The sequence below is a fragment of the Ensifer sesbaniae genome, assembly GCF_013283665.1.
Classification (GTDB): domain Bacteria; phylum Pseudomonadota; class Alphaproteobacteria; order Rhizobiales; family Rhizobiaceae; genus Ensifer; species Ensifer sesbaniae.
This window is the reverse complement of the sequence record NZ_JABEKU010000001.1, coordinates 2404058-2456139: the sequence shown is the minus strand read 5'-3', so window position 1 is coordinate 2456139 and position 52082 is coordinate 2404058. Positions and strand designations below refer to the sequence as shown.

The window sequence follows — 52082 nt, the reverse complement described above, 5'->3', positions numbered from 1 at the left end:
GCGCTGCTTGCGGCAAGGATCTGCGGCGCCTCGAACGTGCTGACCTACGAGGCCAACGCGACGCTGGAGCCGCTGATCCGCGAGAACTTCCGGCTGAACGGCCTCGAGCCCGCCTTGCGGCTCAAGGCGATGACGGCCGACGGGCGCAAGATCTCCTTCTTCCGCAGCGAGAACATCATTTCCTCCAGCGCCTATGACCGAGAGCTTCCGGGCGCGAAGGTGGAGATCGAAAGCGACGTCTTTTCCGAGGTTCTTGGAACCTATCGTCCAGACGTGCTGATCATGGACGTGGAAGGCAGCGAGGACGAGTTGCTGCGCGTCGCCGATTTCGGCTCGGTCAGGGATATCCTGGTGGAACTGCACCCGCATATCATCGGCGAGGCGAAGGTCGAGGAATTGAAGGCGATTCTCGCGGCCAAGGGCTTCCGGCAGGGCGAGACCGACCGCAAGACCTTCCATTTCCACCGGAATCGCGCTTGAAACCAGCCGATTTCCCATGCCGCCAAGGCGACCGCGCAACTTTTTGGCGGGTCGTTTGTTACTCCTGCATTCATGTTCACTTCGCTAACCTTGGGGTCCACTCAACGGGTAGCGGGTGGAGGAGAAAGATATGACACACACGATAAGCAAGCTTCTGGCCATGGCCGTGATCGCCGTAGGCGCCGTCACTGCGCTGCCTTCGGTATCGCCGGCGCAGTCGCTGGACCTCTATATCGGCCCGCGCGGCGACGACGGCGATTATCGCGACTACCGCCGCTATGATGACGATGACGACTACTACTATAGACCGCGGCGCGGATGCACCCCCCGCCAGGCCATTCGCCGCGCCTATGGCTACGGCATGCGCGATCCCGAGATCGCCGGCATAAGCCGCAACCGGATCGTCGTCGAAGGCATCGGACGGCGTGGTGAATACGCCAGGATCGATCTCGCCAACCGCCGCGGTTGCCCGCGCATCCGCTAAGGCGCTCCCTCGTCGCGACCGCGCATCCGCCGCGGTCGAGGCGCTGTCGAAATTCCCCGCCGCGCAAGCATGCGCGCGATGCCTTCGTTCGTGATGCTACCGCACGTTTCCCTTGATCGTCTGATCAGGCGCGTGGCGCTGTCGGCGGCGGCGTGATGCCCGCGCCCGGGTCGGCGTGATGCGGGACTGCCGATCGGTTCGCCTGATTCGCCTGAACAGGGCCAATGTGCTACAGCGTCCGCCGATGATCACTCCGGCCTCTTCGACATCCACGCCGCTCGGCGAGCGCGCCTGCGGCACCTGCACCCTTTGCTGCCGGCTGCCCGATATCGACGCATTGGCGAAGCCGGCGAACGACTGGTGCCGGCACTGTGTCGACGGTGAGGGGTGCCGGATCTACGCGCAGCGGCCGCAGCTCTGCCGCGATTTCCTCTGCCTCTGGCGCACGGATGAGGCGCTCTGCGACGCCTGGGACCCGGCGCGCTCACGCATGATGATCTATCGGCAGGGGCCGCAGGTCACCGTGCTCGTCGATCCGGATTTTCCCGAGATCTGGAAAGAGGCACCCTATGCCGAGACGCTGCGGCGCTGGGCGCGCGAGGGCGAAGGCGGGCAATATGTCATCGTCTTTGTCGGCGACGCCGTGTTCAAGGTCGACTGAGGTCAAGATCGGTGGAGTTGCCGTTACATACGCTCGAAAAAGAAGGCCCCGCACGAGGGCGGGGCAAGCAGGCACCCAAAATGGCTCGGGGTGCGGGGAAGCGCAGTCCAGAAAGAACGTACTGCGCGGTACGGAAGCTAACGCGCATCCGGCAGCCGGGGGAAGGCCAGATTCGGCGATTCCGGTACGCTTGCCAAAATAAATCCCGAGAAGCAGCGGGGGGCGGGCAATTTCCGTCGTGCTCGTCTTTCGCCGTTTGTTAGATCATTTCACTGTTTCATGGAAACAGTGAAATGATCTAACCTTTTGAAATTACGCAATTCCGGACGGAAAACCGTTTCACACTTTTCCTGGAATTGCTCGAGGGCGGACGGATGCCGTACAGGAAAGGTTCTCCGGTCTTTCCTGTATTGCCCTGGCCCAGTGGTTGCGCGTTCGGCGCTCGGCGCGCTTTATCGCGGCCGCAGTGCGCTCGGCTGGGCAACCGTTTCGCCGCTCGAAAAGATGACGACGGCAAAGAGCAGCACGCCGATGAAGGCGACGATCGAGGCTGCAGCGACGATGGGTTCGATCTCGGGCCTGCCGGTGACCATCAGATAGAGCGATGGAACGAGCACGGCGACGCCTGATGTGTAGACGTAATACTGGATCATCGCCAGCCGGCGCTCGGCCTTGGCCGGGTTGAGCGCATAGTAGACACCGAAGATCGCCATCGTGACCCAGCCGAGCAGGTTCGTATGGGCGTGCGCCGGCGTGGCGGCATGATCGTGGCTGATCGCCATGTGCAGACCGATCATGAGGCCGATGATCAGGAAAATGATTGCGGTCTTGAAATAGAGATGGGCAAGACGCGGCATCGAATCTCTCCTCTTTGTGCTCCCCGCCCGCTCTATTAGCATTTTTGCAAATTAATGATGATTGCCAAATTTGGGTATTTTTGCTCCGTCGCAATTCCCGCGAGCGTGCGCCGTCATGTCTCATGAGACGCGTGGCGCTCCGGAAGGCCGGGCGGTTGCCGCGGCCAGTTCGGCGCGCTTGCGCGTGGCCATGTCGTTGAAAGCGGTGAGGTTCAGGCGCTGCAGATAGGCCGATATCGCGGCTTCGACGCCATGCTCGTTGCCGCCTTCGGCTTCCCAGAAGGCTTCCATGGCGGCGAAGAGGGCGGATTTGTCGAGCGTCGCGGTCATCCGAGATCGCAACCGAACTGCTGGCGGTGGTTGAGCGTGCCGTGCGCGGCCTGGCTGTAGGGTGGCCGCTGCGCCGCGAAATCGGCGCACCATCGGTCCCAGGCGTCGGAGGTGCGGACAAAGGCCGGCAGCTTGTGTTCCTCCTCGGGGGTCTGGTCGTAGCCGTCGAGCCAGGCGTCGGCGACCGTCTCGGTGACGTCCTCGCCGTGGAGCGCGTCGAGGTCGAAGCGGATCAGCCTTGAGACATGCTCGCCATCATGGGTCCGAAGCCAGTCGGCAGCGGTCCTGTAGGTGGTGCCGACGGTGTCGGTTTCTTCGCAAAACCAGCCGGCGCCGAGCGTCATGACGGCGAGAATGATCTCGCGTCCCTGGAGGAACGGCGCGCTGCCCTTCATGGCGTCCGCGATCAGCACGTCAGGCATCCTTCACCTCGGTCCGTTCGAGGTGCGCACGGGCGGCCCTTTCGGGCTGCCGTCGGTCCCTCCGGTTTCGTCTTTGCAGGAATATAGGAAAATTCCTATTTCGTGGTCAATAGGAAAGGCACCGCCGGCAGGAATTTTCTTCGCGGCCGCCGCCCCGAGCTGTCGATAGGCGATTATTTGTTCTTGTTTTGTTCTGATGATTGCGCCACCTTGGGGCCGCCATTCCAGGTGGCGGAAAGGAACATGGGATGATCACCTATTTCGTCGTTCAGAGCTTCACGCTGGGGAGCCGCGGGGCGCTCCTTGCCGACAATCCGGTGCAGGCAACCGGGGCCGAGCATGCGGTGCGGCTGGCCGAAAGGCTGGCGGCAACCAAGGTGGGCGTCGTCGCCTTCAGCCGTTCGGGCGATCTTGCGACCGGGGAGTTCGAGGATGCAAGGGTGCTCTTCATGGCGGGCGACCTGCCGATGGAGATCGAGGAGGGAATGGCGGCGTGAGGTGCCGCGGCGGTGGGCTCCGTGATTACGAAGCGAAGCCGCCGTGGCACGGAGGGCGCTTCTCTAATCGGCCGGCGAGGACGCAGGAGATCGTCGTCCGCAGTTAGTCCATTGCAAACATGCCTTTGTAGCTGCGATAGCAGGCTAACGTGGAAAATGTGAAAGGCACCAATATGAACGACAGAACCATGATCGTTTTGGATAATGGGCCGTCTCGGTTCCAATTCAGGGCGGCGGCGCTTATCTGGGCTGAAGGGCATATTTTGATCCATCGCTCCGTCAGCGATCCATTTTGGGCGCTTCCTGGCGGTAGGGTAGAGTTTCACGAAGCATCAGCCGAAACTCTGTCGCGAGAAGTCGAAGAGGAACTCGGGAGCACCTCAGTTGTGGGCCCTCTGCGGCTATTGATCGAAAACTTTTTTGAGTTGGGCGGCAAGAAAGCCCACGAGTTAGGCTTTTACTACGATGTGCAGTTGCACTCACCGCCTCCTTTTGTTCAGAACGCCATTGTCCACCGCAGCCGTGACGGGAATGCCGACTTGGAATTCCGTTGGGCTTTACCGGAACAGCTACCAAGCTTTGACCTCAAGCCAACAGCATTAATCCCCCTAATCGCGAGGTTACCATCAGCTTTTAGCCACGTCGTTCACCGGGACAAACAATGATTGCATAGCGACAGCATCTTCACGTGCCTGGCAAACACTGATCGACGGGAACAAGCGTTAGGCACCGTATTTCCCGTCCCTGTCGGCGATAGGGGGTGCCAGCCAGGTCCGGTCGCCTGTCGTTTTTCTCCTGTGCGATCATCGAGGTTCGCATCATTTGCTGGTGAACGACATAACGCCTTGAATAGGCGGGAATATTTCCGCCATGGCCTTGCGGTCTACCGGGCGCTGTACTTGCCGACGACCCGGTGGCAGAAGGACCACTCGACCCGGCTCTCGGTGAACTCCAGGAAGGGGTTGTACTGCCGGAGCGTCCATTCGCGGTCGTTGAAGGAGACCAGCCGCTTGATGATCGCTTCGGCATCGTTGGCGGGCGGCACGTGATAGAGCACCACGTCCTTGTCGCGCGCCGGCGGCAGATGCGGGTGGACGAGCGCCATGTCGCCGGGTTCATAGGCCGGGATCATCGAGCTGCCGGTGAGATAGATGCCGTAGGCGCCCCTGACGCCCTCGAGCACCGAGGGGCGCTTGACATATTCGACCGCATCGAAGGTGACGATGACGTGGCCGTCGCCGCCCTGCGCGGCGGCGAAGATCGGCAGGTCACGATGGCCGACGAGCTGTTCGCCGGGCACGATCTGCGGCGCGAAGCCGGGCGCGCGCCTCATGGGCGCTTCGCCGGCGGCCGGTGCGCCCTGGATCAGGTCGACGATCGTGCGGGCGTCGCGCTCGCGCAGTTCCCGCGGCGTCTCGCGCTCGACGAACTGCTGGATATAGGCATGGTTCTTCGCGATCGCGATCGACAGATCCTTGTAGGTCGTCTTCTTCGCTTCGACTGCTTCCCGGATGAGGCGGCGCAATTCGTCCATGGCACTGGCATCCCAGATTCCGTTTCTGACGTCCAATAGGAAATTTCCTCTTGATGAATCTAGGAAATCCTACTACGAATAGGATGTCAACGGAAATGAACGGTGTTCGCCCATCTGCGACGGATACCGGAAGCGGCTCGCCGGCGGCGGCGAGGAAATAGCTGCATTGGCGCGCAGGGAGCGCGATGGAATGGCCGTGCCAGACGGAGCGGCCAAACGCGAACGCATGGGAAGAAGGCATGGTGCAGGACGGTCTCAAAAGGGTTGCAGGGCAGGGCGGAGTTGCCCGGGAAGGCGAGGGCGGTGGTGCCCGGCCGGTTTCGCTGCGGCCCCGTTGCGCCGCCGTTTCGGCACGCGGCGGGGCAGTCGCGGCCGCATGCCGACTGACCCGGCCGAGCGGGGAGTAGCGACCATGCGCATCACCGCGATCGTCGAAGCCCTGGTCCAGTCCGGCGCATCGCCGGAGATGATCCTTGGCGCCGTGCGCGCCGCCGAGGCCGCACAGCAGTCGGAGATCGAGCGGCGCCGGGCAAGCGATCGCGAGCGGCAGCAGCGTCATCGGGCGCGCGTGACGTCACGCGATGTCACGGCGACCGGTGCCGCCCCCCTCTCTGATAAAGAAAGCTCCCCCGCACCCCCTAAAGAAATTAACTCTCCCGACACGACTCCGGAAGGCGGCGGCGATCAGCTCCGCCTTCACCGGCAGGAAGCCGATGCGCTGCGGGCCCCGCAGGGCCAGCGCAGGGCCAGCCGACTGCCCGCGACCTTCGAGCCCGACTGGGACTTCGCCGCCGGGCTGGGGTTCGGATCGGCCGAGGTGGCGATCGAATTCGACAAGTTTCGCGACTACTGGACCGCCAAAGCCGGCCGCAATGCCACCAAGCTCGATTGGGCGGCGACGTGGCGGAACTGGATGCGCAATGCCGGCCGGCCGGCGCTTCCGCCCCGCGCCTCGGGCCCGCCGGGTGCGCGGAACCCGGCCGGGGATACCGGGCCGCCGCGGCGCGGCTCTCGCCAGCAGGCGCCGCCGCACGAGACCGCCTTTGCCCGCCACCAGCGGGAATGCAGGCAAGCCATTGAAAACGAACTCAAAGGAAACCGAGACAATGACGCTTTCGGAGATGATGACCTTGCCGGCGGAGGCCCGGCTTTCGACCTTGAGCCGGGAGATTACCGCGCTCACTGAACGGCTGGCGCCGGCAGGCGAGGCAATGGTGCTGCGCAGCCTCGATGCGATGCAGACGGCCGGCATGACCATGCCGCCGGGGATCGAGCCGAAGAAGATCCTCGCCGTCTACCACTATGCGCTCGCCGGCGTGCCGGGCTGTGGGCTGGCGGCTGCGACGCAGAAGCTGATCCGCGGCGACTACGCCGCCGACGCCAACGTGCTGCTCGGCACGATCCCGAAGCCGCCGGTGCTGGCGGCACTGGCAAGGGCGGAGGCGCTGAGCATGCGGGCGGAGCTTGCCCGCAAGCGCGAGACGATCGCCGCCCTCGACAGCCTGAATGGCGGCCGGTCCGAGGCGAGCCGCGCCCGTGTTCGCGCGCGGCTCGAAGCGTTTCGCGAGACCCATGCAGCAGCCAAGGCCGCCAGCCAGAACGGAAGCACACCTGCAACCAGGGAGATCCACCATGCAGCCTGAGGCAGCGGAATTGGCAACGGGTGAGGTGGCCGCCGGTTGGGCCGCGGGCAATGGTGCGGCGACGGTAAGGGCGGTGCTCGGGGCGGATGGTGTCGCCGGCGGTGCCGCTGCCGCCGGCAGGGCGCGCCGGCGGCGCGGTGGAGAGGAGCCCGGCGCCGGCGCTCTCGGAAGGCGTAGGACGTCGGCGGACGACACGACCGGAGACGGGGCGGCGGGGCCGGGCGACGCGCAGGCCACGGGTTTGACCGGGACGGCCGCGGCCGGCGACGGGGAGGCGGCACCCGTCGCGAGCCTGGAGGATCTCGCCGGCATCGTCGCGGTTCAGGTGCGGGCGCAGGCGCGGCGGATCGCGGAGCTGGAACTGGCGCTTGCCGACGCGGAGGCGCGGCTTCTCTCGCAGGCGCGGGTGATCTGCGGGGCGGCGGATGCGGCGGGCGGCGATCTCTTCGGCCGGCGGCCGGTGCGGGAGATCATCAAGGACGTGCTCGGCGCCTATCCCGGCGTCACCTGGGAGGAGATCATCGGCGTCGGCCGCGAGCGGCGCCTGGTCGAGCCGCGCCATCGCTGCATGGCGGCCGTCTACGAGGAGCGCAAGGACCTGTCGCTGCCGGCGCTCGGGCGCATCTTCCGCCGCGACCATACGTCGGTGCTGCATGCGGTCACCAGGCGCGGCGCCAGTCGCCAGCGGCAACCTTCCAATTCTTAACCGATCCTGCATCCACGCCGGGCCGGGCGATGCCGGCCGGCGGCCATGATGAGCGAATGAAACGAGGAAACGACACGATGACATCCAAGGCAGAACGCATCCGCATCAAGCGCGCCAGCCGGGCGGGCCGGCCACGCAAGGCCGGTGTGGCGCGCTATCCCGGCGGGCAGATCAAGCACGGCGAGACCGAGCGGGAGGCGCGCGCGGTGGCGCTCGACGCGCGCAGGCGCCTGCATTTTTCCGGCAGGCGCGACGTCGACGCGGCAAGCCCCTTTGCCGGCTACACGCTCGGCCGCATGTTCCTCGACGGCAAGCTGACGGCGCATGAGCGCGAGGCCGGCGACGAGTACGCCCGGCAGATGGCGCGCTATTACAGCCTCACCGGCATTCCCTTTCCGAGTGTCAGGGCGCAGTCGCTCTTCAGCGTCAAGGGCTTTGCCGGCGAGACCAGCGCCGAGCGCGCCAGGAGCGCCCGCCAGGCGGCGAACCGGATGATGGAACTGGAAGGTGTGCTGCTGAAACTCAAGGACGGACCGCAGGTGAAGACGACGGTCTTCAACGTCTGCATCATGGATTACGAGATGCTGCGCACCATGCCCGAGCCGCAGCTTGCCTGGCTGAAGCGCGGGCTGACCGAGCTGCACTGGCACCTGGGGCTGTCGCGGGAGAAGGAGGGGGCGTGAGGTACGGATCGGCCCGCAAGCCGGACACGGGGCGGCTGCCGGTACGCCCTCGGCCCTCGATGCAGGGTAGCCCGGCAACGACTGCCTGTCTGTCCTTTGGTCGGAGCCGACGAACGGACAAAACATGCGGCAATTCAAGGGACTACAGCACTTTTGCTCGTCCGGTAAGGTGCGGGGGTTTCCGCGGGGGCTCCCGGCCTTCGCATGGCGAGCGGAAGGGGCGCGTCAGCGCCGCCAGAAAGTCCGATGCGGGCTGAGCAGTTCGTCCTCGATCTCGGGGAAGGGGCCGACGACTTCGATCGGCTTCTGGCCGGAGGCAAGCACCGTGCGCGATGAAAGGTTCATGGTCGGGTTCTCGGGGTGGTCGCCGGTCTCGGCCAGCAGCTTTTCCTCCTCGAAGCCATAGACCAGGCGACCGATATTGGCCCAATAGAGCGTGCCGGTGCACATGGCACAGGGCTCGCCGGTCGAAACCAGCGTGCAGGACCAGAGGAATTTCGCCGGATAGGCGGCCGCGGCGCGTCGGGCGAGCTCGGTCTCGGCGTGATGCACGGTGTCGATATTGCCCTGGCGCATCAGGATGCGGTCGTCGGGGCCGACGAGGACCGCGCCGAAAGGATGATGGCCGTGCTCAGCTGCCGCGCGCGCGACGTCATCGGCGGCGCGCAGGTGGGCAATCATCTGATCGCGGGTCATGGTCGGTCGCTCCTGAAATGTCTTCGACGACAGCACCTCCAGCGCCGCGCGCCCTGTCAGACGCGCAAAGGCCGCTGTAGAGCTTTGATTTTCGGCACGTCCTCAAATCGAGGTCGATTTAGGGGGACATGCAGTAGGTCTGGCTCCATTCGGGCGATGATAACCCGAAAATCGAACGGCCGATATCGGCGTGGCGTGGGCTTTTCCTCGGACCACCGCGATGCTCGTTGTTACCAAAACCAAGGCTTCCTGCCCGCCGGCGAGACCGGCGCATCGCCCGGCCTCCCACCAGAAATTGCCTTCGCCGGCGACGGACCGCGGGGTCAATCCTTGGCCGGAAAGGCGGACAACAGGGTGATGCCGAATTTCGGCGACGCCGTGCGCAGTCGGTCAAGCTCCTCGGATGTCGGCGGTTCGGCCGCTTCGCCTGGCCGGCGTTCGCGGCCGGCCTCTTCCAGAAACCGGTCGAAGATGGCCGGCGTGCCGATCAGAATATAGCGCGCCGGCCGTCGGCTGATATTGATCAGCTGGTGCGGCACCCCGCGCATGAGAAAGATGCTCTGGCCAGCGGTCAGCCGGTGCGGGGTGCCGTCGATCACCGCCGTCATTTCGCCCTCGAGCATGTAGAGGGTTTCATCGTCGCCCTCATGTACGTGGATCGGTGTCCTGGTATCGCCCCCGCTGACATTTTCAAAGAGGCAGAACTGGCCGTTGGTCTGGCTGCCGGCGAGCAGGCGCTTCATGACGACGCCGGCGAGGATGAATTCTTTCGTGTCCATGCTGTTCATCGCAAACATCCTTTCACTGTAGCGGTTGGCTGCAGTTTGAAGAAGGCGCTGCGGCATGGTTCCATGAACAGGGGGCGATAAGAGGACCGGAGAGGCAGGAATTTGCGGCATTAGATGGCAAAGACCACCAAACGCGGCTTACACATCTGAATTAAAAAGAAATTTCCGTTAATAGCATGATCGACCGCCGCCTCAGGAAGCGTTCGCCAGCTTTTCTTCGCGGGCGATGCGGGCGTCGAGGTCTTTCAGGCGATGCTTGACGGCGGGGTTGTCGGGCCGCAGCGACAGTGCGTCCGTCAGCATGGCGCGCGCCGTCATCAGATTGCCGTCGCCGATGTGGCGGTTGGCGCGGTGGTAGAGGAAGTTGACCCGTTCCACCGGGGCGAAGCGATCGCCGAAGCGGGCGTGAAGGGCGTCAGCCCAGGCCGGGTGGCGGGCCATGGCGGCGACGGCGTTCTGGTAGGGGCGCATCGGCGCTTCGATCCGCGCGGAGCGGGCCAGGGAGCGCAGCGCGGCAAGGTCATGGGCACGACAGGCATTGATCAGCGCCAGCGCGCGCTCGGTTCCGGTGAAGGCCCTGACGGTGCCGTGACCGGTCATATGCACCGGGACGAGCTGCGTTTCCGCCTGCAGTTGCGCTATGCGCTCGGCATGCCGGCGATCGATCGCGTGGAACGGATCGTAGAAGAGATAGGCGCGGCCGGCGGCATGATCGGGGGCGATGCCCATGTTGGCGTGCAGGTCGGGCGAGAAATGCCTGAGAAAGCGGTTGTCGTAGGGAACGGCCTTGGGATTGATCGAGACCTGCGGGCAGAAGGCGATGGCCGTGGTGGCATTGAAGCGCCGGCGGTAGCGAAGGGCGGCATAACCGCCCTGGGAATGGCCGTAGAGGATGCGCTCAGGCGCCGCGCGCAGGATCGGTGCCGCGACCTCGACCGCCTTGACCACGCTTGCGGCCGGGAACCAGTTGGGACGGCAGCTGATGAAGCCGAGGGCGGCGATATCCGCCTTCTCGCAAAAGCGCTGGCCCCAGTAGCGGCTGCCGTTTGCCTGGATCTCCATTTCGTTGAAGGTGATCAGAAGGTAAGGCGAGGCGCCCGGGCGATGGATGACCTCGAGGTTTTCGTCCGCGTAGATGAGCACGACTTCTCCGAAGTATTTCAAGATTTGCAGTAGTATAATTCCAAATTCCGAAGCTTGTTCGGTGATGTTATATTAGCGTGAGTTCGCGTGGGATTTCCAGTGCCTGGGACTTTCTGCAGGAGGATTTCAATTTCAATTCGGCTGACGGCGTCAGCGGTGGTTGTTTCGACGGCTTTCGGCCCGAAGCGGCCATAGAGGCCCGGGTTTTTAAGGACGAGTTTGCGCCTTCTTTCCGGTCACGAAGCCCACCCAAGCGGTATCTCGAAAGCGGACAAGGCAAAGGGCTGGGAAGGTGGCATGCTTGCGCCCAACGCGGAACCGGAGACCGCGAAGTTCACGATCCGACCCAAAGCCGCCGCTCGCCGACAACCTCCGGATTGCCGGTGCTGGCCCCAAAGCGGTCCCCGCTGTGTCAAGTGTCCACCTGGGCCGAAAACGGTAGCCACAGGAGAGCGGTCTGCTGACCTTACGGACGCCCTGGCGGCTGCTCCTGCGGAAATTTGCTTTCGTCAACGATTGCGACTGCCTGCTCGAGACTGTCGCTCACCTCAAAATTAATCCAGTGTCCGTCCATCAGGTGCGTTTGCCTTGCACAGGCGAGGAAGTAGTTCCCGACCTGCTTCGCAACGAAGTTGAGTTGTCTCCGCTCATTGAGTTTGATGCCCTGTGGTGGATCGGTGTACGCCCCCCAGATCGCATCCTCAGCCGTCAATTTCACTGGCATCTCCGACTGAGCGTACACCCTGGTCACCATCAGGCTGTGCCGGAATGACGAAGACCCGTTAATGAATTCGATGTGCACCGTCCATGCTGCTGGCACGACGATGGTAAGATTGCCGCCCCAGTACCCGTTGAAGTCAATGATGTCGGTCCGGATATTTCCCCTGCGGAACCGCTCGACCTGGTTCCAATCGGCGATAATTTCAATCGCCACCGTATTGGCTGTAGGATCGTTCTTGATCCAGCTTGGAACGAAAGGTTCCCCAGCCGATACGAATCCCGGCAGGCTGCCCAAGCCGAACGCCAGAAGGGCAAGGCGGGTAAAGCGCACCATCGCCACGCTCCTCCCGAAAAGCAAGCAGGCGACCGCAATCACGGGTCGACCAAACCCTGTAGGGAACAAAAGATACTCTCAAAATAAGATCCAGACCAGCAAGTGCACCATCTGGTATTGTTGGTCAACGCCAGACGAGCTGGTCCATATCCGTTTGGCGCTGAGCCTCGGCCGCGCAGCGTCGGGTGCGCAGCGCGGCTTCCCTGTTTGTCGGCTAGATCTTCACCAGCATCGCGGTCGTGTACATGAAGGCGAGGCCGGCGGTCAGGCCTGACATGACGGGCATCGTCAGCAGTTCCGTCAGGCGTCCTTCATGGCTTCGGGCCATCGCTGCGGCCACCTCGACGATCACCTGCAGGATTGCGCCGGCGCCGATCGCGAGCGCGAGCGCTGACCAATGCGGGGCGTAGGAGAGGCTGCCCAGCCACATGCCGAGGACGGCGGGGCCGCCCGCCAGCAGGGCCAGCGCGCCGAACCGCCAGAGCGGCGGTCGTGTCTTCAGGATCGGCGCGGCGATGGCAATGCCTTCGGTGATGTTGTGCAGCGTGAAGCCCATCACGAGGAAGGTTCCGAGGCCGGCGGCGCCGGCGGCGAAAGCAGCGCCGATGGCGAGGCCTTCGCCAAGATTGTGCAGCCCGATGCCGAGGGCGATGTAGGTGGCGAGCGCAAGACCGCTCGGCCGACCCTCGCGTCGCGAGATGGCCATCAGCAGCAGGAACGCCGCGGCGGCGGCGAGGAAGACCATGGCCGAGCCCTGGAAGATGGCGGCGGACTGCCCGGCAAACTCGAGCGCCTCCTCGATCGTATCGATGAACAGGAAGCCGAGCAGGCCGATCGTCATCGCCAGCAGGAAGCTCATCATGGCCGCTCCGGCCCCGCGCAGCGCCGGATAGAACATCAGGCCGATGACGATCGGGACGATGCCGACAAAGGCACCGAGCAGGGCCTGCGATGTCAGGGTATCGGAGGACGCGACCGGCGTCGGCACGGCGACGGGGACTTCATGCTCGAAGGTTGCCCCGGTATTGGTGACCAGCGTCACCTTATGCGCCTCCCCAAGCACCCAGGGGAACGGGACCGAAACCCAGGCGGAGCTGCCGCGCGCGATCGGTCCGGGCGGGGTCTGGTCGAACTGCCAGTAGGCGGCGTCCACCTGAACCTGCGCAATGGTCATCGCCTCGGAACCGCCGCCGCGGACGAGAAGGCGCAAGCCGTCATAATCGAGGATCGTGCGTTCGACCGTCAGGTTCTCGACCGGCGGTGCGCCGTTGTTGAAGCTGGCGAGCGGGTTGGCGACCGTAAGCCACCAGAAAGCGGCGATCAGGACCGCGAGCGGGGCCAGCAGCCACAAGAGGTTCCGTCGCCTTGGCCCGGTTTCGACGGCCTGATTGCCTTCGATCGTCACACGTTCGTTCATGACAGTGCCTCGACGACATCGAACATGCCCATCCAGCCGAGTTCGGTGAACTCCGACTGGTGTGCATGGAACATGTAGAGACCGGGTTCATGGTTCTGGTCGGCGTAGCTGAATTCGAGAATGCCGCGTTGCGCCTGGCACTGGGTGATGAGATCGACCGTCTTCAGCGTCGGCGTCAGCGACGTTCCGGTATCGAAGTAATTGAAGAAGTTTCCATGCAGGTGGAAGGAGTTGATCGGGTCGAACTCGGTCACGTTCATCAGATAGATGCGGACCGGCCGGTGGCGCACGATCTTGATCGGCTGCTTGGCGAAGCAATGGGCGACGGTGTTGCAGGCGTAGAACTCGTTCTCGCCGTCGAAATTGGTATCGAAGGCGTTCATCACCATCGCCAATTCCTGCCATTCGGCGTTCTCAGGCGTGCCGAGCAGGCGCGAGCGGGCGACGTCGACGAATTCGGGATGACGGTTAGGGTCGGGGTCGACCACGAACATGCCGTACATGCCCTTGTGCATGTGCCTGGCGAGCGGCGTCGCATGACAATGATAGAGATGGCAGCCGAACGGCTTGGCGTCGAATTCGTAGACGAATTCCTCACCCGGCTGGATCACGCCCGCGCCCGGAACACCATCCATGCGCGCCGCATGGATGCCGTGGAAGTGCATCGAATGTGGATGGGAGCCGTAGTTCCTGAAGACGATCCGCAGCCGGTCTCCTTCCGTGGCCCGAAGCGCCGGGCCGGGGACCCGACCGTTGAAGGTCCAGGCGGGAAACATCACGCCCGGCGCGATCTCGATTTCCTTCTCCTCGGCCGTCAGCTCGAAGCTGCGCAGTCGGCGGCCGTCCGGCAGCGTCAACACCGCGCCCGTGTACCAGTCGGTCAGCATCGCGGTCGGATCGAAGCCGTTGCGGGCATTGTCGACGTCACCGACCGTAATCATCGCGCCGTGGGAAACCGCATGATTAGGCGCGGCCCGTGTCGGTGTTCCCGGCCCGGGCGAACCGCCGTGGCCGCCATGACCGGCAGGCATCGGCTGTTGGCCGAGGGTCTCGCGGGCCGTCACGGCCGCCCCCGCCGTGGCGGCAAGGCCAGCACCGAGAAATCCCCGTCGACTGAGAAGGGATGGCAACCAACGAGCCATGATCGCCTCCTTATATAGCAATTTCGATTAATAGAAGCACAATGACAAGAATATAGCAATGGCTATATTGTCGTTTGTCAACCCGCGGCCCGGTGCCTGCTGCATGTCTTCCTCCTTGAATCGACCTCGGTTTAAAAGGCGCGCGGCGCTGTAGCGGCGTGAAGAACTGTAGTCCGTTGCAATATGGTATAGCTAAGGCTAAGATTTTTCCTGTGAAGTGCATCAAGGAAATCGCATGTCCATCAAGCCGACACCAGAGACCTTCCAGGGCGTCCTCGTTGACGCGGATACGCAGATCGAGAGCTTTCGCCAGACGCGCAACAGCCGACGGACGGAACTCGTCGAAGACTATGTGGAGCTGATCGCCGACCTGATCGCCGACGGCGGCGAAGCGCGCCAGGTCGACATCGCCCACAGGCTCGGTGTCGCGCAACCGACCGTCGCCAAGATGCTCAAGCGTCTGGCCGCCGAGGGGTTCATCCAGCAAAAGCCCTATCGCGGGGTTTTCCTGACTGCCCGAGGCAATGAACTCGCCGCGCGCAGCCGTGAACGACACCACATCGTCGAAAGCTTCCTCTGCGCGCTCGGCATCAGCCCGGAGACGGCGCGCATCGACGCGGAGGGCATCGAGCACTATGTGAGCGCCGAAACCCTCGAGGCGTTCAAGTCGCACCTCGCCAAGCTCGGCTAGAGAATGTCGGAACTGTGCCGGGTCGCCGCCGCACTTTTGAAGAGCTGCATTTTCTGGGACCGCCGGTTACGGGATTGGTTCCGTCGCTCAGACCCGGTCGAGGAACGAGAGCACCCGTTGCGTCAGCAGCTTGGTGGCCTCCGCGTCATAGGAGGGCAGCGAGCTGTCGGCGAAGTAATGCTGGTCGCCGGGATAGAGGAACAGCGCGGCGTCCTCGGCCTTTTCGACGAGCTCGCGGGCGGCGTCGATGTCGCCTTCGCCGACGAAGATCGGGTCGTTGTCCATGCCGTGGATCTGGACGGGCACGCGTTGCGGCCAGGGGCCGAAGGACCATTGGCCGCTGATCGGAATGCAGGAATAGAAGAGCAGGGCGCCACGGGCGCCGGGCCGGGTCTGCGCGAGCTTCTGCGCCGGCAGGACGCCGAAGGAGAAGCCGGCATAGACGAGATCCTGGGGAAGCGTCTCGGCGAGGCGCACGCCGCGCTCGCGCATCTCGTCGAAGCCGACCTCACCGACATAGGCGAGGCCTTCCTCGATGCTCTCGAAGATGCGCCCCTCGAAGAGATCGGGCAGGTGCACCTTGTGCCCGGCGGCCCGCAGTTCATCGGCGAAAGCGCGCATGCCCGGGGTCAACCCCTGGGCGTGGTGGAAGATCAGGACCTCGGCCATCGACGGCTTCTCCTATTCAAAATTGATCTGGCGTTCCAAATTCCTGTTGCCGCCCGGAGGTTCAGGCGGCGTTGCGAGGGCTTGAGAAAATTTTCCTGTCGCAGCGATAGCACATTTCCTTGACGTCTTGTTGCCATCTTCGCCCGCTTCCTTGCGAATCCGCATTGGCCACGATTCTGAAGGAAAGATGTCATGACAGGGAAGCTGCGAATTGCCGTGTTGTTTGGCGGCCGCTCGGCGGAGCACGAGGTCTCGCTGATGTCGGCGCGCAACGTCGTCGCCGCGCTCGACCGCAGCCACTACGAGATCGTGCCGATCGGTATTACCAAGGACGGGCGCTGGCTGCTCGTCGAGCTTGAAAACGGCGAGCTGCCGCCGGCCATTCCGGCCGAGGGAACGCAGGTTGCGCTGATCCCGGGCGGCAAGGGGCAGGCGGTGACCATTGCCGCCGACGGAACACAGGGACTGCTGCCGGCCGTCGACCTGATCTTCCCGGTGCTGCACGGGCCGTTCGGCGAGGACGGGACGGTGCAGGGCTATGCCGAGACGGCCGATGTCGCCTATGTCGGCTGCGGCGTTGCGGCCTCGGCAGTGGCGATGGACAAGGCGCTCGCCAAGCGGCTGCTTGCGGCCGAAGGGCTGTCGGTCGCCCGCGCCATCGCCCTTCACCAGGGGGATGGCTATTCCGGCGAAACCATCCTGGAAATGCTGGGATTGCCGGTCTTCGTCAAGCCGGCACGGCAGGGATCATCCGTCGGCGTCAGCCGTGTCGACAGCCTCGAGGGGCTTGCAGCCGCGCTCGACGAGGCGTTTCGCCACGACGACAAGGTGCTGATCGAGGAGTTCGTGCAGGCCCGGGAGATCGAATGCTCGGTGCTGGAAGACGCCAAGGGCGGGATCACCGTGTCGCGGCCGGGCGAGATCATCCCCGCCGAAAGCCACGGCTTCTACAGCTACGACGCCAAATATGTCGATGCGGGCGGCGCGATCGTGAAGGCGCCGGCGGATCTGGCCGAGGAGGTGAGCGCGCAGGCGCAGGAGATGGCGGAGCGGGCCTTCCGGGCGCTTGCCTGCGCCGGCATGGCGCGGGTGGACTTCTTCCTGCGGCCGGACGGAAGCCTCGTCATCAACGAGATCAACACCATTCCCGGCTTCACCAATATCAGCATGTACGCCAAGGCGCTTGCGGCAGACGGCATCTCCTACGGCACGGCGGTGGAGACGCTGATTGCGCATGCGCTGGAGCTTCGCGGGACGCAAGCGCAGCGGCCGTGAGGTGCCACGCAACTGCGCTTGCTGGTTGCGTTTGCATAGTAAAGCACGTCGCGATCTTTCAGATTCGCTCCTTGTGCTTTAAGCCTTTGATATTTCGCATGTCGTTATCGCAATACCGCTGCGCACTTTTGCGCGACATACTTTAGGGTTGCTGCATTCATTGTGGGTTCACGTCATTCCGCGAAACTGCGCCTGTTTCCAAACGGACAGGTGATGAAATGAAGAAGATTGCCATCGTCGTAATGGCGGCGGTTACGGCTCTTTCGGGCATCACGCCGGCGAACGCCGTGCCGGCTGTTGCCATCGAGCGGGTGCAGAAGAGCGATGTCGAACTGGTGCGTAACGGACACGGTAACGGCCACGGCTGGGGCCATGGCCGTTACCGGCCGCGTTGGCATGGTCGCTACGGGGCCTATCGCCCGGGCTACCGGCCGGGATGGCATGGCGGCTACCGCTATGGCTATTACAATGGCTACCGCGGCTATCGCTACGAGCGCTACGGCTATCGACGCCACTATGACGGCTGGTGGTATCCGCTGGCGGCCTTCGGTGCGGGAGTCGTGATCGGCGGCGCCATTGCCGCCCCGCCGCGCCGGTACGAGCCGGGCATGAGCCAGCGTCATGTCGACTGGTGTTATGCGCGCTACCGCTCCTACCGCGCCTATGACAACAGCTATCAGCCCTATGGCGGCCCGCGCCAGCAGTGCTACTCGCCCTATTGATCGAGGCGAAGAATTCGGAAAAGAGGCCCGCCGGTCGCCGTGACCAGCGGGCTTTTTGTTGGGGCTTGCAAGCCGGAGAGATCGCTCCTTGCGCTCTAAGCCTTTGCGCGACAGGCCTTGAAGTCGCGATCTCTCAGATTCGCTCCTTGCTTTAAGCCTTTGATATTTCGCATGTCGTTATCGCAAAACCGCTACGCACTTTTGCGCGACAGGCTTAGCGGCTGCTTTTCGGAAGTTCTTCGTCGAAGCGGGTCTTGTCGCGCGCCGGGTCGTCGTCGATGATCTTCTCCTCGCTGTCTGCGGGCAAGGCGTCATCCGGCTTCACATTGGCCTCGTCGCGGCTCGGTACGGGCGGCACCCGGCCCTGATCGACCGGCGGCAGGTCATCGCCCTCCGGCAGTTGGTCGGCCGGCACGGGCGGAATCTTGCCGAGGGGCGCGCTGCCCGGCCCGGCCGGCCCAGGCCCGTCTTCCGGTGTCTGGCTGAGATCCCGTGATTTCGGGTGCGGCTTGCTCATCCTCGCATCTCCTCGGTTGATCCTTGTTCAATTGATCCTTGTTCAGGAGTAAGGCGAGGGGGCGGGAAAGGTTCCGATTTCAGGGGGAGTGGCAAGCCCTGTTTGCCTGCGGCCATCGAGACAGGCAGCGGCGCCGGAACGCGCGTGCCGCGGCTGCCAGGCGGGGACGGGTCTACAGCACGTCGCGATCTTCCGGATTCGCGCCTTGCCCTTCAGGTTATTGATTTCGCATGTCGCTATCGCAAAGCGGCTGCGGACTTTGCGCGACAGGTCTTAGAATTTCAACCGCGCGTCGTCGTGCTCGGGAGGTCGGTGCGCGTCCTTGCGGCGCATTCCGTAGGCAAGCGCGAGCCCCAGGATGGCGGAACCGACGACGATGGCGGCGAGTGCGAAGAAATTCTCCATGGCATTTTCCTCCCAAGGGGAAGCTTAACACAGAATGCGCGCAAACAAATGGCGCGGCACCGAGATTGCGCGTCATGGTTACTCAACGCGTTTCGGCGCCGGAGGTTCAATCGAGACGCGCCGATGCGAGGCGCGACATGCTTAGTAGCCGGAGCTTCCGCCGCCCTGGCTCATGCCCTGGGCGCCGCCTTGCATGCCTTGGCTTCCCTGGCTTGGGGCAGGGGCGGAGTTGCGACTGGCCTGGTCGGTGGTGCAGCCGGCGAGCGCGAGAAGCGCTGCGAAAATCACAACAAACAGGTCTCGTGGGGTCATGGAACCCTCCCGTCGTCGTGGGAGCGACCCTTGGCCGTCTCGCCATCGAACCGGACACGGCGCGCCTCTCGGCCCCCGGCGGGAGATTGGGAAGACCGCTGGGCACGGGGCGACGTCGTGCGCCGATCGCCACTATATCACCAATCGATGACGCGTGCCGGGAGGCGGATGGGGCGAGCGATGCCGCCGAAACGAAGTCCGCCAAGAAAACGAACATAACGAGAACAAATTTTGTCCGGAGGGCTTGCCAAGCGTCAGGATGCGGGCTAAGGATATTACAGGCTGGCCGTTTCGTCATTGAAGCGGCCTTTTTGATTCCGGGCTTCAGCCGAGCGGCGCTCGCGACAATGGCGCAACGGCGCGGTCATCACCGATCGTTACTTCGCAGGGTTACGTGGAAGACAGGCTGGCGCTCGTCACGCTTCCTGCTTGACGATCTTGCCGGAAACGACGCGGACAGGTTCGGGGCGCGGGCGGCCGATGCTGCGAAGCCAGCGCGAGGCCTCTTTCGGGTCACGCTCGACGCCGAGCCCCCTTTGATAGATGGTGACGAGACGGGCCTGCGCAGCGGGATGACCCTGGCGGGCGGCCTGCCGGTTCCAGTGAAGCGAGGCGGCGTAGTGTTCCTCGCTGCCGTCGTTGAAGTAGATTTCGGCGAGTTTTGCCTGGGCCTCGACGTTGCCGGAGGTCGCCAGTTCAAGCAACCTGGGCGAGATATTCGCTACGGAGGGGCGTGGGGTGATAATGGTCTTCAACTTACTGAACGCGTTGCGGATCATCTGACACCTGTTGCATCCATCGCATGGTTCCCACGGCGGGACTTCCAGACTGACAAACTGTTCAAAAATTTGAACTACTTTGGCTCGTTCCCGGCTGCCGCCTGCGCGGCATCGGCACCCGTCGCGCATTTCCTCCCGCAAGGCCCAAGGCAGGGCGATCCGGCGCGACGTATTGACTATCTAATACAACCTGAAGTCAAGTTTGCAAGCGTGACTTTCGGCGTGACACCAGCAATTTTTTGTGACCTGCCGTCACGCTTGGCGCACGCTTTCGCGGCGGGTGCGGCGCTTGACGATTGCCAAGCGGCCGGCTGCTGCAGGCGCCGAGGCAGGGTCGCTGGCCGGCGGCTGCAATCTCTGCCGACGCCGGGCCGGCAACGGATGCACTGGCCCGAGCGGAGCAAATCCCATGACGAGCAAACCTGCCAAGGACCCGAAGACCGGGCGCTTTCTGCCGCGTGCCGACCGCGCGGGCGCGATCCCCCGGCCGCGCGCCCGCAAGGCGGTACGCACCAGGCTCGGCGAGCTCTTTCTCGAAGACATGCTTTCGGCCTGGGAAGCCCGAGGGGCGGCGGCGATCCATGCGCTGATCGAGAAGAACCCGCATGATTTCCTCAAGGCCGTGGCGGCGCTGATGCCGAAGGACGTGACCATCAATCCAAACCAGATCGGCGAGATGACGGATGAGCAACTTCTCGAGCGGATCCGCAAGCTCGACCAGGCCATCGGGCCTTTCCTTGCTGCTCAGGGAGCGGATGGAACTGGCGATGGAGATCGGGCGGCGGCAGAACACGAATAGGCTGCGCTATTACCGGCCCTATGCGAAGCAGACGGAATTCCACGCGGCCGGCACCCGCTTTCGTGAGCGGCTGTTCATGGCCGGCAACCAGCTCGGCAAGACGCTGGCCGGTGCCGCGGAAGCGGCGATGCATTTGACAGGCGACTATCCCGAATGGTGGGCGGGCCGACGGTTCGAGCGCCCGATCACGATGATCGGCGGCTCGGAATCGCACGAGCTGACACGCGATGGCGTGCAGCGGCTGCTCGTCGGCCCGCCGATGAGCGAGGAGGACTGGGGCACCGGCTATCTGCCGAAAGCAGCGCTCTCCGGCTGGACGCGGCGTTCCAGCGCCTCCGGCGCGCTCGACAGCGTGACGGTGCGCCACGCTTCGGGCGGCACCTCGACGCTGCTTCTGAAAGCCTATGAGCAGGGACGGGCGAAATGGCAGGCGAACACGGTGGACTATGTCTGGTTCGACGAGGAGCCGCCGGAGGACGTCTATTTCGAGGGCATTACCCGCACCAATGCGACGGGCGGTTCGGTCGCCGTGACGTTTACACCGCTGAAGGGTATGAGCGCGGTCGTCGGCCGCTATCTGCTGGAGCCTTGCGAGGACCGGACCGTGGTGACCATGACGATCGACGATGCCGAGCACTATACGCCCGAGGAGCGCGCGAAGATCGTCGCCAGCTATCCGGCGCACGAGAAGGAAGCGCGCACCAAGGGCGTGCCGACGCTCGGTTCCGGCCGGATCTTCCCGGTGACGGAAGAACAGATCCGCGTCGAGCCCTTCGAGATACCCCGGCATTGGGTGCAGATCGGCGGGCTCGACTTCGGCTGGGACCACCCCTTTGCCGCAGCCCTTTGTGCCTGGGACCGGGATGCCGATATCTTCTACGTAACCCGCTGTTACCGCGAGCGCGAAGCGACGCCGATAATTCATGCGGCGAGCTTGAAACCCTGGGGCACCTGGCTGCCCTGGGCCTGGCCGCATGACGGGCTGCAGCACGACAAGGGCTCGGGCGAGCAGCTTGCGGCGCAATATCGCGGGCAGGGGCTTTCCATGCTGCCGGAACGGGCGACCTTCGACGATGGCAGCAACGGTGTCGAGGCGGGTGTCTCCGACATGCTGCAGCGGATGCAGACCGGGCGCTTCAAGGTGTTTTCCACCGCTAGCGAATGGTTCGAGGAATTCAGGCTCTACCACCGCAAGGACGGCCGGATCGTCAAGGAACGCGACGACGTGATTTCGGCCAGCCGCTACGCGCTGATGATGAAACGCTTTGCCCGGGTGAAGGCGAATGACGCCGCCTGGGCCTTTACCGATCGGAAGGTTCTTTGATCGGCTTACCCAAGGCCGCTCCAACGCAACCGATCTCGTTGCTGCTCACCAAGGGCGGCTTGCCTGTGGCGCCAGAGCCCGGGTCGGTCCGCAGGACACTTCAATACACAACGCCAGGAGAAATCGATGGTTACCAGCGTCGTCACCACGTCGGGGAACAAGACATGCATGGATTTCAGCACGAACCAGTGGCACGGCTATGTAGGCGGAAGCACGCCCATGGCCTTTGGGTGGATGGTCCGCTGCATCCGTGGCGCGATGCCAACGGCACGCCGACGTTCATCACCGGTCATTCCGAAGGGTACCGCTACAACGTCGTCTACGACTGGCACAATGGTCAGACCTGGACCAACTGGAATGCGGGCCGGCACTGGAATTCGCCACGCGACACCGTTGAAGGGCACTATGCCAACCGTCATTGGATCATGTCGCCATACGCCCGCGGCTCGCTGGTGGTTGGCCTGACCCACCACGAATTCTACCAGTCGTCGACGACGATCGGCGGGGTGCCAGGCTTCAATTCCCATGCCTATGGGTTCAATACCCGCTGGGTGAATGCAATCGGCTATGTGCGCTCGACCAATGACGGTCAGGCCTGGACGGTCCCGAATCCCGGGGATTTCGGTCAAAATCATCACAACGTTCGCTGCGTGCTGATTCCGGAGCCGTGGTCCTACCAGTCCATCAACACGGCCTACGGGTTCCTGCATCCTTCGAACATCGTGAAGGAAGGCAATTATTATTATGCCTTCGTGGAGGTTCGTAACTTGCCGGGGAACACGACGCTGCTCGACAACGGCTTCGCGATCATCCGCACGTCCAACCTCGACGCTTCGGTCGGCTGGCAGTTCTACAACAGTGCCAACCAGTGGGAGACGGTGAACCACCAATACTATCAGGGCAACATCGCGCCGCAGCAGCCGAAGATCTTCTTCAGGGTCGCAGGCTACAACCCCTATACCATGTATGACCAGAACGGCCGCATGGCGCAGAGCATCCGCTATCACGTGCCCACGCAGAAATGGGTTCTGTTCGGCTATACCGGACTGCAGGCGAATGGCTTCTGCTACTGCGTGTCGGATACGCTCGTCAATCCGCAATTCGAGGCGAACGGCCGCCGCATGGTGAGCCTCGCCGGCGGTGGCGCCATGAACGAATACCACAGCAATCACTACATCAGCGTGTTCGATCCCAACTCCCAGGATCAGAACTATCAGACGATCCTCGGCAACAGCGCGGTCGTCATTACGGCCGATGAAGGCGTGCGCTACAAGATTGGCACGATCCAGATCAGCTGATTTCACAAGCAAAAACAACGCGACGACGTTCTTCGGCCAGCCGCTACGCGCTGATGATGAAACGCTTTGCCCGGGTGAAGGCTGATACCCCGCCTGGGCCTTTACCGATCGGAAGGTTCTCTGATGGCAGCGATGACGAAAACGGAACTGACGGACCTGGTGAGCCAGCTCGTCGGGGATTGCGAGGATTATCGCGACCAGCTCTCGGCGGCGCGTGTCAGGGCGATGGAATATTACGATGGGGTGATGGCCGACGTGCCGGCCGAAGTGAACCGCTCCAAGGTGATTTCGCGCGATGTGCGCGCGGCGGTGAAGAAGGTGCTGCCTTCGCTGATCCGCACCGTGCTCGGCAATGACAAGGTGGTGGAGTACCAGCCGGTCAACCAGGGCGACGAGGCGGGGGCCGAGCAGGCGACCGACTATATCAACTACGTCGTCTTTCCCGAAAGCGACGGCTATGACGCGGTGCAGGACGCGGCGCACGATGCGCTGAAGCTCGGCAACGGCGTGATCCGCTGGTGGTACGAGAAGAGAAAAAGCGTCGAGGTCTCGACCCATAGCGGACTCGACGAGGCCGCCCTTGTGCAACTGATCGCCGACGACACGGTGGAGGTGCTGGAACAGGCGCAGACCATGGAGCGGATCGAGCTGCCGACCGGGCCGGTGGAGCAGCCGGTCTTCACCGTGAAGATCCGCCGCACGGCCGAGCGCGGGGCGACAAGGCTTGCGGCGGTGCCGCTCGAGGAGTTCCTCGTTCATCCGGACGCGATCTCGATCGACGACAGCCCGATTGCCGGCATCAAGCGGCGGATGCGTCGTTCGGACCTGATCGCCATGGGCTATGACCGCGATCTGGTCGAAGGCTTTGCCATTGCCGGCAATGCCGACGGCGAGGACGAGGAATTTGCCCGCAGGCGTGGCATCTTCGGCGACGGCGAGGAGACCGCAAAGGCGCTGCAGGAGGTCGATTACTACGAGCTCTATGTGAAGGTGGATGCTGACGATGACGGCATTGCCGAGCTTCGCCGGCTGGTCTTTGCCGGCGGCACCGGGGCCGACAATCTGCTCGAGGACGCGGAATGGGACGAGGTGCCCTTTGCCGATCTCATCACCGAGCGGCGGCCGCACCAGCGCGAGGGCAACGCGATCACCGACGACATGGCGGAGATCCAGCGGGTGAAGACTGTGCTTCTGCGCCAGACGCTCGACAACCTCTACTGGCAGAACAACCAGCAGCCGATCGTGCAGGAAGGAGTGATCCAGAACCCGGAATCGGTGCTGAACCCGAAGTTCGGCCAGCCGATCCGCGTCGGCCAGGGCGTCGATGTGCGCGGCGCCGTCGGCTATACGGCGGTGCCGTTCGTGGCGGGGGAATCCTTCTCCATGCTCGGCTATCTCGACCAGGAGGCGACCGACCGCACCGGCATTTCCGACGCGTCGAGCGGCCTGGCACCGGATGCGCTGCAGAACATGACGGCGAAGGCGACGGCACTCGTCGAGCAGGCGGGTATCGGCCAGACGGAGCTGATGGTGCGCACCTTTGCGCAAGGGCTTCGCCGGGTGTTCAAGGGCCTGCTTGGTCTTGTCATCAAGCACCAGGACCGGCCGCGGACGGTGCGCCTGCGCGGGCAATGGGTGAGCTTCGACCCGCGCCACTGGAACGCCGGCATGGACGCGACCGTCAATACCGGGCTTGGCGCCGGAACGCGCGAGCGCGACATGCTGATGATCCAGATGATCCAGCAGTTGCAGGAAAAACTGCTGACCACCCTCGGGCCCGACAATCCTTACGTCTCGCCGGACAACCTCTACAACGGCATTGCCAAGACGGTGGAGGCGGCCGGGCTGAAATCCCCCGACCTCTACTTCACCAAGCCGACGCCGGAGGATATCCAGCGGCGGCTGCAGGCGGCTCAGCCGCAGCAACAACCGGACGCGGCGATGCAGCGCCTGCAGGTGGAGGCACAGCTTGCCGCCGAGAAGGCCCGCATGGAGAGCGAGACCGCACGGCGCAAGCTGGAGATGGAACGCGAGCTGAAGCTTGCGGAGATCCAGCAAAACGGCGCCTTGAAGCGCTACCAGATCGACGCCGAACTCAACCTCAAACGCGAGCAGAACCTGGCCGAAATGGCCGGCGGCACGGCGCCGACTGCGGCGCATATCGGAGGACAACCGGGATGATCAGAAGCGGCGGAGGAGATTTTGATTGCACGACCAATGTGACGAGGGCGATACGCGGTATCGGACCATTTGGTGAGGTGGAAGAAACAATGTGGCCCTTCGCACTCGACAGTCAGTTGCGCAGTTTGGGTAAACACGTCGGCGAAGCCAATGATCTCCAGAGCCTTCGGCACTTGCTGGGGAAAAAAGGCCGCGCGGGCGTCAATAAATAATCTGCGACAGAACCTGGGGTGGCAAAGAACGGCCACAATCTTCAAGGTAGTGTCGCGCCCACTTCTCCATCATGAACACGAGCGCTAGATGCAATACGTGCTTTGGAACACCGTCCGCGTTCTTGTTTGCTACGCGGTCATGCTGATCGTTGCGAAGCTCGTCTATCAGCATCACTTCCAGTGGTACATGGCACCCTATCATACGATCTACTTTATCGTCGCGTTCGTACCGCTTCCCACCGTCTCCCTTCGCAGGCGCATTCTGTTGATCACTGCCTTCATGCTGCTCACCGTTATGGCTCGATCATACGACTGGGCGGTTATGTTTGGTCCGTTTGAAGTCTCATCGTTCGTCTCGGGCTTGGTTTCATCTTCTCTGAATAGCTGGATCAGCCCCAACTACCTGGTCTTCGTCCTCACCTATGTTTTCCTGGATACCCGCCTTGTGCGGCGGTTCTGTCCGGCGGTCGCATGACTCTACAACGGCATTACCAAGACGGTGGGGGCGGCGGGGTTGAAATCGCCCGACCTCTACTTCACCAAGCCGACGCCGGAGGATATCCGGCGGCGGATGCAGGCGACTGAGCAGCAGCAGCCGGATGCGGCGATGCAGCGCCTGCAGATGGAGGCGCAGCTTGCCGCCGAGAAGGTCCGCATGACTGTGAATACGACCATCCGGGCGAAGGCCGTGGCGATCGAGAAGCCAGGCGAAGAAGGCGCGCGGATCAGGGATTAGGCTGCGGACACAGGCCGCCACCGGAAAGGAATGCTTTCCAGAGGTTGCATTGGAAAGTTCCGGTATTCCTGCTTGTCTTCTTGTCGACGTTCCTAGAATGTTCTGCCATTAGGGCGGGCGGTACGAACACCCATGTTTTTTCCGGGCCGATAGCCTCAATGCGTTTTGGGTGGAGATCACATTTCTGGTGGGTTTGCTGGGACCACCCTACAGTTCGCTTGAACCTGCTGTTGCGCCGCATGCTGGCACCAGAAGCCGACGAAAGGTCAGAACACGCGCCGGCGCGATTGGCGACGCCCTCCAGGACCTGCTAAGAACAGGGAAACTCGCAGCGGAGGGGCGTGAATGTTTCTAATCGACCGTGAACTCGAGGCGCTTGTGGCGTTCCGGCATGCCTTGCACCGGCGGCCGGAGGTTTCGGGCGAGGAGCGGGAGACGGCGCGAACGATCGTGGCGGCGCTTGACGAGACGAAGCCGGACGCCGTCGTCACCGGCCTTGGCGGGCATGGCGTGGCAGCAGTTTACGAAGGGCGCGAACCGGGGCCGACGGTGATGGTGCGCGCCGAGCTTGACGGACTGCCGATCGAGGAGATCTCGGAGATCGGCCATCGCTCGCAGATCACGGGCAAGGGGCATCTCTGCGGCCATGACGGGCACATGACGATCCTGATGGCGCTGGCCAAAGGGCTTGGACGCGAGCGCCCGGCGCGGGGCCGCGCGATCCTGATGTTCCAACCGGCGGAGGAAAACGGCGCAGGTGCCGCGGCGGCGCTTGCCGACCCGAAATTTGCGGCGATCCGGCCGGACCTGGTCTTCTCGCTGCACAATTTCCCCGGCATCGGCCTTGGCCATGCGGCGCTGCGCAGCGGACCGGTCAATTGCGCCTCGCGCGGCATGCGGATTTCGCTGTCCGGCAAGACGGCGCATGCCTCGACGCCGGAGGATGGCATTGCGCCGACCTTCGCGATGGCCGCGCTGCTTTCCGGGCTGACGGCGCTCGGCAACAACGGGCCGCTCGACGAGACCTATACGCTTGTCACGGTGACGCATGCGCGGCTCGGCGAGGCGGCCTTCGGCATCAGCCCCGGCTATGCCGAGATCTGGGCGACGCTCCGGACACTGACCGACGAGCGCATGGCCGATCTCGTGGCCCGCGCCGAGGCGCTGGTTGCCAGGGAGGCGGAGGCTGCGGGGCTGAAGGTGACGATCGGCTACGAGGACGTGTTCCACCAGTGCAGCAATGCGGAGGCTGCGGTCATCGCGCTCGAGCGCGCCATGGACGAGGAGGGCGTCAGCCATGACAAGGGCGAGGGCGTGCTGCCGATGAAGGGATCGGAGGATTTCGGGCTTTTCGGCCGAGTGGCGCCAGCGGCGATGTTCTTCCTCGGCGCCGGCGAAAACCATGCGCGGTTGCACAATCCGGACTATGACTTTCCAGACGATCTGATCGGCATCGGCGCCAAGGTGTTCATGCGGGCGATCCGCAACGAACTGGGGTGAGGGCGGCGGGCGACCGCTTGCACGGCGGGCGTCGTGGCGGCACTCTCCGACATTGCGCAGTTTCGGCCGAGAGCCGTTTCACGTCGCGTCGGATGTGCGCTGAGAAGGAGCAGGGGATGAGGCAGTCCAGCATTCGTGTCGCGCTTTGCCTGGCGCTGGCCATTGCGGCGATGACCGCCGCTCACGCGGCGGATACGCCCGGCGCTGACGCTCCAGCCCAACCGCAACAGGCCCAGGATAGCAGCCTGCAGGCCTTCATCAGGGCCAATCCGGATTGCCTGGAGTTCACCGACCAGTGCTCGCACTGCGCAGTCGTCAATGGCATTGCCGAATGCTCGACGGCGGAGATCGCCTGCATCAAGCGAGAGAACCAGTGTACCAGGCGGGCGGGGAAATAAGGTGGCGTTAAAGCCCGCCGTTGCAGGCGAGGGGCACTGGGCTGCTTCCGTTGCCAAGCTCTGAGTGCAAATCCCAATACGGCTCATCCTAAAAGCACGTGTTCAGGATCGCCGGTTCTGGACGCGGATAGAAGCTGACCCAACAACCACCAATTTACGCGACAGTGCGCGGCCTTCATCTGACGCACCTCGATGGGCCGTCGGAACGAGCGGTTGCGCGTATGACAAGGAGAATGAGATGGGTTTTCTGATCAATCAGGGCTTGAATCTGGTCGGTAGGAAGCTTGGCAAGTCGATGTTTAACGACATCCTTAATGTGCCCGAAGCCTATGCAGACAGGATTGGCCAGGACTTTGGCAATGAATGGCACGATGCATATGAAATCTATCGCCAGAATCCTGGTTTCTGGGAAGACGCATACGGCAAGGACGCGCAAGAACTCAAGGGCGGCCCGAAGATGGCTCCAGTGTCACGGACCTCCCGACTGCCAGAAACGCCTGCCCCAGAAACATCTGCCCCAGAAACACCTGTCAATGAAGTGCAGCCCAACGGTCGTGGCTTTTGGGAAAGCCTGTTCCCCAGCCGATCCTCGCTGCGAGAGGCGCAAGGCCGATGGCGCGATTAGCCCGAGGTGCCAACTGCTCTTCGCTAAAACCCGCGGGTGACGGCGAGGTAAGCGACCAGGCACAGAACCCAGAAAAGCGCGGCTGCGACCATGCTCATGTCGGAGTTCAGGAGCAGGCGCCCATCCTCCTGGCGCTTCAGGCCCAGCCAGTTGAAGCCGGTGCCGGAGGCATAGATATCCTCGACCTGCACTCGACCGAAGCTGAAAAGTGGAACGATCAAGCGTGCCACACGGTGCAAGAGATAGCCGAGAACGATTATATCGAGAATATTGAGGACGATCCCGGCGATGGCGTCCAGGGCAACTCCGACTTTCTTCATGCACCAATTCTCCTAACAGTGAAGCCAATGGCGGCGAGGCACAGGCCCCAGAAGCAGACGGCTATGATCTTTGCCACGCCGGCGCTCATCATCAGACGGCCACCCCGCCCACGTTTACGCCGAACCAGTTAAATCCAGACTTATTGTCGTACAAATCTTCCACTACAAGTCTGCCGAAACTGAAAAAGCGAACAAGTAGGCGCGCGGCGCCATAGAGGAAGAACTCGGCAACCAGCCAACCGATGTTGTCCATCGCCAGCCAGAAGGCGCCATCGAGCGCGACGCTTTCGAACCATCGTATCTTGCCTTGCTTTTCCATCGCGAAGTCCTGCCGGAAAGATCCTTAAGGCCGCGCTGCGCTGCCCGGTTAGGTGGCATTTCAGCTCCGGCTTCGCATATGGGTAGCGCGGAACAAAAGCAGAATCAAGACGGTCTTAATTGGACTGAACGGCTCTGGCTATTCGAGGCTTTCGAGCGCGATGTAGAGTGTGCCGAGCTCCAGGCGGCCAGAGGCTGTTCTGTAATAGAGCCTTTCGTCGTGCGGTTGGCCGTTTGCGACCAAGGCCTCGTCGCTTCCATCCGCGAAGATGCACCAGGGATCGGCGCCATCCCAGGACGGCGCAACGCGCAAGCGGTAGCTTCTGCCGCTCATGAAGAAGCGTAAGCGGACGTCATAATCGCCGACGGTGAGGGTGCAGACGCTATCGTAGCCGCACCAGTTCGTCGCGTGATCGAAGGTCTTGTCGGCCTTGAGCAGGAAGGCCTTGACGAGGTAGAGCGGCTTGCCGAACTGGCCGGCCGCCGAGGCGGGCGAAACCGCGGCGGCGAGAAGCAGGGCGGACAAGATCAAGCTCGATAATCTTCTCACGGGTTCCTCATTCGATAGACGAGCGCGTTTCGGTGACTGGCGCAGGCACGCTCCAGTCGGGCCTTGCACTGGGAGGGGGGACCCCGGACCGAGGCTCTGACGCCGAACGGCCGGCAAAATCTCATTGGTAATCGCGATTGCAATCCAGAGTAGCAAATCGCCCCGTTTCGCACATCGGTAGCGCGGAACAAAAGCAGAATCAAGGCGGCGTTCGACGCAGAATTTCGGTCGAAAACGACGGCTCTCCAAACGAGGTCAACAGCATGAAACCAGAGGAACGGGCAGCGGCTGCGCGCGCCATTCTCGACGTACCCTATTTCAACGAGGTGATGAACGAGCTGGAATGGGCAGCGATCAACGGCTGCATCCATGCCGGCCTCACCGACGATCAGGGCCGGGCGGCCTATGCGGCCGAAGCCCGCGCTATCCGAAACTTCCGCGCCAGGCTCAAGTTCCTGACGGAGCAAGCCAAGGCTGACGGCAAGGGCGCACCCGCCTGACGGGCAAGCGCTTTCATGAGGTCGTTCCAGGCAGATGCCTGTCCGGCCCAATGCATTGAAGTATCTCTCAAAAAGGTCACGCCATGACGAACGATAGTGCCAACCTGCCTTTTGGCGGGAGCAAAACCGTTGACCCCGCGACCGGGCTTGACGATGCCGATCTCGATTTCTGGGAGCCCGAAGACGAGGCCAACCCGGAGCCGGGAAGGGCAAGCGAGTACGGACGGGACGAGACCCGTGGCGAGGGCCACGACGACCCCGCACATCCCGACGACGAACCGGCCGAGCCTGACGAGGACGCGGCGGCCAACGAAGCCGAGGATTTTCTTGTTGTCCTCAAGGGCGGCGAGGAAGTGCCGTTTTCCGAGCTGAAGCTCGGCTATATGCGCGACCGCGACTATCGCCACAAGACGCAGGACATCGCCAATCGCGGGCGGGCGCTGGAGGGCATGGCAAGTCGCGTGGCGCAATCGGCCAATGCCTTTGCCAACCTCATCGCCAGCGAGATCCCACCGGAACCGCCGGAACACATGGCCGCACTCGACCCGGACGGCTATCGCCGGCAATGGGCGCTGCACCAGGCGGGGCTCGAGCGGATCGACGAGATTCTTTCGATTGCCGAGGCGCCGGCAATGGTGATGGGCGCGCTTTCGGAGGCCGCCAGCGACGAGCAGCTCGAGGCGGAAAACCTGAAGCTGATCGAGGCCTTTCCCGAAACGGCCGATGACGAGGGGCGACTTTCCTTCTTCGCCGGCGCGTTCGAGGTGGCCGAGGCGCTCGGCTTTTCCGAAGCCGAAGTGCGCGAGGTCACCGATCATCGCCTGTTCAAGCTCGCGCATTATGCCCGCCTCGGCCTTGCCGCCGAGCAGGCAAAGAAGCGGGCGATGAGCAAGCTTGCCCGAGCGCCGGCGCCGGTGGTGCGGCCAAGGCCGGCCGGCAAGGCAGAGCAGGCGCCGGGACGGAGCCGGGAAGCGATGAAGCGGCTCGTGAAGAGCGGCTCGATCCGCGACGCGATGGGCGTCGATTTCGACTGAGCTCGGCGGGCGGCATGCCGGAAGTCCATCACAAACAGAGTCCGGAAACCGCTTCATCTCTTTGTTTTTACGTGGTTTCGGTGGAGCGGTCCTGCTCAAGATCTCCGATCGACATGTGATGGCAGCGCGCGCGTCTTTGCTGACGCGGGCGGTGCCGACCTCTCTCAAACAATCAAGGACACTATCATGGCTGTCGTAGCAAACACCTTCACGACCTCGCAGGCCGTGGGCAACCGCGAGGAGCTTTCCGACGTCGTTTCCCGCATCACGCCCGAGGATACGCCGATCTATTCGCTGATCGAAAAGGGCAAGTGCAACACCCACCACCCGGAATGGGAGACGGACGAACTCGCCACTCCCGGCGAGAACATCCGCCAGGAGGGCGACGAATATACCTTCGGCACCATCATCGCGCCGACCAGGCTCGGCAACTACACCCAGATCCTGCGCAAGGATTGGATCATCTCCGCCACCCAGGAGGTGGTGGCCGAGGCCGGCAACGTGCAGAAGCGCAAATACCAGAAGCTGAAGAAGGGCGTGGAGATCCGCAAGGACCTGGAATACGCGATCGCCGACACCAATGCTTCGGTCTCGGGCGCGACCCGTGAGTTCGGCTCGCTGCCGACCTGGCTCACCACCAACGTCTCGCGCGGGGCAGGCGGCGCCAATGGCGGCTTCAACCCGACGACCGGCCTGACGGTGGCTCCGACTGACGGCGCGCAGCGCCCCTTCACCAAGGCGATCCTCGACCAGGTGATGCAGACCGGCTACCAGAACGGCGCCAATTTCCGCCACGTCTCGGTTTCGCCCTACGTCAAATCGGTCTTCGTCACCTTCATGTCCGACGCCAACGTCGCGCCGTTCCGCTATGCCGTCTCGCAGGGCGGCGAACGCAACACGATCGTGGCGACCGCCGACTATTACGAAGGCCCGTTCGGCACGGTGATGATCCACCCGAACCGGGTGCAGGCGGGCAATGCGAAACTGGCGCGCAACGCCTTCTTCCTCGACACCGACATGCTCTCCTTCCTCTGGCTGCGCAACATCCAGGAGGACAAGGCGGTGGCCAAGACCGGCGACGCCGACAAGGGCGTGATCATCGGCGAGGGCACGCTGAAGGTGCACAACGAAAAGGGCCTCGGCGTTGCGGCCGACCTCTTTGGGCTGAGTGCCGCGAGCTGATCGGGAGAGGTAATCCTTCCTCGCGCACAACCGCAGCGCTGGCGGCTTGAGCGGCTTCAAGGAGCCGCTCTCGTTCGTCGGCGCCTCGTGACGGGTCGCGGAATGCGCAGGTCGGGGCGATGCAGACAGAACAAACCCAAGCACGTTAGGTGTGAAATGGACCTGGAAGACAAGTTTCTCAACTCGATGGGACTACCCGCCCGAATTCAATCCGTTCGGGAGGCGATCAACTATTTCGATGAGAGCCCGGCATTGGCGGGCAGGAGCCCCATTGCCGACGTAGAGGCGCCGCGCGGCGAGAGCGCGCGTTTCCGGCATCCGCCGGCGGGCGAACTCTTAAGCGGTGATTTTCGCAAGGCGCCGATGCACTATCGGGGTACGCTGACTGATACGACGAGGTTCAGCACCAGCCATCAAGTGTTGCCAGCTGGCCGCCTCAACGCGACTACGGCGCGCGACAAACTCTCGGACAATATTGCCGCACGGATGAAACGGGACCTGCAGAGACGCATGCTAATGGGTGAGCACGAGGCTGCAGGAATTGTCGGCAATGGTGACCATGAGAGTGGTGGGTTCGGCGCGCTGCGCGGTAACCTCTGGCAACGCGGTTATGACACCGGTCGCGATGAAGGGAATGCTCTCGGCTATATGCAGTGGGACAAGGCGCGACGGGAGGCATTCAAGGATTGGGCCAAGCAGAACGGCTACGACGAACAATCGTATGAAGCAAACTACGGCTTTCTGGAGCATGAGCTTCTGAACACGCCGGAAAAGAAAGTCCTGAAGAAACTTAAGCAGGCGGACAATGCCGATGAGGCCGCGTGTATCATCGAGCGAGAATATCTGAGATCAGGCGAACCGAAGCTTGCCGAACGTCAAAAGCTGGCGCGCCGTGCCATGAATCTTCCAAATTATGAGCCGCCCGTACCGACACCGCGCCCTGTCGACGGGCCGCCCTGGCACCTGCCCCGGAGTAAGGTAACCCGCTAGATGGGCGCCGTGGTAGCCACGGAGACGCCCGGGTCGCCGGCCTGATGTCACATGAGCCGCAATGTGCCATTCCTGACGCATCTCTGACTGAACAGGATCGTTCCGCTGCCAAAATCCCGTTGCGTATGTTCTTGTAATGTTCTACAAGTCAGACGAGTTATCAGTGGACATGAAATTTTTCTGGTTGCGTTGATGTGAAGGCAAGAAACGGCGGTGCTCTGACCCTCGCTTTCCCATTTCGAAGCGTTTGTCCGACGCGTTCGAGCAACAATGTTCAAGTTACAAGGCGAGTTGGGCAGATGGGGTCTAACATTCTTAAGCGTCTTTGCGCGGTCTTCTGTCTGCTCATACTTGCGACGCCTGCTGCGGCGGTTGAGCGGGTCGATGCGGGAAGGGTGTTTGGCGAATTCCTGGCTTGCAAGGCCGACATATTTTCTCTCCTCACGAGTGATAAGGCAGACTTTCGCGCAGTCGCGATCAGCCCCTATGACCACTACGCGTCGGACGGAGTAACCGGGCACTACATCGCGTTCGCAGCGCCGGCCGTTGCTACGGGACTGCCGCTTAGCGGGTATGTCCAGTTCGAGGCCGTCGGTATTGCCGTTCCGCACTTCGCATGGGGCTTCGAGGTGGAGCGGAATCTGCCTGAGGTCGCCAAGGTGATCGAGACGCTGCTGCCCGGCGCCAGGTTCGTTGCCAAAGATGGTCATCTGCTCGAGTTGAAGCTCAGCACCGAGCCGGAGGCACAACACGGCGACGCATCGGTCGCGCCGGAGGACAGCTACAGGAAAATCGTCATTCGCCCGGCGAACAACCCCACGCGGACGCTGGTGATGTGCGACGCTTCCAAGGATCGGATGTCGGGTCTGGCAACCGACGAGGAGGCGGGAAGGAAGCGCTTGCCTTCACCGGAGGACCTGTTCCCATCGGCGAAAGTATCGGGCGCTAAGGCCAATAAAATTCTCGATGCTTTCGTCGCCTGCAAGCCCTCGTTCTTCAAAGTGCTGTGGGACGAAAGAAAAACCTTTCCGCGGTTCCGCGTCGAAGCTTTTGAAAGCCCAGACAATATGCCTCACGTTCCCGAGGCCGAGAATACCTACAACGAAAGCGTGACGTTCGAGCGTCCCATTAAGGTTGGCGATTTTTCCGTCGTGCGCTTCTTTCAGCGAAGGACGATAGAGGAGGGTAAGCCAACACGCTTTGCCTGGGGCTTTCAGGTGATCGCACCGCCCCGTGAGGTCGCGCGCGCCGTTGCTGAGCGGTACCGGGTGAGATTCTGGGGAGATTTTTCTTCGCTGAGCTCAAAGGATGCCGCCGTCGGCCCGGTCTCGAAACACCTGGATTTCCGCTCCTATTTTGATCCTGACGAGCAGGCTACCGTAACCTGTGAACCCGACGAAAGCGAAACGAGAGACTTCCGCTTGCCGTGGGCAGAGGAGACTTTCGGATTGGCCGAGCTTGGGCCGCCTCCGCTGCTGCGGGGCAACAGGTTGGTGAACGCGCTGCTCCAATGCCGGCAGGACTTCTTCGCGGCACTTGGTGAGGAGAAAGACGCCTTCGGCAAGATGACGTTCAAGAATGCCATGGGGCCATATCGAGAGCCTGGAGGCGTTGCGCGGGCGGCGCTGCGCGTGGCCTTTGAGAAGCCTGTCTATGTCTCGGGCTTTATGCTGACCGGGTACATTCAGCAGCGTGTTGATGTCGCCGGCCAGCCAAGGCTGATCTGGGGGTTCCAAACGCCGGGAAATGAAGACGACCTTATTCGTGTCGCCGAGAACCGCACGGGAAGCAGCTATGTCCAGAACGAAGGCTGGTCGCTCGACCTTGAGGCCGAAGCGACCGGCTATACGCCCTCTGAGGCACTCGGCTTTGCTGACGGTTTCATCGGCTGCACCACACCCCTCGCTTTCGGCAAGACGCCGCCGGTGCCGGCCGACCTCTTTCGGAACGAACATGGAAAGTAGCGACCAGGGAATATCGTTGGCGACGGGGTTTGCGCTGGCGCCGACCGACGGCGCGCAGCCCCCTTCACCGAGGCGATCCTCGACCGGGTGATGCAGACCGTCGGCTGCATGGCGGCGCTCACGCCGGCAAAGAGCCGCCGGGACGGGTGTCTCTTTCGGAATGAAGACAAGGAAGGGGCGCAGGCGCCAGGCGATGTGCTTGGCCAACGTCCACCGACTGGGTCTCGCACGGAGCGGGCGGCGCAATTGGCGGCGCTGAAGGCGCAAGACAAACATAGCCTATCGGCAGTCAAGAGTTGGGTGGTGCACGCCGCGCTTCCACGGCCGCCGCAGCGCGGTTCAAAAAAACGAATGATCATTGGCAAGGCGGTTCTTCGGAGCCGCCTTTTTTCATGGAGAAATCGATGACCGAAGCAAAGAAATCGGTGCCTGTCCGCCTCGTCTACGATGTCTGGCTCCAGGATGGCGAGCGAACAGTGGCCGGGGCCGTCGTATCGCTCAGCCTGGAGGAGGCGAAGGCGCTGATTGCCGCCGGCAAGGCCGAGCGCGCCGATCCCTTGCCGGGAGAGTGAGCGATGCTGATCCGCGACGGAGCCTGGACGCTCTACGATCATGACCGGATGACGGGCCGCTCGGTCTGGCACCTCTTCGACGGGGAGAAGGATGTCTATCGCGTCGATTATCCCGTCGACAATCTGCTCAGCGAAAACCGGGACGTGCGCAACAGCGCCGAGAAGGCCTGGCGCGGCGATTGGCACCGCGTCGCCTCGGTCCCACTCAACATTGCGCATGCCTCTGGCCTGGTGACGGCGCATTCGGAAGGCGACGACCGCTTCGTCAAACGCTTCCTCAACGACGGCGACAATCGTGCCTGGCGCACCAAGGAGGGCCGGCTATGAGCATTGCAGACTATGCCGCATTGCTCGTCGATGCCGGAGAATACAGCGGCCGTAACGACATCGCCCACCTCTTTCCGCGATTTCTCGGCCTTGCCGAGCTGAAACTCAACCGGATGCTGCGCGTGAGCGATATGGAAGCAACGGCGGCGATCACCGTCGTCGAAGGCGATGCGCCGCTGCCTGCGGATTTTGTCGAGGCGCGACAAGTGCTGAGCGCGAGCGGCCGGCCGATCCGTGCCATGGCCTTGCAGCAATTGGCTGAGAGCAATCTGGCCGAAGCCTGTGGCCGACTCGGCTATGCGATCGTCGGCAACAGGATCAAGCCTTTCCCAGCGGGAAGCTACGGTCTCACCATGATCTATTATCGCAAGATCCCTCCGCTGACGGCGGAGAACCCCGTCAACTGGCTGCTCGAAAGGGCGCCTGACGTATATCTCTACGGGCTGGTCGAGGAGATCGCCATCTGGGAGCGCGACGCCGGCAAGGCAGGCGCGGCACAACAGCTGAAAATGTCGGCGCTTGCGGGGCTCGGTGTTGCCGACGAGCGCGCCCGCTGGGGCGACGCGCAAATGACTGTCGCAGGAGTGACACCATGACCTTGCTTTCGGCAATCAACGAGGTCTGCGATATCGTTTCGCTCGACCGCTTCGACAGCATCTACGGCTCCAACGATCCCAATGCCCAGACGATGGTGGCGCTGGCGCAGGAGGCGGGCGAGGAGATTGCCCGCCGCGGCGACTGGCGGCGCCTGCTGAAGCAGCATATGGCGATCCTCTCGCCGCTGACCCTTCCGGCCGACTGTCAGCGGCTGACGCCGGGCGGCGCCGTGCGCACCGCATCCGGCGGCTTTTTTCGCCCGATCACCAACAGCTCGCAATGGGCGGTCGCCACGAGCACCGCTTCGGCGCAGCCCTATTTCTTCCTGCGGGACAACCAGATGCTGTTCTTGCCAGCGTCAGCAGGCGTCGGAGCCATCGTCGACTACATCTCGAAGAACTGGGTGCTGGGCGACCCCTTCGAGGAGCGCAACACGCTGCAGGCGGATGACGACCGGACACTGTTTCCCGAGCGGCTGCTGGGCAAGGGCATTCTGTGGCGCTGGAAGCGGCAGAAGGGGTTGCCCTTTGACGACAGCCTCGCCGAGTTCGAGGCGAATCTGCTGCAGGAACTCAACGCCGACCGGGGGGCATCATGAGAGTGGACGTAAGGCCTGGACGCGTCGGCCAGAACAATCGCGGCGCAACCAGCATCGGGCGGCAGCAGACCTCGCAGCCGATCACCTTCCCGGCGCCGAAAAACGGGCTCGTGACGACGGCCGACATGGCGGCACAGCAACCAGGATCGGCGAGCGTTCTGCGCAACTTTTTCCCGACGCTCGTCGGCTGCCGCATTCGCGGCGGTTCGCAGAAGCGGGGGCGGGTGGCCGACGGCGGCACGATCCGCAGTGCCTTCAAATACAAATACGGCGCCACGGAGAAGCTCTTCATGGCGACGGATACGGCGATCTACGACATGACCTCGCCGGCCGCACCGCCCGTGACGACGGCAGCCGCCGTCAGCGGACTTTCGGGCGGCGACTGGTGCACCTTCCAGCACACCAATGCGGGCAACTCCTTCCTCATCTGCCTCAACGGCGCCGATCAGCGCCGGGTGTACAATGGCAGCACCTGGGCGACGACGCCGGCGATCACCTTTCCCGACGCGACCACCATGGCGCAGCTCAACTACGGCTGGCTGTTCAAGAACCGGCAGTTCTTTTTGAAGAATGCCACCCTCGACGCCTATTATCTGCCGGTCAACGTGATCGGCGGGGCGGCGGCGCTGTTTCCGCTGGGCGGCGTGATGAAGAAGGGCGGCTCGCTGCTGACGGGCTTTTCCTGGTCGCTCGAAAGCGGCGACGGCCTTTCCGATCTCTGCGTCTTCGTCTCGACCGAAGGGGAGGTGGCGGTCTATGCCGGTTCCGACCCGAGTGACGCCAACAGCTTTGCACTGAAGGGCGTCTACCAGATCGGCAGGCCGCTCGGCAAGAACGCCTGGATCCGCGCCGGCGGCGATATCCTGATTGCCACCAGCGACGGGCTGACGCCGATTTCGCAGGTGTTCCAGCGCGATCGCCAGGCGCTCAGCCAGGTTTCTGTTTCGCGCCCGATCGAGGACGACTGGCGGCGGGCGGCGAATGCCACCGGCGCCGGCTGGGTGGTGAAGCAATGGCCCGAACAGAACCTGGTCTTCATCGCCTTTCCCGGCAACAGCGTCGTCGCGGATACGACATTCGTGCTCAATGTGCTCAGCGGCCGCTGGTCGACGATCAGCAATTGGCGGGCGAGCTGCTACGAGACGCTGCAGGGCGGGCTGTTCTTCGGCGCCGACGCCGGCTTTTGCTGGCAGGGCGATACGACGGGGACCGACGACGGGTTGACCTTTACGGCCGCCTATCTCTCACAGTTTGCACCCTCTGGCCGGTTTGGCCAGCGCGCGCAAGCCACGCTCGCCCACATGTTCTTCCGGGCGAAAAGCAAACCGAAAGTGCGGCTTTTTGCTCGAGCGGACTTCGACCGGTCGATCCCTGCGGCCACCAGCGTGACGGCTGGCGATGCCGCATCCTCCGATTGGGATGTCGGACTGTGGGACAAGGCGGTTTGGGACTCGCTGACGCAGCAGCTTCGCTACAGTTTTCGGCAGAATGTGCGGGCGTCAGGCGACATGCTGGCAGTCGGTTGCGCCATCACATCCGGTGGAGCGGCAAGGCTCGATCTGGAAGTGGATCTTGCGACGCTGCAGGTCGAGGCCGGGGAGGCGAGTGCATGAGGATCGTCTGGGGTGGTGCCGGCAACCCCACGGTGAACCAATCGATCGCGGACTTCGTGGCCCGCCACATCGCCGGCTGCGAACGCGGCTTTGCGGACTTTACCACCATGGGCGTCGTCGAAGGCGACGCGCTCCTGGCTGGCGTGGTGTTTCACAATTTTGCGCCGGAGGCCGGTGTTATCGAACTGTCGGCGGCTTCCACCAGCAGACGCTGGCTGACGCGGCCGGTGCTCAAGGGCATGTTCGGCTATCCGCTCCAGGAGATCGGCTGCCAGATGGTCGTGCTCAGGGTTTCCGAGCGCAATGCCGGCATGATCGCGATTGCCGAACGGTTCGGTTTCACGCCGCACCGAATTCCCCGCCTTCGTGGGCGGGCTGAAGCGGAAATCATCTTCACACTCACAGACAACCAATGGCGGGCGCACCCCGCCAACCAGAGGTAGGCACCATGGGAAAACCCAAAGCTCCTAAGCCGCCGGATCCGCGCGCGACCGCGGCGGCGCAGACCGCGACCAACATCGGCACCGCCATTGCCAATGGCACCCTCGGCAATGTCAACCAAGTGACGCCCGACGGCAGCCTGACCTATTCGCAGACGGGCAGTACCAAGTGGAAGGACCCGTCGAGCGGCGCTTTCTACGACATTCCCACCTGGACGGCGACGCAGACGCTCTCGCCGGCACAGCAGGCGATCAAGGACCAGACGGACGCCGCCGAAAAGAACATGGCGACGCTCGCCAACAGCCAGTCGGCACGGTTGAACGATCTGCTGGGGCGACCGCTCGATCTTTCCGGCGCACCGGCGGCCGGCAACCCCAACGCAATCAACCTGCCGCAGTATCAGCAATACGCTCCCGGCCCGGCGCTGCAGACGACGCTGCCCAGTACGGGCCGCGCTCAAGGGGCGGTCGCCAACGCCGGAGCGATACAGAGCTCGCTCGGCAATGCGGGTGACATCAGGCGCAGCTACGAGACGAACTTCGACACGAAGCGCTATGAGGATGCGCTGATGGCGCGCATGAACCCGCAGCTCGACCGAGACCGGGCGGCGCTGGAGACACAGCTTGCCAACCAGGGCTTACAGCCGGGCTCGGAAGCCTATAACCGGGCAATCGACCAGGCAAACCGGCAGGCAAACGACGCCCGGTTCGGAGCCATTCTCAATGCCGGGCAGGAGCAATCCCGGCTCGTGGGTCTTTCGCAGCAGGCGGCGGCCTTCGAGAATGCGGCACAGCAGCAGGCCTACGGCCAGATGCTGCAAGGCGGCCAGTTCGCCAACCAGGCGCAGAACCAGCAGTACACCCAGAACGCCAACAACCTTCAGTTGGCAAATGCCGCGCAGCAGCAGAATTTCAACCAGGCGCTCGCTGCTGTCGGCTTCGGCAATGACGCCTTGCAGCAGATGCACCAGAACAACCAGTCGACGACCGCCGCCAACAACGCGCTGAAGGATCAGAGTTTCAACGCGCAGCAGGCGCAACTTGCGGCACAGAATGCGGCGCGGACGCAATATCTCAACGAGATGTATGCCCAGCGCAACCAGCCGATCAACGAGATCTCGAGTCTGCTTTCCGGCGCCCAGGTTAGCAACCCGAATTTCGTGCCGACACAGGGGCAACGGATCGAGCCGGTGGACTATGCCGGGCTGGTGCAGAACAAGTATCAGGGAGAGCTTGACGCCTATCGAACGCGCCAAAGCGCCGCCAGCGGCGCGCTTGGCAATCTGTTCGGCATGCTGCCCTTTGGCAAGAACGTCTCGGACCGCCGCCTAAAGAAGGACATCAAACGGGTCGGCACGCTCGACGGGCATTCGCTGTACGAATACCGCTACAAGGGCGAGCCCGGCAGTGGCCCGAAGCATCTTGGCGTAATGGCGCAGGAGGTGGAGAGAACCCGCCCCGATGCCGTCAGCCGCGGGGCCGACGGCATGCGCCGCGTCGACTACGGCCGGCTTTTTGCCGCCGGACGGAAGAAGCGATAGGGGCGCCGATCCAGGCCTCCTTGCCTTACGCCATGCCGTCTGTCGATGGCGTCTTTCAGCGCTGTCCGACAGGTCGGCATGCCGCCCGCGGCAAGGCGCGCGCTGCCAGCCAGGGCGCGTCCCCGCGCGCGGCTCCGCGCATTCCATCGACATCAGGAACAATAGGGAAGCTTGCGGCCCGCACTTCCATGGAGACAAGCCATGCCCAGAACAGGTGGCGTCTATTCACCTCCCGCCGGCACCAAAGGTGTGCCCAATACCACGATCCAGAGCGTGCCATACAACACGCTGATCGACGACCTGACGGCCGACGCCAATGCACCGCGCCCGCTGACCGCGGGTGGCACGGGAGCGACAAGCGCAAGCGGCGCCCGAACCGCTCTTGGCCTCGAGATCGGCACCAATGTCCAGGCACAGGACGCAGGCCTGCAATCGATTGCCGGCCTGACGACTACGCCCAATCAGATGCTCTATACGACGGGGACCGACCTTTATGCGACGACGGCCCTCACACCATTCGCCAGGACCATCCTCGACGACGTGGATGCGGTTTCGGTGAAAGCGACTCTCGGACTGGCGGCGGTAGCCTCGTCTGGATCCGCGAGCGATTTGACCTCTGGCACGCTGGCAGATGCGCGGCTGCCGGGGGCGATGTCGGGTAAGACGTTTAGCACCACGTGTTACATACGCTCTAGCGCTGCGACGACTCAGGCTGATTATCTTATCATGCAGCCGACTGATATGGCGGCGGGAAAGCCTTCTCTATTCTTCCAGAAGTCAGTAGCCGCTGGCAACTGGGTTGTCGGTCTGTGGGACGGTTTCACGTCGAATATCGGGAACCTCAATTTTGTGGCCAATTCGGTAACAGTAAACGGTAATCAGATCGCGACGCTCAACGCCGCGAACTTTACTGGCGCCGTTATCGCCGGCCCGCTTGTGTCTACCAATGGAGAGGTGATCGTTCGGTCCAACGGAAATCGCCACCTTTGGCTTCGTAATGCCGCTGACGTGAATCGTGGTTTGGTTTACCATGACAGCGCGACGGGGTTGATGGGATTGTTGCTGTACAACGCTTCCGGTGCATTCGTTCGCGGATTTTATCTGCGAGAAGACGGTGTAATGGAATGGGGTGGTCATCTGCATGTTAACGACGGTCGGTTAGCAAGCTCTTCCGAGACGCGCTGGTACGCAGATAACAATAGCCACTTCCGGTATATCTTCGGTGCCGACAATTCGTTCAATTTTCAGTGGTCGAGCGACTACTATCAATCCAGCTTTCGCACCGTTATGCGGGGCGACAGTGCATTTAATGTGTATTTCGATGATGCGCCTGCCACTTTTGCGCAGAAATGGCTCCTGTTCGGAGCGGTTGGCGGTGAATCCGGAGTCCGAAAGGGAGGGGGGGATGGTGCATCCTTTTCTACTCAGAACGTCCAGATTGCCTCATGGTGGGGCGTCGGTTTTACGAGCTCGACTGACAATGTGACTCGGGTCGTTGTGGATTCTCGCGCTGGCACTATCTCAACCACGGGTCAGGTGAATATCGGGGGCGCATCTCATTTCACCGATGGAAACATCCAGTTCGCGGGCGGGATGCTGGGGTTTGGCACGTACCTAAGCGACGCTCTCAGTGCGCGAACAGTCGTCTACACCGGTTCCAACCAGGACGAGACAAACTTCCCCGTCGGTCATTCTGTGCTCTGCTACTCAAACGGCGCGCGAAATCGGAACCAGGGGTACGCCACTTACCTCTCCACTGCCGCCTATCAATACACCTTGGATGTCGGGGCGAGCTCTCAGTTGGGCGGGACCTGGCGGGCGCGCGGGCAGATCACCTATTCCAGTGGCAATTCCATGGTACAGATGCAGAGGACTGCGTGATGGCGCTTTCGTTGAATGAGGTCTATTCTGTTCAAAAGACCAGGGAAGACGGCGTGCTGCTGGTCAAGTGCAACATAACCGATCTGCAGGATGCGGTTTACGATTGCGATTATGTATCGCGGCCTGAAGATGGCTTCGGTCTCAATCCGACCATCCGCAAGTGGCTCGACGACAACCGCGATTTTCCGGTCGCCGACTATGTTCCCCCGACGGACGAAGAGAGCCGCCGGATAATGCCGTCGCTCTCCGCGCGGCAATTCCGTCTCGGTCTCGTCGGCGCCGGCGTTTCGCCCGAGGCGGTGGCAGCGACGATTGCCGCGCTGCCCGCGGGCACCGAACGGGACAGGGCACAGATCGAGTGGGAATATGCCGAGACGTTCCAGCGCGGGCACCCCCTCGTCGCCACGATTGCGAACGGGCTCGGCCTGTCAGAGCTGCAGGTCGACGCCCTGTGGCTCGCGGCGGTCAATCTCTAGGCACTCTTCACAAGACAGGTGACTTATGAATCGGTCGGTATTCTTTGCCGCTCTCCGGCGACGGGGCAGCGCGGCACTCGGCAGATCTTTTTCTGTGCAGCAAGAGAGGGGCGTCGAGGCGATCCTCGAGGAGGCGCGGCGCCGCGGCGTCAGCCTTTGCCATCTCGCCGCGATCCTTGCAACCGCCTATCACGAGACCGGCGGCTCCATGCAGCCGGTCGAGGAAAATCTCAATTACACCGCGAAGCGGCTCACGCAGGTGTGGCCCGCTCGTTTCCCAACGATTGCGCGTGCCGAGCCTTACGCCGGCAATCCGCGAAAGCTCGCGAACCGGATCTATGGCGGGCGGCTCGGCAATGTCGAGACCGATGATGGGTGGCGTTATCGCGGGCGCGGTCTGGCCCAGATCACCGGCAGGGCGAACTATGCGAAGTTCGGCATCGCGGCTGCCCCCAACCAGGCGAATGAGACGGCAACGGCGGTGCGCATCCTGTTCGACGGCATGGCGCAGGGGCTTCTTACCGGCAAGCGGCTCTCCGACTTCGACACCAGCGAGAGTCTTTCCAAGGCTGCGACCGGCTATCGCTATGCGGCATCCCGCGCGATCATCAACGGTGATGTCCGGCAAAATGGCCCAAAGATCGAGGCCTACGGCAGGGCATTCGAGACGGCATTGCGTGAAGCCGGATATGGCCCGAGTGGCCAGGAAAGGGCGGGGTCGACCGGGCCGGGCGTCGTCGTCGTGCTTCGGCCCGGAAAGTCGGGGTCAGGGGGCAAAGGTCAAGGCGACAGCGCCACTTTCCGGTCCAGCAAGACTTTCGAACGCCTTGCCGCCGCGATCGTCGCAATTATCGCGAGGTGGGCGAAATGAGCGCCGTGGTGATCCGTATAGTGTTGCGCTACGGCGCGGGCCTGCTTGTTGCGAAGGGCCTGCTGGTCCCTGAAATCGGTCCGGCGCTTGCCGATGATCCCGACATACAGATGGTGTTGGAAGTTGGCGTCGGCCTGGTTGCCGGCGTGCTCTCCGAAACCTGGTATGGGCTGGCACGACGTTTCGGCTGGGCGAAATGATGCTGTCCTGGCCGAAGCTTGTCCTTGGCGGGCTGTTGCTCGCCGGCGTCACCTGGCTTGTCCACGAGATCCGCGCAGACGGTGCTCGTTCCCTCGCCAGTCTCATCGAAAGGCAGAACAATGACGCTCAGAGCCGCGCTGGTGAAAGGCGCCTTGATTATGATTCCTGCCTTGATTCAGGCAGGTTGTGGAACTTCGCAACCGGCCAGTGTTCCGGGCCTGCGGGGCGTGGTCGGAACTGATCTCATCGGCGCGCGCGGTGCGACGCCTGCGGATCAACGCCGGATCGACCGCACGGTCGTCGGGCTTTGCGCGGCAGAAATCTGGACACGGGCGGAATGCGCCAGGCATGGGGAGCGCGCCGATGTCGGCAGTTGAAATCGATGTAGCCGTTCACCGCCAGCTCGGCGAATTGGTTGCGGGCATGCGCGGCTTGCAGGAATCCATTCGCCGGATCGAGGAGGGCGCCCAGCGTGCCGAAGACAAGACCGCGACGAGCCATGCCAACGTGCATTTGCGCATGGAGCAACTTGCCGATCGGGTTGGCGAACTCGAGGCGTCGGTCCTGGCGATCGGTACGGACGTCGCGGAGATGAAGCCGGTGACCGACGACGTCAGGCGCTGGAAGCTGATGGGGATCGGCGCGCTGGGCGTCACCGGCATCGCGGCGATGGCGCTGGGCGTCAGCTTTGCCGAAGCGATCCGCCGCATCGTCTTTGTCGTCATTGGCAAGGGGTGAGGGCTCGAGCGTCTGAAATGAACGAACACGAAAACGCCGCGCGCCCCTCTCTCGGGCGCGCGGCGTCTTTTTGCGTTTCGATCGCGCCCATGGCCGATGCGTCTCACGCCTCACACGGCGTCGGCAAGGATCTGGTGCCTGTCACGCATGACCAGGGTGGCGATGAAGAAAGCCTGGACGAGCAGCAGGGCATAGGCGGCGAGGATGACGCCGCAGGGTACGACAAAATTCAGTTGCGGTGCGGCGCCGAGGATGACGGGGACGCTCCAGGAGACGATCGAAATCACGCCGCACCCGATCAGCGCCGTCTTCGTGGCGGGTTTGGCGCCGGCGAGCAGCGTCGAGCCAATCTGCTGGCGGACGAAGGGCAGAACGAAACGGTGAATGGCAAGGCCGTTGACGGTAAGGATGCTGACGATCGTCACCTTGGCCCAGATCTTCGGGTTCAGCAGCTTTTCCGTTTCGGTCAATTGGTACAGCAGGAGAAATCCGAGACCTGAGCCCCACAGCAGAAACAGTCCGGCTGCGATAAAGCGGCTGATCCATTCGACGTGACCGACCAGTTCGGCGCTGACGATCATCCGGCGGTAGCGCGACAGCATCAGATCGAGAAACACGGCGCCACCGAGGCCAAGCACCATGCCGGAGAAATGCACCAGCCGCAGCGATGTGCGGATATACGAGACCAGCGCCGGTGCCGACGACAATGAAAAATCCAGAACGCCCATTTCCAATTCCCCCAAGAAGGCACACCAATGCGTTCGCACCCCCTGGAGGGGGCGCGTCCGATGCCGACGGACTGTCGTGATTGCTGCTTCCGGCACGGTCGCCAATGACGTCGGCGACCAATGTCGGAGTGCGCTCCTTCTATTAAAAGGTGAGTTTGGGTGTCAAGTATACGATGACGCTAATTCAGCAATTTATAGAGTGACGAGGATGGTCCCGGCAGGGATGCGAGGTCGATCACAACGCAGGCATTGCGTTCGACGCGCCTGCAACCATTCGCCGGCCACCGTCCGGTACGGAGAAGCGCAGGCGGTATTCTTTCGGCGAAAGGCCGAGGATCTTGCGGAAGATCTTGCGATAGGCGTTGGTGTCATCGTAACCGCTCTGCCAGGCGACCTGCTCGATCGACAGATGCGAACGCTCAAGGAGGTCCCGTGATTTGGCGATCCTGAGCCGCTGGCAATATTCGGTGGGATTGAAGCCGGTCGCCTTCTGGAAACGGCGCAGGAAGGTGCGGTCGCCGAGCCCGGCGCGTTCCGCCATCATCTGCAGCGTCACGCCCTTGGTGCTGGTGCCGTGCAGCCAGTGCTGGATCTTGAGGATGACGTTGTCGCCGTGGTCGAGCTTCGGGGCGAAGACGCTGTAGTAGCTCTGCTCGCGGGCTCCGGGGTCGATGATCATGAAGCGCGCGGTCGCCAGCATGACGTCGGTTCCCAGGAACCGGTCGACGAGCTTCAGCCCGAGATCGATCCACGCCATCATGCCGCCGGCGGTGATGATGTCGCCCTCGTCGATCAGCAACCTGTCGGTATCGACGCGGATGTTGCCGTAGCGGCTGGTGATCAGGTCCTGGTGCGACCAGTGCGTGGTGATGGTACGGCCAGCGGCGAGGCCGGATTCTGCCAGCAGATAGGCGCCGCCGCAGACGGAGCAGATCGTCGTGCCGCGCTCATGCTGCTTGCGCACGAAGGCAGGCAGGCCGGCGATGCGATCGCCGACCGGCAGATCGGACAGCGTCGGCGGCAGGATCAGCGCCACGAGGCCCGAAGAGGGGCCCTGGTGGGTGTCGCGCGATTTCGACACCGAGCCGTCTTCCTGAAGCGTCCAATGGCTGATGCGGATCTGCGGTGCATCCAATCCGCTCTGCTCGACCGATTGCATGCTGGCCACCTGGAACATGTCGGTCAGGCCGTGGATCGCCGACATCAGGGCGCGCGGATAGACGACGATGCCGATCTCCGCCGGTTCGCTTTCCGGTCGTTTTGTCACTTCTGCCCCCATCGTTGTCAGCTTTGCCGGTCGAGAGGTTAGGGCCGCCGATTTATCAATTCAACCATCGCTTCCACGGAATGGAAGCCGGGCAACAGAAGAGGCGAGGACAATGACACAGGCAAAAGCAGTTTCCGCAAGCGTTTCCAGTGGCCTTTCGCGGCGCACGGTTCTTTCGGCGGCCTTTGGCGCCGCCGCCACCGCCGCCGCGGTCAGCGCAACGAACACCGCGGCGAAGGCCGCATCCACCACCGCATCAACAGCCGGCGTCGCCGGCACTGAGGGAGCAAAGACCATGGGCAGCCGCATCATCACCCGCGATGGCGTCGAGATCTACTACAAGGACTGGGGGCCGAAGGATGGTCCGGTCGTCGTGCTCAGCCACGGCTGGCCGCTGTCGTCGGACAGCTGGGAAGCGCAGGCGTTCCATCTCGCCAACAACGGCTTCCGCGTCATCACCCATGACCGCCGTGGCCACGGCCGCTCGTCGCAGCCCTGGGACGGCAACGACATGGATCATTATGCCGACGATCTGGCCGATCTGATCAATGCGCTCGATCTGAAGGAGATCTTCCTCGCGGGCTTTTCGACCGGCGGCGGCGAGATCAGCCGTTACATCGGCCGCCACGGCACGGGCCGTGTTGCCAAGGCCGGGCTGATTTCGGCGGTGCCGCCGCTGATGGTCAAGACCGATGCGAACCCCGGCGGCCTGCCGAAGGAAGTGTTCGACGGCCTGCAGGCGGCAAGCCTCAAGGATCGTTCGAAGCTCTATCGCGATATCGCCGCCGGCCCGTTCTTCGGCTTCAACCGGCCGGGCGCGGTTACCTCCCAGGGCATGATCGACAGTTTCTGGCTGCAGGGCATGATGGGCGGTCATAAGAACACCTATGACTCGATCGTCGCCTTCTCGCAGACCGACTTCACCGAGGACCTGAAGAGGTTCGATGTCCCGACCCTGATCATCCATGGCGACGACGACCAGATCGTACCGATCGACGCGGCGGCACGGGCGTCGAAGAAGCTCGTCCCGCATGCCGAGCTCAAGGTCTATGCCGGCGCGCCGCATGGCATAACCGACACCCACAAGGACCAGCTCAACGCCGATCTGCTGGCCTTCGCCAAGGCGTGACATCGCCGACCGGTGTCGCCGAGTGCGGCACCCGGTCGCTCGCCAAACACATCCAGATCCCCGACTGCTTCAGCCAAGGACCAGAGCCATGACCGCCTCCCGCACTTCTTCTGACGTTTTCCGCATCGACCGTCGCGAATTCCTGGCGGGCTCCAGCGCGCTTGCTGCTTCACTTCTGCTGCAGAAGGGCGGCTATGCCGCCAATGTCCATCGCTTCCAGCATGGCAATTTCGACATTTCCGTCGTCAGCGACGGCTTCCTGATGCTGCCTGTCGAAATCGTGTTGCCGGATGCCGAACCCGCGGAGCGGCCGGACATCATGCGCCGCCTCGGCGGCACGCCGGAACGCGCGCCTTTTCACACCAATATTCCGGTCATCCGCACCGGCAGCGATCTGATCGTCGTCGATGACGGCTCCGGCACCCATTTTCAGGAGAGCGCCGGCAAGCTGAGCGCCAATCTCCTGGCGGCCGGCATCGATCCGAGCGAGGTGACGAAAGTGGTGCTGACCCATGCCCATCCCGATCATTCCGGCGGAACCGTCAAAACCGATGGCAAGCTCACCTTTGCGAACGCGCAATATTTTGTCTCGGAGAGGGAGTGGCAGTTCTGGACGGATCCGAATTTCGAGAAGGTGATGCCGCAGGCGTTGCATGGCTTTGCCAAGGGGGCGCAGCGCGACCTATTTGCCGTTCAGGACCGGCTGACCCTGGTCGGGGCCGGCGACGAAATCGTCAGCGGCATGCAGGTGCTCGACACGCGGGGCCACACGCCCGGCCACATCTCGCTTCAGCTTGCCGGCGGCGACGGCGCCGGGCATGAGGGCCTGGTGATTACCGGCGACGCCGTAACCAGCAATGTGGTCTTCTTCGAGCATCCCGACTGGCATTTCGGCTTCGACACGGATGCGGAGCTGGCCTTGAAGAACCGCAAGGCGCTGATCGATCGGGCCGCATCGGAGAGGTTGGCGCTGCTCGGCTACCACTGGGCCTATCCGGGCATCGGGCGGGCCGAGCGAAACGGTGCCGCGTATCGCTTCGTGGCGGCGGCGTAGCCGCACTCTTCAGGGCAGCGACATGAGCGACGGGCGCGCCTCCACGAGACGCGCCCGTGGCTCCGTTGTCAGAGAGCGAGCTCGCTGTCCTTGATGTCGCTGATCGGCGCAAGGAACGGCAGTTCGAACGGGCGCAACTCATGGCGCTCGGCGGTGAGCCGCGGCCAGTCGGGATTGACGAGCGCGCCGCGGCCGAGCGCGATCATGTCTGCCCCGGCCGCCATCACCGCTTCGGCGCGCGCGAGATCGTGCAGGCTGCCATTCGCAATGAGGAAGAGCCGCGGCGCATGGCGACGGGCCAGCGCGACGAGCGACGCCTCTCCGCCCTCGAAGGCCGGCTGCCAGGCTTCGAACTCGGTCACGTGCACGAAATCGGCCGGGCTCTCGGCCAAGGCCCCGAAGACCCTCGCAGCACCCTGTTCCCGCTCCGCCCATTTGTGCCGGAAGTCGTTGACCTTGCCCTGCGAGATGCGCAGCCCGAGCGGCACGGAAGGGCCGATCGCCGCGCGCACCGCCTTCAGGACCTCGAGTGACAGCCCGAAGCGCTCGACGATGTCGCCGCCCCAGCGATCGGTGCGCCGGTTTGAGAAGTCGGTGAAGAACTGGTCGAGCAGATAGCCGTTGGCGCCGTGGATCTCGATGCCGTCGAAGCCGGCGACCTCGATCGCCAGGCGAGCGGCATTGGCGAAGCCCTCGATCGCTTCGGCAATCTCGGCCTCGCTGATCTCGCGCGGCAAGGCATAGGGGCCGTCGCCGTGGTAGCCGGTCAACTGGGTGCCCTTCGGCCGGATCGCCGAGGGCGCCACCGTATCAGGGCGATGGGGATTGCCCTGTGCCAGGGCGCCGCCATGCATGAGCTGCGCGAAGATGCGCCCGCCAGCGGCATGGACCGTGTCGACGATCCGGCGCCAGGCCGCCGCCTGTTGCCTGTCGGTGAGGCCGGGCTGGTCCCTGTAGGTCTGGGAATAAGCCTTGTCGGTGTAGATGCCTTCGGTCGTGATCAGGCTGAAGCCGCCGCGGGCGAAGCGTTGGTAATAGCTGAGCATGCGTTCGCCCGGGACGCCTGCGTCCGAAGCGCTGATGCGGGTCATCGGCGCGACCGACAGGCGGTTGGTAAAGTCGAGCCCCTTGAGGGTGGTCCCGGTGAAAACGGGAGACGGGAGGATCTGTGGCGCGTTCATGTCAACGGTCCCCGTCGAGCGCGATCGCTTCGATCTCGATCAGCGCCTGCGGCGAATAGAGCGAGGAGACCTCAATGATGCTGTCGGCGGGGTAGGGTGCGGAAAACCACTTGCGGCGGAGTTCGATGATCTTTCCGAAATTCTCCATGGAGCGCAGGAAGATCGTGACCTTGACGATCCTGTCGAGCCCGGAGCCTGCCGCCTTCAGTGCGCGGTCGAGGTTGCGGAAGGCCTGATCGGCCTGGCGGTCGAAGTCGCCTTCGCCGACGAGCGCGCCGTCGTCACCGATCGCCGCCTGGCCTGAAACGAAGACGAAGCCGTTGGCCTTGATCGCCTGGGAGAGCAGGAAGGGCGCGTAGGGATCCGGCTTGGTGACGACCTGTTCGAGAGACATGACTTGTCCTTTCATGCTTGAGATTTTCTCAGCTTGGCGCTGTTGCCTTGGCTGTTGCAGGCAATATGCTGGGGCGAAGTCAGGCTGACAAAGGACGATTTCTCAGCTGATAGATGAGTTGAATTCATCCATGGGGGATGCGATGAGAAAGCTGCCGCCGCTTGGCGCCTTGCGGGTCTTCGAAGCGGCCGCCCGCCGGTTGAGCTTCAAGCTGGCCGCCGAGGAACTGAATGTTTCGGCAACTGCCGTCAGCCACCAGATCCGGCAGTTGGAGGAATTGCTGGAGGTCAAGCTCTTCGAGCGCGAGACGCGACAGGTGAAGCTGACGGCTGCCGGCAAGACGCTGTTTCCGGTGCTGCGCGACGGTCTCGATCGGTTCGAACAGGCAATTGCCGACATTCGCCGTCAACAGGCGGGCAAGGTGGCGCGTCTCACCTCCACCGTCGCCTTCGTCGCCAAGCGGTTGGCGCCGCTTGCCGGCTCCTTCCGCGAAGCCTATCCGGACTGGACGCTGAGGCTTGACGCCTCCCACCGTACGGTCGATCTGGAGGCGGATGCCGATGCGGCGATCCGCTTGGGCGGCGGCGACTATCCGGGCCTCGTCATCGAGCCGTTGTTTGCCGATCGTTTCGCCCC

Annotated in this window: 65 protein-coding genes (2 of these 65 running past the window's edge); 43 read left to right on the top strand and 22 right to left on the bottom strand. The window is 63.1% G+C overall.

The window, feature by feature from the left end; all coding sequences use genetic code 11:
• From BHMPCIPO_RS11970 to BHMPCIPO_RS11960, 3 genes are all read left to right on the top strand, one after another.
• A protein-coding gene (locus BHMPCIPO_RS11970) for an FkbM family methyltransferase (RefSeq protein ID WP_173516954.1) crosses the window boundary here: on the top strand, window positions 1–480 show its 3' portion. Its footprint begins 228 nt before the window's first position; only the last 480 of its 708 coding nucleotides appear in the window; its start codon lies off the left edge, out of view; it ends in the stop codon at window positions 478–480.
• Window positions 481–610: 130 nt separating this feature from the next.
• Complete coding sequence (locus tag BHMPCIPO_RS11965; RefSeq protein WP_173516953.1) at window positions 611–964, top strand: hypothetical protein; 354 nt, start codon at window positions 611–613, stop codon at window positions 962–964.
• Window positions 965–1208: 244 nt separating this feature from the next.
• Entirely contained in the window at window positions 1209–1625 is a 417-nt protein-coding gene (locus tag BHMPCIPO_RS11960) for a hypothetical protein (protein ID WP_173516952.1), read from the top strand.
• A gap of 452 nt (window positions 1626–2077) precedes the next feature.
• On the opposite strand, the gene BHMPCIPO_RS11955 is transcribed toward BHMPCIPO_RS11960, so the two are convergent.
• The 3 genes from BHMPCIPO_RS11955 to BHMPCIPO_RS11945 all read right to left on the bottom strand — a co-directional run bounded on the left by BHMPCIPO_RS11955 (window position 2078) and on the right by BHMPCIPO_RS11945 (window position 3225).
• Window positions 2078–2482, bottom strand: coding sequence for a heme-copper oxidase family protein (locus BHMPCIPO_RS11955; RefSeq protein ID WP_173516951.1), 405 nt, complete (start codon window positions 2480–2482; stop codon window positions 2078–2080).
• A 120-nt stretch (window positions 2483–2602) separates the two neighbouring features.
• Window positions 2603–2812, bottom strand: a complete 210-nt coding sequence (locus BHMPCIPO_RS11950; protein ID WP_173516950.1) for a hypothetical protein — start codon at window positions 2810–2812, stop codon at window positions 2603–2605.
• A complete protein-coding gene (locus tag BHMPCIPO_RS11945) occupies window positions 2809–3225 on the bottom strand; it encodes a hypothetical protein (RefSeq protein ID WP_173516949.1) in 417 nt (138 codons plus the stop codon). The genes BHMPCIPO_RS11950 and BHMPCIPO_RS11945 overlap by 4 nt, the downstream gene beginning before the upstream one ends.
• 257 nt (window positions 3226–3482) lie before the next feature.
• Between BHMPCIPO_RS11945 and BHMPCIPO_RS11940 the strand changes: the two genes are divergently transcribed.
• Together BHMPCIPO_RS11940 and BHMPCIPO_RS11935 are read left to right on the top strand one after the other, a co-directional pair.
• Entirely contained in the window at window positions 3483–3731 is a 249-nt protein-coding gene (locus BHMPCIPO_RS11940; protein WP_173516948.1) for a hypothetical protein, read from the top strand.
• Window positions 3732–3880: 149 nt separating this feature from the next.
• Window positions 3881–4396 (top strand): NUDIX hydrolase, encoded by a 516-nt coding sequence (locus BHMPCIPO_RS11935; RefSeq protein ID WP_376741637.1) that lies wholly within the window; start codon window positions 3881–3883, stop codon window positions 4394–4396.
• A 218-nt stretch (window positions 4397–4614) separates the two neighbouring features.
• Here BHMPCIPO_RS11935 and BHMPCIPO_RS11930 read toward each other — a convergent pair whose 3' ends face one another.
• The gene (locus BHMPCIPO_RS11930) at window positions 4615–5265 is read right to left on the bottom strand and encodes a S24 family peptidase (RefSeq protein ID WP_210266437.1); all 651 of its coding nucleotides are present in this window, start codon (window positions 5263–5265) and stop codon (window positions 4615–4617) included.
• A 412-nt stretch (window positions 5266–5677) separates the two neighbouring features.
• Here BHMPCIPO_RS11930 and BHMPCIPO_RS11925 point away from each other — a divergent pair, with 412 nt between their 5' ends.
• The 4 genes from BHMPCIPO_RS11925 (at window position 5678) to BHMPCIPO_RS11910 (ending at window position 8297) form a co-directional block, all read left to right on the top strand.
• A complete protein-coding gene (locus BHMPCIPO_RS11925; protein WP_173516947.1) occupies window positions 5678–6451 on the top strand; it encodes a hypothetical protein in 774 nt (257 codons plus the stop codon).
• Complete coding sequence (locus BHMPCIPO_RS11920; RefSeq protein WP_173516946.1) at window positions 6372–6908, top strand: hypothetical protein; 537 nt, start codon at window positions 6372–6374, stop codon at window positions 6906–6908. The genes BHMPCIPO_RS11925 and BHMPCIPO_RS11920 overlap by 80 nt, the downstream gene beginning before the upstream one ends.
• The gene (locus tag BHMPCIPO_RS32840) at window positions 6898–7614 is read left to right on the top strand and encodes a helix-turn-helix domain-containing protein (RefSeq protein ID WP_173516945.1); all 717 of its coding nucleotides are present in this window, start codon (window positions 6898–6900) and stop codon (window positions 7612–7614) included. Before BHMPCIPO_RS11920 ends, BHMPCIPO_RS32840 begins: the two co-directional genes overlap by 11 nt.
• Before the next feature lie 77 nt (window positions 7615–7691).
• Entirely contained in the window at window positions 7692–8297 is a 606-nt protein-coding gene (locus tag BHMPCIPO_RS11910; protein ID WP_173516944.1) for a hypothetical protein, read from the top strand.
• A 225-nt stretch (window positions 8298–8522) separates the two neighbouring features.
• On the opposite strand, the gene BHMPCIPO_RS11905 is transcribed toward BHMPCIPO_RS11910, so the two are convergent.
• The 6 genes from BHMPCIPO_RS11905 to BHMPCIPO_RS11880 all read right to left on the bottom strand — a co-directional run bounded on the left by BHMPCIPO_RS11905 (window position 8523) and on the right by BHMPCIPO_RS11880 (window position 14537).
• Window positions 8523–8993 carry a nucleoside deaminase gene (locus BHMPCIPO_RS11905; RefSeq protein WP_173516943.1) on the bottom strand — a complete coding sequence of 157 codons (471 nt, stop codon included), beginning with the start codon at window positions 8991–8993 and terminating at the stop codon, window positions 8523–8525.
• 323 nt (window positions 8994–9316) lie between these two features.
• Window positions 9317–9781: a cupin domain-containing protein gene (locus BHMPCIPO_RS11900; RefSeq protein ID WP_173516942.1), complete on the bottom strand. Its 465-nt coding sequence runs from the start codon at window positions 9779–9781 to the stop codon at window positions 9317–9319.
• 192 nt (window positions 9782–9973) lie between these two features.
• Window positions 9974–10924, bottom strand: coding sequence for an alpha/beta hydrolase (locus BHMPCIPO_RS11895; protein ID WP_173516941.1), 951 nt, complete (start codon window positions 10922–10924; stop codon window positions 9974–9976).
• Window positions 10925–11390: 466 nt separating this feature from the next.
• A complete protein-coding gene (locus BHMPCIPO_RS11890) occupies window positions 11391–11978 on the bottom strand; it encodes a sulfocyanin-like copper-binding protein (protein ID WP_210266435.1) in 588 nt (195 codons plus the stop codon).
• Between the two features lie 214 nt (window positions 11979–12192).
• On the bottom strand, window positions 12193–13395 hold the full coding sequence (locus tag BHMPCIPO_RS11885; protein WP_210266434.1) for a ZIP family metal transporter: 1203 nt from the start codon (window positions 13393–13395) through the stop codon (window positions 12193–12195).
• A complete protein-coding gene (locus tag BHMPCIPO_RS11880; protein WP_173516939.1) occupies window positions 13392–14537 on the bottom strand; it encodes a multicopper oxidase domain-containing protein in 1146 nt (381 codons plus the stop codon). The genes BHMPCIPO_RS11885 and BHMPCIPO_RS11880 overlap by 4 nt, the downstream gene beginning before the upstream one ends.
• Window positions 14538–14772: 235 nt before the next feature.
• Between BHMPCIPO_RS11880 and mntR the strand changes: the two genes are divergently transcribed.
• The gene (mntR, locus tag BHMPCIPO_RS11875; RefSeq protein ID WP_173516938.1) at window positions 14773–15228 is read left to right on the top strand and encodes a manganese-binding transcriptional regulator MntR; all 456 of its coding nucleotides are present in this window, start codon (window positions 14773–14775) and stop codon (window positions 15226–15228) included.
• An 87-nt stretch (window positions 15229–15315) separates the two neighbouring features.
• Here mntR and BHMPCIPO_RS11870 read toward each other — a convergent pair whose 3' ends face one another.
• A complete protein-coding gene (locus tag BHMPCIPO_RS11870) occupies window positions 15316–15897 on the bottom strand; it encodes a dienelactone hydrolase family protein (RefSeq protein WP_173516937.1) in 582 nt (193 codons plus the stop codon).
• A gap of 192 nt (window positions 15898–16089) precedes the next feature.
• On the opposite strand from BHMPCIPO_RS11870, the gene BHMPCIPO_RS11865 reads away from it, so the two are divergent.
• Window positions 16090–17172 carry a D-alanine--D-alanine ligase family protein gene (locus tag BHMPCIPO_RS11865; RefSeq protein WP_173516936.1) on the top strand — a complete coding sequence of 361 codons (1083 nt, stop codon included), beginning with the start codon at window positions 16090–16092 and terminating at the stop codon, window positions 17170–17172.
• Window positions 17173–17390: 218 nt separating this feature from the next.
• The gene (locus BHMPCIPO_RS11860) at window positions 17391–17894 is read left to right on the top strand and encodes a BA14K family protein (RefSeq protein ID WP_173516935.1); all 504 of its coding nucleotides are present in this window, start codon (window positions 17391–17393) and stop codon (window positions 17892–17894) included.
• A gap of 214 nt (window positions 17895–18108) precedes the next feature.
• Here the strand turns inward: BHMPCIPO_RS11860 and BHMPCIPO_RS11855 are convergent, their stop codons facing one another.
• The 4 genes from BHMPCIPO_RS11855 to BHMPCIPO_RS11845 form a co-directional block, all read right to left on the bottom strand.
• Window positions 18109–18411 carry a hypothetical protein gene (locus BHMPCIPO_RS11855; protein WP_173516934.1) on the bottom strand — a complete coding sequence of 101 codons (303 nt, stop codon included), beginning with the start codon at window positions 18409–18411 and terminating at the stop codon, window positions 18109–18111.
• Window positions 18412–18684: 273 nt separating this feature from the next.
• The gene (locus BHMPCIPO_RS33445) at window positions 18685–18816 is read right to left on the bottom strand and encodes a hypothetical protein (protein WP_280137725.1); all 132 of its coding nucleotides are present in this window, start codon (window positions 18814–18816) and stop codon (window positions 18685–18687) included.
• A gap of 141 nt (window positions 18817–18957) precedes the next feature.
• Window positions 18958–19128, bottom strand: a complete 171-nt coding sequence (locus BHMPCIPO_RS11850) for a hypothetical protein (protein ID WP_173516933.1) — start codon at window positions 19126–19128, stop codon at window positions 18958–18960.
• A gap of 416 nt (window positions 19129–19544) precedes the next feature.
• The gene (locus tag BHMPCIPO_RS11845; protein ID WP_173516932.1) at window positions 19545–19907 is read right to left on the bottom strand and encodes a tetratricopeptide repeat protein; all 363 of its coding nucleotides are present in this window, start codon (window positions 19905–19907) and stop codon (window positions 19545–19547) included.
• 409 nt (window positions 19908–20316) lie between these two features.
• On the opposite strand from BHMPCIPO_RS11845, the gene BHMPCIPO_RS11840 reads away from it, so the two are divergent.
• From BHMPCIPO_RS11840 to BHMPCIPO_RS11795, 10 genes are all read left to right on the top strand, one after another.
• The gene (locus BHMPCIPO_RS11840; protein ID WP_173516931.1) at window positions 20317–20706 is read left to right on the top strand and encodes a hypothetical protein; all 390 of its coding nucleotides are present in this window, start codon (window positions 20317–20319) and stop codon (window positions 20704–20706) included.
• Window positions 20591–22030 carry a terminase large subunit domain-containing protein gene (locus tag BHMPCIPO_RS11835; RefSeq protein ID WP_173516930.1) on the top strand — a complete coding sequence of 480 codons (1440 nt, stop codon included), beginning with the start codon at window positions 20591–20593 and terminating at the stop codon, window positions 22028–22030. The genes BHMPCIPO_RS11840 and BHMPCIPO_RS11835 overlap by 116 nt, the downstream gene beginning before the upstream one ends.
• Before the next feature lie 164 nt (window positions 22031–22194).
• Window positions 22195–23328 carry a hypothetical protein gene (locus tag BHMPCIPO_RS11830; protein ID WP_173516929.1) on the top strand — a complete coding sequence of 378 codons (1134 nt, stop codon included), beginning with the start codon at window positions 22195–22197 and terminating at the stop codon, window positions 23326–23328.
• Window positions 23329–23451: 123 nt separating this feature from the next.
• Window positions 23452–25509 carry a portal protein gene (locus BHMPCIPO_RS11825; RefSeq protein ID WP_173516928.1) on the top strand — a complete coding sequence of 686 codons (2058 nt, stop codon included), beginning with the start codon at window positions 23452–23454 and terminating at the stop codon, window positions 25507–25509.
• Window positions 25506–25721: a hypothetical protein gene (locus BHMPCIPO_RS11820; protein WP_173516927.1), complete on the top strand. Its 216-nt coding sequence runs from the start codon at window positions 25506–25508 to the stop codon at window positions 25719–25721. The genes BHMPCIPO_RS11825 and BHMPCIPO_RS11820 overlap by 4 nt, the downstream gene beginning before the upstream one ends.
• An 88-nt stretch (window positions 25722–25809) precedes the next feature.
• Window positions 25810–26196 (top strand): hypothetical protein, encoded by a 387-nt coding sequence (locus BHMPCIPO_RS11815; protein WP_173516926.1) that lies wholly within the window; start codon window positions 25810–25812, stop codon window positions 26194–26196.
• A 39-nt stretch (window positions 26197–26235) separates the two neighbouring features.
• Entirely contained in the window at window positions 26236–26457 is a 222-nt protein-coding gene (locus tag BHMPCIPO_RS11810; RefSeq protein ID WP_173516925.1) for a hypothetical protein, read from the top strand.
• A 345-nt stretch (window positions 26458–26802) separates the two neighbouring features.
• Entirely contained in the window at window positions 26803–27957 is a 1155-nt protein-coding gene (locus tag BHMPCIPO_RS11805) for an amidohydrolase (protein ID WP_173516924.1), read from the top strand.
• Window positions 27958–28073: 116 nt separating this feature from the next.
• Window positions 28074–28355 (top strand): hypothetical protein, encoded by a 282-nt coding sequence (locus tag BHMPCIPO_RS11800; RefSeq protein WP_173514880.1) that lies wholly within the window; start codon window positions 28074–28076, stop codon window positions 28353–28355.
• Window positions 28356–28593: 238 nt separating this feature from the next.
• The gene (locus tag BHMPCIPO_RS11795) at window positions 28594–28980 is read left to right on the top strand and encodes a hypothetical protein (RefSeq protein ID WP_173516923.1); all 387 of its coding nucleotides are present in this window, start codon (window positions 28594–28596) and stop codon (window positions 28978–28980) included.
• Window positions 28981–29003: 23 nt separating this feature from the next.
• Here BHMPCIPO_RS11795 and BHMPCIPO_RS11790 read toward each other — a convergent pair whose 3' ends face one another.
• The 3 genes from BHMPCIPO_RS11790 to BHMPCIPO_RS11780 form a co-directional block, all read right to left on the bottom strand.
• Window positions 29004–29300 (bottom strand): hypothetical protein, encoded by a 297-nt coding sequence (locus tag BHMPCIPO_RS11790; RefSeq protein WP_173516922.1) that lies wholly within the window; start codon window positions 29298–29300, stop codon window positions 29004–29006.
• Between the two features lie 91 nt (window positions 29301–29391).
• Window positions 29392–29619, bottom strand: a complete 228-nt coding sequence (locus BHMPCIPO_RS11785; protein WP_173516921.1) for a hypothetical protein — start codon at window positions 29617–29619, stop codon at window positions 29392–29394.
• Between the two features lie 138 nt (window positions 29620–29757).
• Window positions 29758–30150, bottom strand: a complete 393-nt coding sequence (locus BHMPCIPO_RS11780) for a hypothetical protein (protein ID WP_173516920.1) — start codon at window positions 30148–30150, stop codon at window positions 29758–29760.
• Window positions 30151–30431: 281 nt separating this feature from the next.
• On the opposite strand from BHMPCIPO_RS11780, the gene BHMPCIPO_RS11775 reads away from it, so the two are divergent.
• The 18 genes from BHMPCIPO_RS11775 (at window position 30432) to BHMPCIPO_RS11690 (ending at window position 45693) form a co-directional block, all read left to right on the top strand.
• The gene (locus BHMPCIPO_RS11775) at window positions 30432–30668 is read left to right on the top strand and encodes a hypothetical protein (protein WP_173516919.1); all 237 of its coding nucleotides are present in this window, start codon (window positions 30432–30434) and stop codon (window positions 30666–30668) included.
• A gap of 83 nt (window positions 30669–30751) precedes the next feature.
• Entirely contained in the window at window positions 30752–31702 is a 951-nt protein-coding gene (locus BHMPCIPO_RS11770) for a hypothetical protein (RefSeq protein WP_173516918.1), read from the top strand.
• Window positions 31703–31888: 186 nt separating this feature from the next.
• Window positions 31889–32884: a DUF5309 domain-containing protein gene (locus tag BHMPCIPO_RS11765; protein WP_173516917.1), complete on the top strand. Its 996-nt coding sequence runs from the start codon at window positions 31889–31891 to the stop codon at window positions 32882–32884.
• 156 nt (window positions 32885–33040) lie between these two features.
• Window positions 33041–33874: a phage tail tip lysozyme gene (locus tag BHMPCIPO_RS11760; protein ID WP_173516916.1), complete on the top strand. Its 834-nt coding sequence runs from the start codon at window positions 33041–33043 to the stop codon at window positions 33872–33874.
• Window positions 33875–34173: 299 nt separating this feature from the next.
• Window positions 34174–35838: a hypothetical protein gene (locus tag BHMPCIPO_RS11755; protein ID WP_173516915.1), complete on the top strand. Its 1665-nt coding sequence runs from the start codon at window positions 34174–34176 to the stop codon at window positions 35836–35838.
• 404 nt (window positions 35839–36242) lie between these two features.
• Complete coding sequence (locus BHMPCIPO_RS11750) at window positions 36243–36410, top strand: hypothetical protein (RefSeq protein ID WP_173516914.1); 168 nt, start codon at window positions 36243–36245, stop codon at window positions 36408–36410.
• Window positions 36411–36413: 3 nt separating this feature from the next.
• Window positions 36414–36737 carry a hypothetical protein gene (locus BHMPCIPO_RS11745; RefSeq protein ID WP_173516913.1) on the top strand — a complete coding sequence of 108 codons (324 nt, stop codon included), beginning with the start codon at window positions 36414–36416 and terminating at the stop codon, window positions 36735–36737.
• Window positions 36734–37333, top strand: a complete 600-nt coding sequence (locus BHMPCIPO_RS11740; RefSeq protein WP_173516912.1) for a phage adaptor protein — start codon at window positions 36734–36736, stop codon at window positions 37331–37333. The genes BHMPCIPO_RS11745 and BHMPCIPO_RS11740 overlap by 4 nt, the downstream gene beginning before the upstream one ends.
• Complete coding sequence (locus tag BHMPCIPO_RS11735; RefSeq protein ID WP_173516911.1) at window positions 37330–37932, top strand: hypothetical protein; 603 nt, start codon at window positions 37330–37332, stop codon at window positions 37930–37932. The genes BHMPCIPO_RS11740 and BHMPCIPO_RS11735 overlap by 4 nt, the downstream gene beginning before the upstream one ends.
• Complete coding sequence (locus tag BHMPCIPO_RS11730) at window positions 37929–39545, top strand: hypothetical protein (RefSeq protein ID WP_173516910.1); 1617 nt, start codon at window positions 37929–37931, stop codon at window positions 39543–39545. Before BHMPCIPO_RS11735 ends, BHMPCIPO_RS11730 begins: the two co-directional genes overlap by 4 nt.
• Window positions 39542–39988, top strand: coding sequence for a GNAT family N-acetyltransferase (locus tag BHMPCIPO_RS11725; protein WP_173516909.1), 447 nt, complete (start codon window positions 39542–39544; stop codon window positions 39986–39988). Before BHMPCIPO_RS11730 ends, BHMPCIPO_RS11725 begins: the two co-directional genes overlap by 4 nt.
• 5 nt (window positions 39989–39993) lie before the next feature.
• Window positions 39994–41526 carry a tail fiber domain-containing protein gene (locus BHMPCIPO_RS11720; RefSeq protein ID WP_173516908.1) on the top strand — a complete coding sequence of 511 codons (1533 nt, stop codon included), beginning with the start codon at window positions 39994–39996 and terminating at the stop codon, window positions 41524–41526.
• A 201-nt stretch (window positions 41527–41727) separates the two neighbouring features.
• Complete coding sequence (locus BHMPCIPO_RS11715) at window positions 41728–43407, top strand: tail fiber protein (protein ID WP_173516907.1); 1680 nt, start codon at window positions 41728–41730, stop codon at window positions 43405–43407.
• Window positions 43407–43883 (top strand): hypothetical protein, encoded by a 477-nt coding sequence (locus tag BHMPCIPO_RS11710; RefSeq protein WP_173516906.1) that lies wholly within the window; start codon window positions 43407–43409, stop codon window positions 43881–43883. The genes BHMPCIPO_RS11715 and BHMPCIPO_RS11710 overlap by 1 nt, the downstream gene beginning before the upstream one ends.
• A gap of 94 nt (window positions 43884–43977) precedes the next feature.
• Window positions 43978–44754, top strand: coding sequence for a hypothetical protein (locus BHMPCIPO_RS11705; RefSeq protein ID WP_173516905.1), 777 nt, complete (start codon window positions 43978–43980; stop codon window positions 44752–44754).
• Window positions 44751–44954 (top strand): hypothetical protein, encoded by a 204-nt coding sequence (locus tag BHMPCIPO_RS11700; RefSeq protein ID WP_173516904.1) that lies wholly within the window; start codon window positions 44751–44753, stop codon window positions 44952–44954. Before BHMPCIPO_RS11705 ends, BHMPCIPO_RS11700 begins: the two co-directional genes overlap by 4 nt.
• Window positions 44955–45074: 120 nt before the next feature.
• A complete protein-coding gene (locus BHMPCIPO_RS11695; RefSeq protein WP_173516903.1) occupies window positions 45075–45332 on the top strand; it encodes a hypothetical protein in 258 nt (85 codons plus the stop codon).
• Window positions 45319–45693, top strand: a complete 375-nt coding sequence (locus tag BHMPCIPO_RS11690) for a DUF1515 family protein (protein WP_246304299.1) — start codon at window positions 45319–45321, stop codon at window positions 45691–45693. Before BHMPCIPO_RS11695 ends, BHMPCIPO_RS11690 begins: the two co-directional genes overlap by 14 nt.
• Window positions 45694–45803: 110 nt before the next feature.
• Here BHMPCIPO_RS11690 and BHMPCIPO_RS11685 read toward each other — a convergent pair whose 3' ends face one another.
• Window positions 45804–46421, bottom strand: coding sequence for a hypothetical protein (locus tag BHMPCIPO_RS11685; RefSeq protein ID WP_173516901.1), 618 nt, complete (start codon window positions 46419–46421; stop codon window positions 45804–45806).
• A 235-nt stretch (window positions 46422–46656) separates the two neighbouring features.
• Window positions 46657–47688, bottom strand: coding sequence for a GlxA family transcriptional regulator (locus BHMPCIPO_RS11680; RefSeq protein WP_312033023.1), 1032 nt, complete (start codon window positions 47686–47688; stop codon window positions 46657–46659).
• Window positions 47689–47800: 112 nt separating this feature from the next.
• Here BHMPCIPO_RS11680 and BHMPCIPO_RS11675 point away from each other — a divergent pair, with 112 nt between their 5' ends.
• On the top strand, window positions 47801–48817 hold the full coding sequence (locus BHMPCIPO_RS11675; protein WP_173516899.1) for an alpha/beta fold hydrolase: 1017 nt from the start codon (window positions 47801–47803) through the stop codon (window positions 48815–48817).
• An 88-nt stretch (window positions 48818–48905) separates the two neighbouring features.
• The gene (locus BHMPCIPO_RS11670) at window positions 48906–49871 is read left to right on the top strand and encodes an MBL fold metallo-hydrolase (RefSeq protein WP_173516898.1); all 966 of its coding nucleotides are present in this window, start codon (window positions 48906–48908) and stop codon (window positions 49869–49871) included.
• Window positions 49872–49939: 68 nt separating this feature from the next.
• Here the strand turns inward: BHMPCIPO_RS11670 and BHMPCIPO_RS11665 are convergent, their stop codons facing one another.
• The gene (locus tag BHMPCIPO_RS11665; protein ID WP_173516897.1) at window positions 49940–51052 is read right to left on the bottom strand and encodes an NADH:flavin oxidoreductase; all 1113 of its coding nucleotides are present in this window, start codon (window positions 51050–51052) and stop codon (window positions 49940–49942) included.
• 1 nt (window position 51053) lies between these two features.
• Window positions 51054–51446 carry a RidA family protein gene (locus BHMPCIPO_RS11660; RefSeq protein WP_173516896.1) on the bottom strand — a complete coding sequence of 131 codons (393 nt, stop codon included), beginning with the start codon at window positions 51444–51446 and terminating at the stop codon, window positions 51054–51056.
• 142 nt (window positions 51447–51588) lie between these two features.
• Between BHMPCIPO_RS11660 and BHMPCIPO_RS11655 the strand changes: the two genes are divergently transcribed.
• On the top strand, window positions 51589–52082 hold the 5' portion of the coding sequence (locus BHMPCIPO_RS11655) for a LysR substrate-binding domain-containing protein (RefSeq protein ID WP_173516895.1). It continues 415 nt past the right edge of the window; only the first 494 of its 909 coding nucleotides appear in the window; its start codon is at window positions 51589–51591; its stop codon lies beyond the right edge, outside the window.

What these genes read in the sequence shown, in the direction of transcription:
- BHMPCIPO_RS11965 (WP_173516953.1), top strand. Translation starts at nt 611, where the DNA reads ATGACACACACGATAAGCAAGCTTCTGGCCATGGCCGTGATCGCCGTA.
- BHMPCIPO_RS11960 (WP_173516952.1), top strand. Translation starts at nt 1,209, where the DNA reads ATGATCACTCCGGCCTCTTCGACATCCACGCCGCTCGGCGAGCGCGCC.
- BHMPCIPO_RS11955 (WP_173516951.1), bottom strand. Translation starts at nt 2,482, where the DNA reads ATGCCGCGTCTTGCCCATCTCTATTTCAAGACCGCAATCATTTTCCTG.
- BHMPCIPO_RS11950 (WP_173516950.1), bottom strand. Translation starts at nt 2,812, where the DNA reads ATGACCGCGACGCTCGACAAATCCGCCCTCTTCGCCGCCATGGAAGCC.
- BHMPCIPO_RS11940 (WP_173516948.1), top strand. Translation starts at nt 3,483, where the DNA reads ATGATCACCTATTTCGTCGTTCAGAGCTTCACGCTGGGGAGCCGCGGG.
- BHMPCIPO_RS11930 (WP_210266437.1), bottom strand. Translation starts at nt 5,265, where the DNA reads ATGGACGAATTGCGCCGCCTCATCCGGGAAGCAGTCGAAGCGAAGAAG.
- BHMPCIPO_RS11925 (WP_173516947.1), top strand. Translation starts at nt 5,678, where the DNA reads ATGCGCATCACCGCGATCGTCGAAGCCCTGGTCCAGTCCGGCGCATCG.
- BHMPCIPO_RS11920 (WP_173516946.1), top strand. Translation starts at nt 6,372, where the DNA reads ATGACGCTTTCGGAGATGATGACCTTGCCGGCGGAGGCCCGGCTTTCG.
- BHMPCIPO_RS32840 (WP_173516945.1), top strand. Translation starts at nt 6,898, where the DNA reads ATGCAGCCTGAGGCAGCGGAATTGGCAACGGGTGAGGTGGCCGCCGGT.
- BHMPCIPO_RS11910 (WP_173516944.1), top strand. Translation starts at nt 7,692, where the DNA reads ATGACATCCAAGGCAGAACGCATCCGCATCAAGCGCGCCAGCCGGGCG.
- BHMPCIPO_RS11905 (WP_173516943.1), bottom strand. Translation starts at nt 8,993, where the DNA reads ATGACCCGCGATCAGATGATTGCCCACCTGCGCGCCGCCGATGACGTC.
- BHMPCIPO_RS11900 (WP_173516942.1), bottom strand. Translation starts at nt 9,781, where the DNA reads ATGAACAGCATGGACACGAAAGAATTCATCCTCGCCGGCGTCGTCATG.
- BHMPCIPO_RS11890 (WP_210266435.1), bottom strand. Translation starts at nt 11,978, where the DNA reads ATGGTGCGCTTTACCCGCCTTGCCCTTCTGGCGTTCGGCTTGGGCAGC.
- BHMPCIPO_RS11885 (WP_210266434.1), bottom strand. Translation starts at nt 13,395, where the DNA reads ATGAACGAACGTGTGACGATCGAAGGCAATCAGGCCGTCGAAACCGGG.
- BHMPCIPO_RS11880 (WP_173516939.1), bottom strand. Translation starts at nt 14,537, where the DNA reads ATGGCTCGTTGGTTGCCATCCCTTCTCAGTCGACGGGGATTTCTCGGT.
- mntR (WP_173516938.1), top strand. Translation starts at nt 14,773, where the DNA reads ATGTCCATCAAGCCGACACCAGAGACCTTCCAGGGCGTCCTCGTTGAC.
- BHMPCIPO_RS11870 (WP_173516937.1), bottom strand. Translation starts at nt 15,897, where the DNA reads ATGGCCGAGGTCCTGATCTTCCACCACGCCCAGGGGTTGACCCCGGGC.
- BHMPCIPO_RS11865 (WP_173516936.1), top strand. Translation starts at nt 16,090, where the DNA reads ATGACAGGGAAGCTGCGAATTGCCGTGTTGTTTGGCGGCCGCTCGGCG.
- BHMPCIPO_RS11860 (WP_173516935.1), top strand. Translation starts at nt 17,391, where the DNA reads ATGAAGAAGATTGCCATCGTCGTAATGGCGGCGGTTACGGCTCTTTCG.
- BHMPCIPO_RS11855 (WP_173516934.1), bottom strand. Translation starts at nt 18,411, where the DNA reads ATGAGCAAGCCGCACCCGAAATCACGGGATCTCAGCCAGACACCGGAA.
- BHMPCIPO_RS33445 (WP_280137725.1), bottom strand. Translation starts at nt 18,816, where the DNA reads ATGGAGAATTTCTTCGCACTCGCCGCCATCGTCGTCGGTTCCGCCATC.
- BHMPCIPO_RS11850 (WP_173516933.1), bottom strand. Translation starts at nt 19,128, where the DNA reads ATGACCCCACGAGACCTGTTTGTTGTGATTTTCGCAGCGCTTCTCGCG.
- BHMPCIPO_RS11845 (WP_173516932.1), bottom strand. Translation starts at nt 19,907, where the DNA reads ATGATCCGCAACGCGTTCAGTAAGTTGAAGACCATTATCACCCCACGC.
- BHMPCIPO_RS11840 (WP_173516931.1), top strand. Translation starts at nt 20,317, where the DNA reads ATGACGAGCAAACCTGCCAAGGACCCGAAGACCGGGCGCTTTCTGCCG.
- BHMPCIPO_RS11835 (WP_173516930.1), top strand. Translation starts at nt 20,591, where the DNA reads ATGAGCAACTTCTCGAGCGGATCCGCAAGCTCGACCAGGCCATCGGGC.
- BHMPCIPO_RS11830 (WP_173516929.1), top strand. Translation starts at nt 22,195, where the DNA reads ATGCATGGATTTCAGCACGAACCAGTGGCACGGCTATGTAGGCGGAAG.
- BHMPCIPO_RS11825 (WP_173516928.1), top strand. Translation starts at nt 23,452, where the DNA reads ATGGCAGCGATGACGAAAACGGAACTGACGGACCTGGTGAGCCAGCTC.
- BHMPCIPO_RS11820 (WP_173516927.1), top strand. Translation starts at nt 25,506, where the DNA reads ATGATCAGAAGCGGCGGAGGAGATTTTGATTGCACGACCAATGTGACG.
- BHMPCIPO_RS11815 (WP_173516926.1), top strand. Translation starts at nt 25,810, where the DNA reads ATGCAATACGTGCTTTGGAACACCGTCCGCGTTCTTGTTTGCTACGCG.
- BHMPCIPO_RS11805 (WP_173516924.1), top strand. Translation starts at nt 26,803, where the DNA reads ATGTTTCTAATCGACCGTGAACTCGAGGCGCTTGTGGCGTTCCGGCAT.
- BHMPCIPO_RS11800 (WP_173514880.1), top strand. Translation starts at nt 28,074, where the DNA reads ATGAGGCAGTCCAGCATTCGTGTCGCGCTTTGCCTGGCGCTGGCCATT.
- BHMPCIPO_RS11795 (WP_173516923.1), top strand. Translation starts at nt 28,594, where the DNA reads ATGGGTTTTCTGATCAATCAGGGCTTGAATCTGGTCGGTAGGAAGCTT.
- BHMPCIPO_RS11790 (WP_173516922.1), bottom strand. Translation starts at nt 29,300, where the DNA reads ATGAAGAAAGTCGGAGTTGCCCTGGACGCCATCGCCGGGATCGTCCTC.
- BHMPCIPO_RS11785 (WP_173516921.1), bottom strand. Translation starts at nt 29,619, where the DNA reads ATGGAAAAGCAAGGCAAGATACGATGGTTCGAAAGCGTCGCGCTCGAT.
- BHMPCIPO_RS11775 (WP_173516919.1), top strand. Translation starts at nt 30,432, where the DNA reads ATGAAACCAGAGGAACGGGCAGCGGCTGCGCGCGCCATTCTCGACGTA.
- BHMPCIPO_RS11770 (WP_173516918.1), top strand. Translation starts at nt 30,752, where the DNA reads ATGACGAACGATAGTGCCAACCTGCCTTTTGGCGGGAGCAAAACCGTT.
- BHMPCIPO_RS11765 (WP_173516917.1), top strand. Translation starts at nt 31,889, where the DNA reads ATGGCTGTCGTAGCAAACACCTTCACGACCTCGCAGGCCGTGGGCAAC.
- BHMPCIPO_RS11760 (WP_173516916.1), top strand. Translation starts at nt 33,041, where the DNA reads ATGGACCTGGAAGACAAGTTTCTCAACTCGATGGGACTACCCGCCCGA.
- BHMPCIPO_RS11755 (WP_173516915.1), top strand. Translation starts at nt 34,174, where the DNA reads ATGGGGTCTAACATTCTTAAGCGTCTTTGCGCGGTCTTCTGTCTGCTC.
- BHMPCIPO_RS11750 (WP_173516914.1), top strand. Translation starts at nt 36,243, where the DNA reads ATGACCGAAGCAAAGAAATCGGTGCCTGTCCGCCTCGTCTACGATGTC.
- BHMPCIPO_RS11745 (WP_173516913.1), top strand. Translation starts at nt 36,414, where the DNA reads ATGCTGATCCGCGACGGAGCCTGGACGCTCTACGATCATGACCGGATG.
- BHMPCIPO_RS11740 (WP_173516912.1), top strand. Translation starts at nt 36,734, where the DNA reads ATGAGCATTGCAGACTATGCCGCATTGCTCGTCGATGCCGGAGAATAC.
- BHMPCIPO_RS11735 (WP_173516911.1), top strand. Translation starts at nt 37,330, where the DNA reads ATGACCTTGCTTTCGGCAATCAACGAGGTCTGCGATATCGTTTCGCTC.
- BHMPCIPO_RS11730 (WP_173516910.1), top strand. Translation starts at nt 37,929, where the DNA reads ATGAGAGTGGACGTAAGGCCTGGACGCGTCGGCCAGAACAATCGCGGC.
- BHMPCIPO_RS11725 (WP_173516909.1), top strand. Translation starts at nt 39,542, where the DNA reads ATGAGGATCGTCTGGGGTGGTGCCGGCAACCCCACGGTGAACCAATCG.
- BHMPCIPO_RS11720 (WP_173516908.1), top strand. Translation starts at nt 39,994, where the DNA reads ATGGGAAAACCCAAAGCTCCTAAGCCGCCGGATCCGCGCGCGACCGCG.
- BHMPCIPO_RS11715 (WP_173516907.1), top strand. Translation starts at nt 41,728, where the DNA reads ATGCCCAGAACAGGTGGCGTCTATTCACCTCCCGCCGGCACCAAAGGT.
- BHMPCIPO_RS11710 (WP_173516906.1), top strand. Translation starts at nt 43,407, where the DNA reads ATGGCGCTTTCGTTGAATGAGGTCTATTCTGTTCAAAAGACCAGGGAA.
- BHMPCIPO_RS11700 (WP_173516904.1), top strand. Translation starts at nt 44,751, where the DNA reads ATGAGCGCCGTGGTGATCCGTATAGTGTTGCGCTACGGCGCGGGCCTG.
- BHMPCIPO_RS11695 (WP_173516903.1), top strand. Translation starts at nt 45,075, where the DNA reads ATGACGCTCAGAGCCGCGCTGGTGAAAGGCGCCTTGATTATGATTCCT.
- BHMPCIPO_RS11690 (WP_246304299.1), top strand. Translation starts at nt 45,319, where the DNA reads ATGTCGGCAGTTGAAATCGATGTAGCCGTTCACCGCCAGCTCGGCGAA.
- BHMPCIPO_RS11685 (WP_173516901.1), bottom strand. Translation starts at nt 46,421, where the DNA reads ATGGGCGTTCTGGATTTTTCATTGTCGTCGGCACCGGCGCTGGTCTCG.
- BHMPCIPO_RS11675 (WP_173516899.1), top strand. Translation starts at nt 47,801, where the DNA reads ATGACACAGGCAAAAGCAGTTTCCGCAAGCGTTTCCAGTGGCCTTTCG.
- BHMPCIPO_RS11670 (WP_173516898.1), top strand. Translation starts at nt 48,906, where the DNA reads ATGACCGCCTCCCGCACTTCTTCTGACGTTTTCCGCATCGACCGTCGC.
- BHMPCIPO_RS11665 (WP_173516897.1), bottom strand. Translation starts at nt 51,052, where the DNA reads ATGAACGCGCCACAGATCCTCCCGTCTCCCGTTTTCACCGGGACCACC.
- BHMPCIPO_RS11660 (WP_173516896.1), bottom strand. Translation starts at nt 51,446, where the DNA reads ATGTCTCTCGAACAGGTCGTCACCAAGCCGGATCCCTACGCGCCCTTC.